59 protein-coding genes, 10 tRNA genes and 1 riboswitch (1 of these 70 running past the window's edge) are annotated in these 56,513 nt (G+C 48.4%); of the genes, 30 read left to right on the forward strand and 39 right to left on the reverse strand.

Annotated features, from left to right (window positions below; genetic code table 11):
- Positions 1-148 precede the first annotated feature (148 nt).
- The 19 genes from KNP91_RS10070 to acpS form a co-directional block, all read right to left on the reverse strand.
- A tRNA-Ile gene (locus KNP91_RS10070) sits at positions 149-225 on the reverse strand.
- Between the two features lie 19 nt (positions 226-244).
- Positions 245-321 (reverse strand) — tRNA-Arg (locus KNP91_RS10075).
- A gap of 4 nt (positions 322-325) precedes the next feature.
- Positions 326-411, reverse strand: a tRNA-Leu gene (locus KNP91_RS10080).
- Between the two features lie 30 nt (positions 412-441).
- Positions 442-517: transfer RNA gene (locus KNP91_RS10085), tRNA-Lys, on the reverse strand.
- 6 nt (positions 518-523) lie between these two features.
- Positions 524-595: transfer RNA gene (locus tag KNP91_RS10090), tRNA-Gln, on the reverse strand.
- Positions 596-599: 4 nt separating this feature from the next.
- A tRNA-Asp gene (locus tag KNP91_RS10095) sits at positions 600-675 on the reverse strand.
- A gap of 34 nt (positions 676-709) precedes the next feature.
- Positions 710-785 (reverse strand) — tRNA-Val (locus KNP91_RS10100).
- 4 nt (positions 786-789) lie between these two features.
- A tRNA-Glu gene (locus KNP91_RS10105) sits at positions 790-864 on the reverse strand.
- Between the two features lie 48 nt (positions 865-912).
- A tRNA-Ser gene (locus KNP91_RS10110) sits at positions 913-1,004 on the reverse strand.
- An 8-nt stretch (positions 1,005-1,012) separates the two neighbouring features.
- Positions 1,013-1,087: transfer RNA gene (locus tag KNP91_RS10115), tRNA-Asn, on the reverse strand.
- Between the two features lie 149 nt (positions 1,088-1,236).
- Positions 1,237-1,677, reverse strand: coding sequence for a SprT family protein (locus tag KNP91_RS10120; protein ID WP_214766539.1), 441 nt, complete (start codon positions 1,675-1,677; stop codon positions 1,237-1,239).
- Complete coding sequence (locus KNP91_RS10125) at positions 1,674-3,794, reverse strand: Tex family protein (RefSeq protein ID WP_214849990.1); 2,121 nt, start codon at positions 3,792-3,794, stop codon at positions 1,674-1,676. The genes KNP91_RS10120 and KNP91_RS10125 overlap by 4 nt, the downstream gene beginning before the upstream one ends.
- A gap of 68 nt (positions 3,795-3,862) precedes the next feature.
- Positions 3,863-4,660: an RNA polymerase sigma factor SigB gene (gene sigB / locus KNP91_RS10130; RefSeq protein ID WP_012371666.1), complete on the reverse strand. Its 798-nt coding sequence runs from the start codon at positions 4,658-4,660 to the stop codon at positions 3,863-3,865.
- Entirely contained in the window at positions 4,626-5,108 is a 483-nt protein-coding gene (gene rsbW, locus KNP91_RS10135) for an anti-sigma B factor RsbW (RefSeq protein WP_012371667.1), read from the reverse strand. Before rsbW ends, sigB begins: the two co-directional genes overlap by 35 nt.
- Complete coding sequence (locus KNP91_RS10140) at positions 5,105-5,431, reverse strand: STAS domain-containing protein (RefSeq protein WP_012371668.1); 327 nt, start codon at positions 5,429-5,431, stop codon at positions 5,105-5,107. The genes rsbW and KNP91_RS10140 overlap by 4 nt, the downstream gene beginning before the upstream one ends.
- Before the next feature lie 189 nt (positions 5,432-5,620).
- Positions 5,621-5,971 (reverse strand): type II toxin-antitoxin system PemK/MazF family toxin, encoded by a 351-nt coding sequence (locus KNP91_RS10145; protein WP_014971520.1) that lies wholly within the window; start codon positions 5,969-5,971, stop codon positions 5,621-5,623.
- 3 nt (positions 5,972-5,974) lie between these two features.
- Entirely contained in the window at positions 5,975-6,199 is a 225-nt protein-coding gene (locus KNP91_RS10150) for a hypothetical protein (RefSeq protein WP_012371670.1), read from the reverse strand.
- 140 nt (positions 6,200-6,339) lie between these two features.
- A complete protein-coding gene (alr, locus tag KNP91_RS10155) occupies positions 6,340-7,413 on the reverse strand; it encodes an alanine racemase (protein ID WP_214766533.1) in 1,074 nt (357 codons plus the stop codon).
- A complete protein-coding gene (gene acpS / locus KNP91_RS10160; protein WP_012371672.1) occupies positions 7,385-7,771 on the reverse strand; it encodes a holo-ACP synthase in 387 nt (128 codons plus the stop codon). Before acpS ends, alr begins: the two co-directional genes overlap by 29 nt.
- A gap of 68 nt (positions 7,772-7,839) precedes the next feature.
- Here acpS and KNP91_RS10165 point away from each other — a divergent pair, with 68 nt between their 5' ends.
- The gene (locus tag KNP91_RS10165; protein WP_214766531.1) at positions 7,840-8,586 is read left to right on the forward strand and encodes a rhomboid family intramembrane serine protease; all 747 of its coding nucleotides are present in this window, start codon (positions 7,840-7,842) and stop codon (positions 8,584-8,586) included.
- A gap of 63 nt (positions 8,587-8,649) precedes the next feature.
- Here the strand turns inward: KNP91_RS10165 and KNP91_RS10170 are convergent, their stop codons facing one another.
- Genes KNP91_RS10170 through KNP91_RS10180 form a run of 3 tightly spaced genes read right to left on the reverse strand, consistent with a single transcriptional unit; the run spans position 8,650 to position 9,706 of the window.
- On the reverse strand, positions 8,650-8,913 hold the full coding sequence (locus tag KNP91_RS10170; RefSeq protein ID WP_012371674.1) for a hypothetical protein: 264 nt from the start codon (positions 8,911-8,913) through the stop codon (positions 8,650-8,652).
- A gap of 33 nt (positions 8,914-8,946) precedes the next feature.
- On the reverse strand, positions 8,947-9,441 hold the full coding sequence (locus KNP91_RS10175) for a hypothetical protein (RefSeq protein ID WP_012371675.1): 495 nt from the start codon (positions 9,439-9,441) through the stop codon (positions 8,947-8,949).
- Entirely contained in the window at positions 9,431-9,706 is a 276-nt protein-coding gene (locus tag KNP91_RS10180) for a 4a-hydroxytetrahydrobiopterin dehydratase (RefSeq protein ID WP_026827240.1), read from the reverse strand. Before KNP91_RS10180 ends, KNP91_RS10175 begins: the two co-directional genes overlap by 11 nt.
- A gap of 164 nt (positions 9,707-9,870) precedes the next feature.
- On the opposite strand from KNP91_RS10180, the gene KNP91_RS10185 reads away from it, so the two are divergent.
- Complete coding sequence (locus KNP91_RS10185) at positions 9,871-10,404, forward strand: cysteine hydrolase family protein (RefSeq protein ID WP_214766529.1); 534 nt, start codon at positions 9,871-9,873, stop codon at positions 10,402-10,404.
- Positions 10,405-10,420: 16 nt separating this feature from the next.
- The gene (locus KNP91_RS10190; RefSeq protein ID WP_214766527.1) at positions 10,421-11,872 is read left to right on the forward strand and encodes a nicotinate phosphoribosyltransferase; all 1,452 of its coding nucleotides are present in this window, start codon (positions 10,421-10,423) and stop codon (positions 11,870-11,872) included.
- Positions 11,873-11,898: 26 nt separating this feature from the next.
- On the opposite strand, the gene KNP91_RS10195 is transcribed toward KNP91_RS10190, so the two are convergent.
- A complete protein-coding gene (locus KNP91_RS10195) occupies positions 11,899-12,228 on the reverse strand; it encodes a hypothetical protein (protein WP_114596592.1) in 330 nt (109 codons plus the stop codon).
- Positions 12,229-12,370: 142 nt separating this feature from the next.
- On the opposite strand from KNP91_RS10195, the gene KNP91_RS10200 reads away from it, so the two are divergent.
- Complete coding sequence (locus KNP91_RS10200) at positions 12,371-12,856, forward strand: YwpF family protein (RefSeq protein WP_114596593.1); 486 nt, start codon at positions 12,371-12,373, stop codon at positions 12,854-12,856.
- On the opposite strand, the gene KNP91_RS10205 is transcribed toward KNP91_RS10200, so the two are convergent.
- Together KNP91_RS10205 and KNP91_RS10210 are read right to left on the reverse strand one after the other, a co-directional pair.
- Entirely contained in the window at positions 12,853-13,443 is a 591-nt protein-coding gene (locus tag KNP91_RS10205) for a histidine phosphatase family protein (protein ID WP_114596594.1), read from the reverse strand. The genes KNP91_RS10200 and KNP91_RS10205 overlap by 4 nt on opposite strands.
- 51 nt (positions 13,444-13,494) lie before the next feature.
- The gene (locus KNP91_RS10210) at positions 13,495-14,454 is read right to left on the reverse strand and encodes an alpha/beta hydrolase fold domain-containing protein (RefSeq protein ID WP_214849994.1); all 960 of its coding nucleotides are present in this window, start codon (positions 14,452-14,454) and stop codon (positions 13,495-13,497) included.
- Positions 14,455-14,630: 176 nt separating this feature from the next.
- On the opposite strand from KNP91_RS10210, the gene KNP91_RS10215 reads away from it, so the two are divergent.
- Positions 14,631-15,584 carry a metal ABC transporter solute-binding protein, Zn/Mn family gene (locus tag KNP91_RS10215; RefSeq protein ID WP_214849997.1) on the forward strand — a complete coding sequence of 318 codons (954 nt, stop codon included), beginning with the start codon at positions 14,631-14,633 and terminating at the stop codon, positions 15,582-15,584.
- Positions 15,585-15,652: 68 nt separating this feature from the next.
- Positions 15,653-15,756: riboswitch (SAM riboswitch) on the forward strand.
- 78 nt (positions 15,757-15,834) lie between these two features.
- On the forward strand, positions 15,835-17,142 hold the full coding sequence (locus tag KNP91_RS10220; RefSeq protein ID WP_012371684.1) for a Na+/H+ antiporter NhaC family protein: 1,308 nt from the start codon (positions 15,835-15,837) through the stop codon (positions 17,140-17,142).
- A 41-nt stretch (positions 17,143-17,183) separates the two neighbouring features.
- Here KNP91_RS10220 and KNP91_RS10225 read toward each other — a convergent pair whose 3' ends face one another.
- Positions 17,184-17,384 (reverse strand): hypothetical protein, encoded by a 201-nt coding sequence (locus KNP91_RS10225; RefSeq protein WP_012371685.1) that lies wholly within the window; start codon positions 17,382-17,384, stop codon positions 17,184-17,186.
- A gap of 157 nt (positions 17,385-17,541) precedes the next feature.
- On the opposite strand from KNP91_RS10225, the gene KNP91_RS10230 reads away from it, so the two are divergent.
- Entirely contained in the window at positions 17,542-18,354 is an 813-nt protein-coding gene (locus KNP91_RS10230; RefSeq protein WP_012371686.1) for an aldo/keto reductase, read from the forward strand.
- A 104-nt stretch (positions 18,355-18,458) separates the two neighbouring features.
- Here the strand turns inward: KNP91_RS10230 and KNP91_RS10235 are convergent, their stop codons facing one another.
- From KNP91_RS10235 to KNP91_RS10245, 3 genes are all read right to left on the reverse strand, one after another.
- The gene (locus KNP91_RS10235; RefSeq protein ID WP_012371687.1) at positions 18,459-18,920 is read right to left on the reverse strand and encodes a hypothetical protein; all 462 of its coding nucleotides are present in this window, start codon (positions 18,918-18,920) and stop codon (positions 18,459-18,461) included.
- 118 nt (positions 18,921-19,038) lie between these two features.
- Positions 19,039-20,484: an alanine/glycine:cation symporter family protein gene (locus KNP91_RS10240; RefSeq protein ID WP_214850000.1), complete on the reverse strand. Its 1,446-nt coding sequence runs from the start codon at positions 20,482-20,484 to the stop codon at positions 19,039-19,041.
- A 225-nt stretch (positions 20,485-20,709) separates the two neighbouring features.
- Complete coding sequence (locus tag KNP91_RS10245; RefSeq protein ID WP_214850004.1) at positions 20,710-23,157, reverse strand: CoA-disulfide reductase; 2,448 nt, start codon at positions 23,155-23,157, stop codon at positions 20,710-20,712.
- A 198-nt stretch (positions 23,158-23,355) separates the two neighbouring features.
- Here KNP91_RS10245 and KNP91_RS10250 point away from each other — a divergent pair, with 198 nt between their 5' ends.
- The 9 genes from KNP91_RS10250 (at position 23,356) to KNP91_RS10290 (ending at position 32,213) form a co-directional block, all read left to right on the forward strand.
- A complete protein-coding gene (locus KNP91_RS10250) occupies positions 23,356-23,883 on the forward strand; it encodes a type III secretion system chaperone family protein (RefSeq protein ID WP_012371690.1) in 528 nt (175 codons plus the stop codon).
- A 150-nt stretch (positions 23,884-24,033) separates the two neighbouring features.
- A complete protein-coding gene (locus KNP91_RS10255) occupies positions 24,034-25,221 on the forward strand; it encodes a hypothetical protein (RefSeq protein WP_214850007.1) in 1,188 nt (395 codons plus the stop codon).
- A 25-nt stretch (positions 25,222-25,246) separates the two neighbouring features.
- The gene (locus KNP91_RS10260) at positions 25,247-26,167 is read left to right on the forward strand and encodes an NAD-dependent epimerase/dehydratase family protein (RefSeq protein WP_214766513.1); all 921 of its coding nucleotides are present in this window, start codon (positions 25,247-25,249) and stop codon (positions 26,165-26,167) included.
- Positions 26,146-27,003, forward strand: a complete 858-nt coding sequence (locus KNP91_RS10265; RefSeq protein WP_214766511.1) for a lysylphosphatidylglycerol synthase domain-containing protein — start codon at positions 26,146-26,148, stop codon at positions 27,001-27,003. The genes KNP91_RS10260 and KNP91_RS10265 overlap by 22 nt, the downstream gene beginning before the upstream one ends.
- 5 nt (positions 27,004-27,008) lie before the next feature.
- Complete coding sequence (locus tag KNP91_RS10270; RefSeq protein WP_214766509.1) at positions 27,009-28,442, forward strand: alkaline phosphatase family protein; 1,434 nt, start codon at positions 27,009-27,011, stop codon at positions 28,440-28,442.
- Positions 28,439-29,170: a glycosyltransferase family 2 protein gene (locus KNP91_RS10275; RefSeq protein ID WP_214850010.1), complete on the forward strand. Its 732-nt coding sequence runs from the start codon at positions 28,439-28,441 to the stop codon at positions 29,168-29,170. The genes KNP91_RS10270 and KNP91_RS10275 overlap by 4 nt, the downstream gene beginning before the upstream one ends.
- Entirely contained in the window at positions 29,167-29,904 is a 738-nt protein-coding gene (locus tag KNP91_RS10280; RefSeq protein ID WP_214850013.1) for a hypothetical protein, read from the forward strand. Before KNP91_RS10275 ends, KNP91_RS10280 begins: the two co-directional genes overlap by 4 nt.
- 12 nt (positions 29,905-29,916) lie before the next feature.
- Positions 29,917-30,834: an FTR1 family iron permease gene (locus KNP91_RS10285; protein ID WP_214766504.1), complete on the forward strand. Its 918-nt coding sequence runs from the start codon at positions 29,917-29,919 to the stop codon at positions 30,832-30,834.
- Positions 30,831-32,213: a hypothetical protein gene (locus KNP91_RS10290; protein ID WP_214850015.1), complete on the forward strand. Its 1,383-nt coding sequence runs from the start codon at positions 30,831-30,833 to the stop codon at positions 32,211-32,213. The genes KNP91_RS10285 and KNP91_RS10290 overlap by 4 nt, the downstream gene beginning before the upstream one ends.
- A gap of 361 nt (positions 32,214-32,574) precedes the next feature.
- Here KNP91_RS10290 and KNP91_RS10295 read toward each other — a convergent pair whose 3' ends face one another.
- Both KNP91_RS10295 and KNP91_RS10300 read right to left on the reverse strand, forming a co-directional pair.
- A complete protein-coding gene (locus tag KNP91_RS10295; protein ID WP_214766500.1) occupies positions 32,575-33,135 on the reverse strand; it encodes a GNAT family N-acetyltransferase in 561 nt (186 codons plus the stop codon).
- An 84-nt stretch (positions 33,136-33,219) separates the two neighbouring features.
- Complete coding sequence (locus tag KNP91_RS10300) at positions 33,220-33,834, reverse strand: YitT family protein (RefSeq protein ID WP_214850018.1); 615 nt, start codon at positions 33,832-33,834, stop codon at positions 33,220-33,222.
- A 419-nt stretch (positions 33,835-34,253) separates the two neighbouring features.
- Between KNP91_RS10300 and KNP91_RS10305 the strand changes: the two genes are divergently transcribed.
- From KNP91_RS10305 to KNP91_RS10340, 8 genes are all read left to right on the forward strand, one after another.
- Positions 34,254-35,606 (forward strand): FAD-dependent oxidoreductase, encoded by a 1,353-nt coding sequence (locus KNP91_RS10305; protein ID WP_214850021.1) that lies wholly within the window; start codon positions 34,254-34,256, stop codon positions 35,604-35,606.
- A gap of 227 nt (positions 35,607-35,833) precedes the next feature.
- Positions 35,834-36,718 carry an SDR family oxidoreductase gene (locus KNP91_RS10310; protein WP_012371702.1) on the forward strand — a complete coding sequence of 295 codons (885 nt, stop codon included), beginning with the start codon at positions 35,834-35,836 and terminating at the stop codon, positions 36,716-36,718.
- A 122-nt stretch (positions 36,719-36,840) separates the two neighbouring features.
- The gene (locus tag KNP91_RS10315) at positions 36,841-37,392 is read left to right on the forward strand and encodes a maltose acetyltransferase domain-containing protein (protein ID WP_131503468.1); all 552 of its coding nucleotides are present in this window, start codon (positions 36,841-36,843) and stop codon (positions 37,390-37,392) included.
- Between the two features lie 99 nt (positions 37,393-37,491).
- A complete protein-coding gene (locus KNP91_RS10320; RefSeq protein ID WP_214850023.1) occupies positions 37,492-38,388 on the forward strand; it encodes a hypothetical protein in 897 nt (298 codons plus the stop codon).
- A 12-nt stretch (positions 38,389-38,400) separates the two neighbouring features.
- Complete coding sequence (locus KNP91_RS10325) at positions 38,401-39,084, forward strand: response regulator transcription factor (RefSeq protein ID WP_214766490.1); 684 nt, start codon at positions 38,401-38,403, stop codon at positions 39,082-39,084.
- Positions 39,081-40,346 (forward strand): sensor histidine kinase, encoded by a 1,266-nt coding sequence (locus KNP91_RS10330; protein WP_214766488.1) that lies wholly within the window; start codon positions 39,081-39,083, stop codon positions 40,344-40,346. The genes KNP91_RS10325 and KNP91_RS10330 overlap by 4 nt, the downstream gene beginning before the upstream one ends.
- Positions 40,347-40,425: 79 nt before the next feature.
- The gene (locus KNP91_RS10335; protein WP_214850026.1) at positions 40,426-41,505 is read left to right on the forward strand and encodes a site-2 protease family protein; all 1,080 of its coding nucleotides are present in this window, start codon (positions 40,426-40,428) and stop codon (positions 41,503-41,505) included.
- Positions 41,506-41,664: 159 nt separating this feature from the next.
- On the forward strand, positions 41,665-43,062 hold the full coding sequence (locus KNP91_RS10340; protein ID WP_214850029.1) for an MATE family efflux transporter: 1,398 nt from the start codon (positions 41,665-41,667) through the stop codon (positions 43,060-43,062).
- A 53-nt stretch (positions 43,063-43,115) separates the two neighbouring features.
- Here KNP91_RS10340 and KNP91_RS10345 read toward each other — a convergent pair.
- Positions 43,116-44,671 (reverse strand): IS3 family transposase gene (locus tag KNP91_RS10345; RefSeq protein WP_251136007.1). Its coding sequence is split into 2 segments (ribosomal slippage): positions 43,116-44,032 and positions 44,032-44,671, totalling 1,557 coding nucleotides; the frame shifts between segments, so codons are not numbered across the junction.
- Between the two features lie 158 nt (positions 44,672-44,829).
- Between KNP91_RS10345 and KNP91_RS10350 the strand changes: the two genes are divergently transcribed.
- Positions 44,830-45,402, forward strand: a complete 573-nt coding sequence (locus tag KNP91_RS10350) for a 3'-5' exonuclease (RefSeq protein WP_012371709.1) — start codon at positions 44,830-44,832, stop codon at positions 45,400-45,402.
- 50 nt (positions 45,403-45,452) lie between these two features.
- On the opposite strand, the gene KNP91_RS10355 is transcribed toward KNP91_RS10350, so the two are convergent.
- The 3 genes from KNP91_RS10355 to KNP91_RS10365 form a co-directional block, all read right to left on the reverse strand.
- Positions 45,453-46,568: an NADH-dependent flavin oxidoreductase gene (locus KNP91_RS10355; RefSeq protein WP_214766481.1), complete on the reverse strand. Its 1,116-nt coding sequence runs from the start codon at positions 46,566-46,568 to the stop codon at positions 45,453-45,455.
- Positions 46,569-46,671: 103 nt separating this feature from the next.
- Entirely contained in the window at positions 46,672-48,777 is a 2,106-nt protein-coding gene (locus tag KNP91_RS10360) for an MMPL family transporter (RefSeq protein ID WP_214766479.1), read from the reverse strand.
- A 62-nt stretch (positions 48,778-48,839) separates the two neighbouring features.
- Positions 48,840-49,634 (reverse strand): hypothetical protein, encoded by a 795-nt coding sequence (locus tag KNP91_RS10365; RefSeq protein WP_148206650.1) that lies wholly within the window; start codon positions 49,632-49,634, stop codon positions 48,840-48,842.
- 115 nt (positions 49,635-49,749) lie between these two features.
- On the opposite strand from KNP91_RS10365, the gene KNP91_RS10370 reads away from it, so the two are divergent.
- On the forward strand, positions 49,750-49,926 hold the full coding sequence (locus KNP91_RS10370; protein WP_012371713.1) for a YycC family protein: 177 nt from the start codon (positions 49,750-49,752) through the stop codon (positions 49,924-49,926).
- 62 nt (positions 49,927-49,988) lie between these two features.
- On the opposite strand, the gene KNP91_RS10375 is transcribed toward KNP91_RS10370, so the two are convergent.
- Both KNP91_RS10375 and pulA read right to left on the reverse strand, forming a co-directional pair.
- The gene (locus KNP91_RS10375) at positions 49,989-50,471 is read right to left on the reverse strand and encodes a hypothetical protein (RefSeq protein WP_012371714.1); all 483 of its coding nucleotides are present in this window, start codon (positions 50,469-50,471) and stop codon (positions 49,989-49,991) included.
- A 207-nt stretch (positions 50,472-50,678) separates the two neighbouring features.
- Positions 50,679-52,691, reverse strand: coding sequence for a type I pullulanase (gene pulA, locus KNP91_RS10380; RefSeq protein ID WP_214766477.1), 2,013 nt, complete (start codon positions 52,689-52,691; stop codon positions 50,679-50,681).
- A gap of 160 nt (positions 52,692-52,851) precedes the next feature.
- On the opposite strand from pulA, the gene KNP91_RS10385 reads away from it, so the two are divergent.
- Positions 52,852-53,346, forward strand: a complete 495-nt coding sequence (locus tag KNP91_RS10385) for a YajQ family cyclic di-GMP-binding protein (protein ID WP_012371716.1) — start codon at positions 52,852-52,854, stop codon at positions 53,344-53,346.
- 46 nt (positions 53,347-53,392) lie between these two features.
- Here KNP91_RS10385 and KNP91_RS10390 read toward each other — a convergent pair whose 3' ends face one another.
- Positions 53,393-54,175, reverse strand: coding sequence for a 3-hydroxybutyrate dehydrogenase (locus KNP91_RS10390; RefSeq protein WP_012371717.1), 783 nt, complete (start codon positions 54,173-54,175; stop codon positions 53,393-53,395).
- Positions 54,176-54,289: 114 nt separating this feature from the next.
- On the opposite strand from KNP91_RS10390, the gene KNP91_RS10395 reads away from it, so the two are divergent.
- From KNP91_RS10395 to KNP91_RS10405, 3 genes are all read left to right on the forward strand, one after another.
- Positions 54,290-55,165: a LysR family transcriptional regulator gene (locus KNP91_RS10395; RefSeq protein ID WP_214850031.1), complete on the forward strand. Its 876-nt coding sequence runs from the start codon at positions 54,290-54,292 to the stop codon at positions 55,163-55,165.
- A 96-nt stretch (positions 55,166-55,261) separates the two neighbouring features.
- The gene (locus KNP91_RS10400) at positions 55,262-55,675 is read left to right on the forward strand and encodes a carboxymuconolactone decarboxylase family protein (RefSeq protein ID WP_214766475.1); all 414 of its coding nucleotides are present in this window, start codon (positions 55,262-55,264) and stop codon (positions 55,673-55,675) included.
- Between the two features lie 63 nt (positions 55,676-55,738).
- Complete coding sequence (locus tag KNP91_RS10405) at positions 55,739-56,332, forward strand: metallophosphoesterase family protein (protein ID WP_012371720.1); 594 nt, start codon at positions 55,739-55,741, stop codon at positions 56,330-56,332.
- A 71-nt stretch (positions 56,333-56,403) separates the two neighbouring features.
- On the opposite strand, the gene KNP91_RS10410 is transcribed toward KNP91_RS10405, so the two are convergent.
- Positions 56,404-56,513, reverse strand: partial view of a hypothetical protein gene (locus KNP91_RS10410; protein WP_214766471.1) — the final stretch only. 496 nt of this gene lie beyond the right edge of the window; the window shows 110 of its 606 coding nt (coding positions 497-606); its start codon lies beyond the right edge, outside the window; its stop codon occupies positions 56,404-56,406.

Below are 56,513 nucleotides of genomic sequence, written 5' to 3' on the forward strand. Positions count from 1 at the left end.
CAAACTCTCCATAAAGTGTTTGACTTGCTCGTTTTTGTGACCGGAGTCACGTTGACGAAGCTTGCGCTTCATTCATTGTTTGTATCCGAGGATACGTTTTTTGCCTCATCGTTCAGTTTTCAAAGTTCGTCATCGTTTGTTTTGAAAATGGTGGGCCTAAGTGGACTCGAACCACCGACCTCACGCTTATCAGGCGTGCGCTCTAACCAGCTGAGCTATAGGCCCGTCAAAAGCAAACAAAATATGGTGCACCCTGAGAGATTCGAACTCCCGACCCCTTGATTCGTAGTCAAGTACTCTATCCAGCTGAGCTAAGGGTGCGATATGGTGCGGTCGAGAGGACTTGAACCTCCACAGTGTTGCCACCACTAGGCCCTCAACCTAGCGCGTCTACCATTCCGCCACGACCGCAAATATAAAATTAGGAATCAAAAAATAAAATGGTGTGTCATGCAGGATTCGAACCTGCGACCCTCTGATTAAAAGTCAGATGCTCTACCAACTGAGCTAATGACACGAAAAACTGGGCTGGAAGGGATCGAACCTTCGCATGCTGGAATCAAAATCCAGTGCCTTACCACTTGGCCACAGCCCAAAAATGGCGGTCCTGACGGGATTCGAACCCGCGATCTCCTGCGTGACAGGCAGGCATGTTAACCGCTACACCACAGGACCACATTTTTGTGAAACTTAAGTATGAAATTAAAAATGGTGGAGGATGACGGGATCGAACCGCCGACCCTCTGCTTGTAAGGCAGATGCTCTCCCAGCTGAGCTAATCCTCCAAAATGGTGACCCGTACGGGAATCGAACCCGTGATACCGCCGTGAAAGGGCGGTGTCTTAACCGCTTGACCAACGGGCCATTTTAAAACAATAATTATTCTCAAGTAACAAATTCACATAAGAGGTCTGGCGGAGATGGAGGGATTCGAACCCTCGCACCAGTTTCCCGGCCTACACCCTTAGCAGGGGCGCCCCTTATAGCCACTTGGGTACATCTCCAAAGATAATGGCTCCGCAAGTAGGATTTGAACCTACGACCTACCGGTTAACAGCCGGTTGCTCTACCACTGAGCTATTGCGGAACGTGACGTTCGTTTCAGAACACTTTTCTATATTAGCAACTTTATTTCTCTTCGTCAATGCTTTTTTAAAAAAGTTTTTAGTGACGAGAAGTTGTTTAGTTGCTGTCGTTTTGACGACTTCTATAATTTATCATGCTCCGAAATGAACGTCAACTACTTTTGTAAAAAATCTTTCCACGACATCTTCCGCAACGGTATCGCTCCGGATTCATCTTTCTTTTCCTTCTATATAATGTCCCGCATTTCTCACACTCGTAAAGATGATTCTTTTTTTCTACTTCTTCTAGGCGCGGACTGTAACGCAGCCCCCCGTATCGTTGTAGCCACTCTTTAAAATCCTGATCTTGATGCCGGTGCCCCATTCCACGCAGATGTAAATGATAGTGGCACAGTTCATGAATGACGATTCCACGGAAGGTATCAAGGTCTCCCAAATGACTCCGATTGAAATCCAGATGATGATCGGTCAGAAAATAACGGCCCCCTGTCGTCCGTAAGCGATCGTTAAAAAGTGCAATATGTTTAAACGGTAAAGCAAACACGTCGAGCGAGAGTTGCTCGACGTATTGCTGCAACTCTTCGTTCGTCATGACGGACTGACCATCGTCAGACCGATCCGTCCGCGCTCCGGCTCGACACTTGTCACCCAAACGGTCACGATATCGCCGACGGCAATGACATCAAGCGGATGTTTGACCCGTTTTTTACTGAGTTTTGAAATATGAACAAGACCGCTTTCTTTCACACCGATATCCACGAAGGCACCGAAATCGAGCACATTTCGGACCGTCCCCTGGAATTCCATCCCGACTTGGATCATATCAAGGGATAACACATCCTGGCGCAGCAACGGCTTATCGAGTGCTTCCCGCGGATCACGTTCCGGGCGTTGTAATGCTTCAATGATATCCCGTAGTGTCGGTTCACCGACTTCGAGCAATCGAGCAGTGTCCGGTACGGATAACTCTCCGAGTCGAGTCCGTAAACTGTCCGTTCCAACGCTCTGCAACGGCAAATCCAGTTGCTTAAACAAGGATTCCACGGTTTTATATTGTTCCGGGTGAATCGGTGTCCGGTCAAGCGGATGACTACCTTCCGGAATGCGTAAGAAACCGGCCGCCTGTTCATATGCTTTTGCTCCTAAACGCGGAACTTTCAACAATTCTTTCCGGGATTCAAAGGCCCCGAGTTCCGAGCGACGTTCCACAATCTTTTTAGCCGTTGCTTTCGTAATCCCGGCGACGTAACCGAGTAATGATTCCGAAGCTGTGTTGACGTCGACACCGACCTGGTTTACAACCGTCTCGACGACGAAATCGAGCGTCTCTTTTAACTTCGCCTGTGTGACATCATGTTGGTACTGTCCGACCCCAACGGATTGCGGATCCACTTTGACAAGTTCCGCCAACGGATCCTGCAGACGCCGGGCGATTGAGATGGCGGACCGTTGCTCGACTTGTAAGTCCGGAAACTCAGTGCGGGCAATTTCCGACGCCGAATAGATACTTGCTCCTGCCTCATCCACAATCGTAAAGGCAATTTGATCACACTCTTTGATCCAGTCTGCGACAAAGGATTCCGTCTCACGGGAAGCCGTCCCGTTTCCAATCGCAATCAATTCAATTCCGTACCGTTTTACCAGTTTCGTTAAGACTTGACGTGCTTCTTGCGCTTTTTGTTCCGACATCGTCAGATACACGACGCCGACTTCCTTCATTTCCCCCGTCGGATCAATCACGGCCCACTTACATCCCGTCCGGTAGGCAGGATCAAGACCCAGCATGACTTTCCCTTTTATCGGCGGTTGCATGTAGAGTTGCCGCAAGTTTTTTCCGAACACTTCAATCGCCTGATTTTCCGCTTTGTCGGTCAACTCGTTCCGAAGTTCCCGTTCAATTGCCGGGAAAACCGATTTTTTATATCCCGTTTGAACAGCTTCCTCGACCAACTTGCGTTTTTGCTCCGGCAATCGGCTAAACGGCCGTAACAAGTACGGTAATACATGTTGTTCATCGAGGGCGATTTTGACGGAAACGATTTTTAACGCCTCAGCACGATTGATCGCCAAAATCCGGTGTGGCACGATTTGACGGATCCGTTCACTGTACTCGTAATACTGGGCAAAGACACGTTTTTCATCGACTGCGTCTTTTTTTAGTTTCGTGACGATATCCGCAAACCGGTAAGCCGTCTTTCGAATATGTTCGCGGACACTCGCCTGTTCGCCCCACTCTTCGGCAATGATGGCTTGTGCTCCGGCTACCGCTTCTCCTTCGCCATGTGCCGCGACATACTGATGAAATTGTTGTTCATCGTATGATTTCGGTGACCGCAAAAAGTTGGCGAATGGTGTCAATCCTGCTTCTCGGGCAATCTCGGCTTTTGTTCTCCGTTTAGGACGAAACGGTAAGTACAGGTCTTCGATTTGCTGTAACGTCGTTGCTTCATTCAAGCTTTGTTTCAAGTCAGGCGTCAAGACACCTTGTTCTTCGATTTTCCGCAAAACATCTTCTCGTTTTGATTCCAGTTGTGTGATGCTTTTATGGCGGTCGAGGATCGCTTTGATTTCGACCTCATCGAGTTCTCCGGTTTGCTCTTTACGGTATCTCGCGATGAACGGAATCGTTCCCCCGTCCTCCGTCAATTGTAAGACAGCCTTGACTTGCGCCGGTCTGATGTTCAATTCTGTTGCGATTCTCTTCTCCATTTTCCTCACCTCTGTTTCATTATACCGAAGAATTAGCAGGACACAAAAAAAAGACCGATGCTTTCGCATCAGTCTTTTGAAAATACTTCGTTCGGTTCTACTTTGATTGCTTCTCGTAATTTTTGCAACGCACGGCGCTGAAGACGCGACACATGCATTTGCGAAATACCAAGAAGTTCTCCTGTTTCCTTTTGACTCATGTTCCGGTAGTACGCACATTCTAAAATCGAACGTTCGCGGTCAGTCAAAACAGCAAATGCTTTTTCAAGAATCAGCTTTTGATCCACTGAATCATATCCGTTTTCCTGGTTACCAACGAGATCCAGTAGTGTGACCGTACTGCCTTCCTGATCGGCTTCAATTGAACTATCAACAGATAAAGCCTGATAACTTTTACCCATCTCAAGGGTTTCAAGAACTTCCTCTTCCGATACTTCCAACCGAGCGGCAATTTCATCGATACGCGGTGAACGTTGCAGTTCTGTCGTCAGTTCTTCGACGGCTTTCTTGATTTTCGGTCCGAGTTCCTTGATTCGACGCGGGACGTGAACGCTCCATGTCTTATCACGGATAAAACGTTTGATTTCACCGATGATGGTCGGAACGGCAAAGGATTCAAAACTCCGGCCGAACTCTTTATCAAAACGACGAAGAGCGGCAAGCAAACCAATCATCCCGACTTGAACGAGGTCATCATGAATCGGACGGCCACGTGAGAACTTACGGGCAAGCGCCTCAACGAGGTCGGAATACCGAGCAAGTAAAGCAGCATGAACTTCTTCATCTTGATCATCTTGTTGATACAGGTCAATTAGACGAAGGACTTCATCATCACTGTGATGGCGTTGTTGAGACTTTGCTGGCACTTTGACCCACCTCATCTCTATTCATATATTTTGTCATATGGACAGTGACGCCGTTTGCTTTCTCGATCGTGACTTGATCCATGAGTGCTTCGATCATTAAGATCCCTAGTCCCCCCTCGTGCAGAGAGTCTAAATCATGAGATTCCGTAATTGGTTCACTTTGACGCTTCACGCTGTCTTTATCGAAAGTCACACCATTGTCTTTGACAATGATTTCAAGACGATCGTCCGGATAGACGTTACACGTTAAAGCCATTGATCCGTCCTGTTCTCCTTCATATGCATGTTGAACTGCATTCGCACATGCTTCAGAGACCGCAATTTTGATGTCTTCGATATCGTCGTACGTGTAACCCATCCGATTCGCGACACCCGAAACTGTCAATCGAGCAATTGCAACATATTCCGGTTTTGCCGGAAGTGTCATTTCAAGTTGTTCGTTCTTCATTGTGTCCCACCTCGTACACCACTATCGATTGTAATGATGCTTGAAAGACCTGTGATTTCAAACAAACGGCGGATGCGTTCAGAAACGCCGACAAGTGTAAATGATGTGCCGTTTTTCTTTGATGCTTTAAGCGCCCCGACAAATACACCAAGGCCTGTTGAATCCATATAGTGAATTTCATCCAGGTGCACGACAACGTCATTTGTTTCGACTGCCGGCACAAGTTCCTGGCGAAGTTTTGGTGCTGTATACGTATCAATCTCTCCTGCGATATAGAGATGCGTCTGACCATCTAATTGTTCTGTTTTAATTGTTAAATCCATCTTCAAGTTCCTCCTCAAGGAAAATCTGCTATGTGTTTTTTCTATCTCTATCTCTGTTATCTCATAATAAAAAAAGTTCACTCTGAAATAATTCCCGGATTTGCTAATTCTTAAACCACTTTTTAAAAAAATGTTCAAAAAAAGTCGCATACAGATGTATCGACTCTTCTCTCTGATCTATGTAAGTGCCTAAAAATCAATCAACCCTAAGCTGATCGCGACGGCACTATTTACTTTCATCATCGTGTCCGGATCTAGATGCGTAACTTTATCCGTCAGACGGCGTTTATCGATTGTACGGACCTGCTCAAGTAGGATGACCGAATCACGTTCTAATCCGTGTCGCTCTCGATATACTTCCACATGGGTCGGTAGTTTGGCTTTGTCGATCTGTGCCGTGATCGCAGCCACGATTACAGTTGGGCTGAATCGGTTACCAATATCATTTTGTAGGACAAGGACAGGACGAACGCCTCCTTGTTCCGATCCGACCACAGGTGACAAATTTGCATAAAACACGTCGCCACGTTTGACTATCAAAGCTTACACCCCGCTTACTTGACGTAGGAGCGAGAACTCCGCCTCCGTTTCAATCTGGAACATTTCGCCAACGATGGATAAATTGATCGCTGCCATTTCTTCGTAACCACGTTTCAATTCCTCACGTAGCTGACGCTTGCGTTCTTCGGTCGTATGGTTCGACTTCATCCCAATCGTCTCCTTCGCTACATTTCGCTCAACAAATTGCTTTTCCCGTTGTTGGACCAAGATAATGGCACCTCCAGATTCACTGAAACCTTAACGAACGACTCACTTTCTACTTCAATATATCAGTCAAATTCAGAAAATACAATCAAAATTCAAACAAATAACATTTTTTTACCATCATATTGATGTCTTTTAAAAAACTAGATGCGCGGGACCCGTTTTGAGAACTGACACAATACCTCATAGTTGATCGTCCCGAGCCAGTGCGCTGCTTCATCAATCGGGACACCTTGTCCAATCAACGTGACTTCTGTTCCAACCGGGTAATTGCGCGGCAAGCGGATCATCAACCGGTCCATACAGACCCGACCGACGATTTCACACGGATAACCGTCGACAAGTAATGAATACCCCTGGAACTTGCGGGACCAGCCGTCCGCGTATCCGATCGGCACCGTTCCGATCCACTCATCTGTCGGCGCCGTGTAGGTCGCACCGTAACTGATCGTTTGACCGGGTTCAACCTGCTTGACCTGCATCAGACGACTCTTCAGCGTGAACGCCGGTCGTAAGAATTCGTAATATGGAATCATTTCGTCTGACGGCATCGCCCCGTATAAGGCAATCCCGATCCGGACAACATTAAAAGGATCCTGACCGATCAAACGGATGGCGCCCGCTGAGTTGGCCGCATGGATGTATCGAATATTCGGCACGCGTTCGACGAAACGCAGGAAAACGGTCTGTTGCTCGTCAAACAACCGGCTGTTCAATTCGTCGGCTGTCGCGAAATGCGTATAGATCCCTTCGAGTTCCATGACATCCGAATCCAACTCTTGTAAGACGGCGTCCAACTCTTCCGGTGTCTGCAGTCCAAGACGGCCCATCCCGCTGTCGACCTTGATGTGGAGCCGTAAATGATCGACATCCGTTAAATGCTGTTTTGCTTCCCGCAACCAGCCGGCTGAAAAAACAGGCACGGCGACGTCATAGTTCGAGGCGATCGGTGCATGTTCCGGCAAAAGCGTTTCGAGCATTAAAATCGGTGCCTGAATCCCGGCTTCCCGTAATTCGATTGCTTCTTCTAGCAGGGCGACAGCCAGTAAATCCGCCCCGTTCGCCAACGCGATTTCCGCGACCGTCACGGCACCATGTCCGTATCCGTCCGCCTTCACGACGGCCATCATCGTTTGATGACCGATTCGGGCCTTGATTTCCCGTACATTGTGCGCGATGGCTTCGCGGTCAATTTCTATCCAAGTTGGTCGATACATCTGAACTCCTCTTTTCTAATAAGACTTGTGCAGCCGCATAATGGTCGGAATGGGTAATGGAAAGGTGAATCGTCCCTTCAAACGGACCGGTCATGACCGGTCGTCCCGATGCTTCGTTCAACACTTCGAGATCAAGCCAGGATACGTCGGCACCGATGCCGGTCCCGAATGCTTTGACAAACGCTTCCTTTGCCGCGAACCTTCCTGCGAGATACTCAAGTTGCCGCTTATCAGACAAGGTGTAAAAACGATTCTGTTCTTCTGCCGTTAACACCCGTTTAACGATTCGCGGCTGACGCTCGAGCGTCTGTCGGATTTGTTCCAGTTCTACGAGATCGAGTCCTATTCCGAAAATCATTCCTGACGCCTCCACAGTTCTATTCTTCGCCATCTTCATATAGAATGAAGATGAAGCGAGGTGTTGTCATGTTTAGTCGAACGGAAAACTTACAAACGTTCACACGTTCTTATCCGGTCGTTTCGTTGTTCATTTTAATCCAAGTTGCCCTGTTTGTCATCGAACAGTTAAACGCCTTTTTCAACTTTGGCTTTTCGCCGCTCAATTACGGGGCAGCCATCAACTTGTTCATCGGGAACGGGGAATGGTGGCGTGTCGTAACCGCGACATTCCTGCATTATGATTTTTGGCATATCGCCTTCAACACGTTTGCCCTAATCATTTTCGCACCTGCCTTGGAGCGGATGATCGGTCACGCGAAGTTTGCTTCCTTCTATCTTTTAGTCGGAACGCTCGCCAACGTCTTGACGTATTTTACGAAAATCAATGAACCGTTTTACGGTCAAGCCGGGGCTTCGGGCGCCATTTTAGGACTGCTTGGTTTTTACGTCTATCTCGGTCGTTTTAAACGGACTGTCATTTCAGCTGATGACGCGCGTCTCGTGTATATCTTCAGTGCCATCACAGCCATCTTCACCTTACTCGGTTCGAACGTCTCTGTCTTTGGTCACTTATACGGTTTCGTGCTCGGGTTCCTTGCCGGCTTCATCTTCGGAAAAGGAACAGTGCCGTTTACACGTCCGTTCAATACCGGAAGACGTCCTGCATCAGGTGGTCGCATCATTCATACGAGCGGTTCCGGACAACTCGGACGGATCATCTTTTATGTCATCGTCGCCTTCGCCGTGTTTGGCCTGCTGGCCCGGTTCATTTGAAACACAATCCAAAAAGGAGCCCGCTGAACTTAAAAATTCAGACGGGCTCCTTTTTATGATGGCTTATTTACGTAATGATTCCGCAAGATCTTTAATATCATCGATCAAGTTATGGATCGTTTCCTGGTTATCTGTATATAAGGCACGAAGTTCTTCAAAACGGCCTTTCGGATCCTGTTTGACGGCTGAAATTTGTGTCCCTGCTCCGCCAAATGTGCGTTTGAACGCAGCCAGTTGCGATTGACGTGTATCTTTATGAAGCATTGATAAAGTGGCACCTACAAGCGCTCCACCAAGCGTTGCTGCTAAAAAGTAATTCTTTTTCATCTGTTTTTCCCCCTAGACTAATTTAACTGTTGATTACAGCGGTTGCAAAAGCTGATACCGTTTCATGACCGGGGAAGGCGAAAACGACTTCCCTGCCTCTTCAGCATACTGGTCGACGGTCAGTCGTTCAACTGATTTCGCATAACGCGAAGCATCCCCGTCATTGTTGAACTGAATTAACAGGACCAGATCCGTCCCCCGCTCGACACGGGCAATCCGGACGGCCTGGAAACTGTCGTATTCGGCTCCCAGTACTTTCGGATCCGACATGACATGATGAACAAATAGATCACCGCTGTTCTGATCTGCCGGAATCGACCAATAAAATAGACTGCCTTGTTCATCAAAATTACCCCGTGTTTCGAGCAACGTATACGTGTTGCCGCTTTGGAACGGTGACTTCCCTTCTGTTTCGATAAATAAAAGAGCTTCCCCGCTTCCACTTGCCGCCCGGATCTGAGGATCACGAGATCGAATTTGATCAACAAAACTGCCGCTACCGAATGTTATGGAAAGTTTAGATGGCATCACAGGCCTCCGCGAGTTCGAAGTCTTTGCTAGTCAGACCGCCTGAATCGTGGGTCGTCGCAGCAAGCGTAACGTTCTTATAGTCAATGATGATTCTCGGATGATGGTTGAGATGTTCCGCTATCGAACCAACCTCCTGTACAAAATCAAGTGCTGCCGGGAATGAATCCAGTGTATAGACACGGACGATTTCGTCATCGACGACACGCCATTCTGCCAATCCTTCTAGACGTTCTTCCACTTCGTACTCATTCAACCTTTTCATGCCATTTTCCTCCTCCACCATTATTTTCGTCCTATACCTTATACCCTACTTTTCCGGTTTCTTATACCTCCAGCGGATGGATTTCTTCCTTTTGTCTTCCGGCACAGATAGAGTACAATGTGAAGGAGAACACTATCTCTCAAAAAAGAAAGGGGCAGACGCTCATGCGTGCGCTAATCGTGATTGACTATACGGTTGATTTTGTAGCCGATGAAGGAAAGTTGACGTGCGGAAAACCAGGACAGGCCATTGAAGGACGCATCGCTTCACTGATGGATGAGTTCTCATCTGAGGATTACGTCGTCATCGCAAACGATATCCATGAAGAAGGAGACACGTTCCATCCGGAAACCGTCCTCTTCCCACCCCACAACATCCGGGGCACGCACGGCCGGGATCTTTTTGGACAAGTAGCCGAAATGGCACGTGTCGCAGATCATGTCATCGATAAAACACGTTACAGTGCTTTTGCCGGGACGGATCTTGATTTACGGTTACGCGAACGTTCGATTCAGGAAGTCCATCTCGTCGGAGTCTGCACGGACATCTGTGTCCTGCATACAGCAGTCGATGCCTACAATCTGGGATATAAAATCGTCGTCCATGCCGACGCCGTCGCAAGTTTCAATGCGGTTGGTCACGACTGGGCACTTACACATTTCAAACAATCGATCGGCGCAGATGTCGTCGGCGAATAAGAAGGGATCTGTCTTTATGTTACAACGTAATCTTGCACTTCATACTGACCTTTATCTGCCGCGGTGGATGTATATTTATTGGAAAGAAGGACGGCACAATGAACGGGCTGTCTTTGATGTCTATTACCGTTCAAACCCGTTCGAAGGCGGCTATGTCGTATTCGCCGGACTTGAAAATATCATCGAATACGTCCAGACCCTTCGTTTTACGGAAGAAGACATCACGTATCTCCAAAAAATGATTGATTTCCCGGACGAGTTCAAAGATGAATTGCGAAACTTTAAATTTTCCGGTTCCATCTCAAGTGTCAAAGAAGGCGAAATCGTTTTCCCGAACGAACCGCTCGTGCGGATCGAAGCCCGGATTTTCGAAGCCAAACTACTGCAGACCGCGATTTTGAATATCGCCAATCATGAATCCTTGATTGCTACGAAATATGCGCGGATTCGTCAATCGGCACCGGGAGCAAAATTCCTCGAAGCCGGTGCGCGTCGTGCCCAAGGCATCGATGCTGCTTACTTCGGAACCCGCGCGTCGTACTTAGCCGGTTTTGATGTCACGAGCCTTGCTTCTGCCGGACGAGACTTCGGTATTCCGTGCGGTGGAACGATGGAGCATGCCGACATCCAATTCCATGATGATGAATTAACAGCGTTCCGGACGTTTGCCGCCTACTATCCGGATCAAGCGACATTACTCGTCGATACGTATGACACGCTGAAAAGCGGTTTGCCGAACGCGATCACCGTCGCAAAGGAACTTGAAGCAAAAGGACATAAATTGCGCGGTATCCGGATTGATTCCGGCGATTTATCCTACTTATCGAAACGGGCACGGACAATGCTCGATGAAGCCGGTTTCCCGGATGTCGACATCGTCTTATCCGGTGATCTCGACGAATACGTCATTCAAGACTTACGGATTCAAGGGGCACAGGCGAATACGTTCCTCGTAGGAACACGCGGTATCACAGCATACGAACAACCTGCACTCGGTATGGTCTATAAGCTGGTCGCACGTGAAGTCGACGGCGAACTCATTCCGGTCATCAAAGTCTCTTCCTCAAAAGCGAAGACGACGACACCACACATCAAAGAAGTGTACCGGATTGTCGACCGCGTCACGAATAAGTTCAAAGGCGATTACGTAACGTTACTCGATGAAGATCCGACTGATCTGGAGGCAATCGATCTAATCGACGTCCGTGATCCGTCATTCCGCAACCGGATCGAAAACTTTAACGTCGAACGGTTGCTGACGCCGATTTTTGTTGATGGAGAACTTGTATACACGGTCCCGACCATCGAGGAAAGCCGCCATTTCCATGAACAGCAGATCGGTCGTCTATGGGAAGAATACAAACGCCTTCGTCTGCCGGAAGTCTATGCCATCACCTTCAGCGACCGTCTCTGGAAACTGAAACTGGATATGATTCGCGACACACGGACAGCAAGCGGTCTCAAATAAACAAGTGAACATAAAAACAGCCTACTTCAGCTGAAGTGGGCTGTTTCATTTGGTGTAACTGTCATTTGGATTGCCGCTTGTTCCATTTGTTGACGAAAGTACCAAGCGAAACCAAGCGCACCTCCGATGAAAACGATATACGTAATCCGTTGACCGAACTCTGCCAAGGAATCCGCATAAAAAATACTGATTAAGTGGTCGCTTCCACTGATGAGAAGCAAACAGGCAATCAGGAGCGCTATACGATAAGCAAGTGTCGGACGGTCTGTTGGTTCAGCATGCCAATACGAGATGATGTAATGGGCAAGTAAGATGATGCCAATGATTCCTAATACTCCTATCAGTGCTTGCGGCATAATGAACGGTCCTCCTGTTTCTAATTTCTACTTCCATTTAAACATAGTTCACTAAAAAATCCTCTCTAAAACTTTCCCATCGTTTGCCCGGTCACGGTATACTGAAGAAAATCTGTTGTTCATTCAACAAGGAGGCGTTTTCTTGAAAACCTTTAAATTGTGCACCTTACGTATTTTAATGGATGAATCCGGCCGGGATACGACGATTCCCGTTACGATCAAAGATGGATTGACTGTCAGCACGGATCAGACGGCACAGTGGGTCGCTGAAATTGTCGTCCTGAAAAATGATCAACCGATCATCGACGAGTTGTTCACCAAAAATTTACGGGCCTTGATTGAAATTACGATCTCACGACCTGATAATGATCCGGCTGCGATGATTGTGACGCCGCTCGAATCAACTCCCTTAAGTGAAGGGGTATCGTATCTGTTCAAAGGAAAGATGGTCATGATGAAAAACGACTTGTCGGAATCCATCTTACGCGAAGTCGTCGAGGATCATTTCACCGGTGAAGCCTTGATTCAGGAATACAAAGACCGACGTTCGAAACGCGGCGCACATATTACGAGTATCGCAAAAGAAACGTTTAAACAGTACCTCCACGAAAATCCAACCATCTCTTAAGGACGTATCGTTTGATCTACGATATGATCCGCGACATTGATGCGGTCAATTTCATACCGGTCGGAGAAACGAATATAGTTCGCACATGCATTCTTCAGCGGTGTCCGGTAACTGAAGCTATCATCAATCGAGGATAATGCCGCTTTGATTGTATGCGAGTGACAGACGATCAACAGGCGTTGTCCCCGGTATTTTTCTGTCAGTTCTTCAATTGCCGAAAACACCCGCTGTTGGATTTCCTGTTCGGTTTCAAGTCCCGGTACACGTTCCGTATCATTCGCTTGGACGGCTTCATAGATTCCGGCGACGGGCTGTCCTGACGCCAATCCAAACTCCCGTTCGACCAACCGTTCATCCGTCTCCGTTACATCCAGCCCGATTGAACGTCCGATGATTTCTGCCGTCTCGACTGCCCGCGATAAGGGGCTTGAAATCAAGACGTCCCATTTTTCTTCCGCCAGGTAAGCAGCGCTCATTTCAGCCTGCCATCGCCCTGTCTCATTGAGCGGAATATCTTCTCGTCCTTGAATCCGCTCGTTTAAATTCCAATCCGTTTGACCATGACGCACTAAACAAATTTCTGTCATCTCACTGTCTCCTTCAAAAGAAATATGACTGATTGTATCATGTTTTCTTTTTTAGTGAAGGGTCTCCCGAGGCGGCAACGCCAGGACCTGACAACTAAATGCTTCAATCCGTTCCAGTAAACGCTCGATTTTGAGTGGATTTTCGGTCTGGGCAAAGCTCGCCAGGGAATGCGTGCCGTTCGGGAAGGAAAACAGCCGGACGTCGGCTCCGACATCGGCTCCTTTTTCAACGAAGTGGAGCGCTTGCGTAAACGGAACAATCGGATCTTTTTTTCCGTGCAACAACATGATCGGCGGCGAGTCTGCTGTCAAATGCGTTACCGGCGAGACACGTGTCATGAGTTCCCGCCACTCGTCCCGTCCTCCTCCGTAAAACTTAATATGGGCAATCCACGTTTGAATGAACTTGAACAGGAGGAAGTTCGTCGGAGGATACAAGGCAATGACACCACTAATCAACGGGAGGCTTTCAGCTGTTTGTTCGCCGATGAATTCCATCGGGGAAAGTGCCGTCGTCAGCATTAACGCGGCGCCGGCCGAGTCTCCCCACAACACCATGCGTCCCCGCATAATCCGTAAATCGTCGGCTTCCTGATTTAAGAAACAAAGTGCATCCCGAACGTCTTCCAGATTATCCGGAAAATAACTGCCGTCCTCAAACAAGCGATAATCGATACTGCAAACGGCGATGCCGAGTTCCAGGAAACGTTCCACGATTGGCGTAAAACAAAAGACATCATCCCGATTTCCTCTGACGAAGGCTCCCCCGTGCGCATAAATCGCGACCGGGAAAGGACCGTCACCCGGCGGATAATATAAATCCAACTTCAGTTCTTGTTGATCGACGGTTTTAAACAAAATCGTCCGTGGCGCGAGTTGGACTTCCGACAGCGGAAGCGCCGGTTCCGTCCAGCGTAATAAAGCACCATAGTTGTTCCAGATGCTCGCCCCGGCTGCGGCTGTCGTTAAAATTGCCGCTCCTCCCATCAGCCAAGCAGTTTCCCGTTTCACCTCATCACCTCCAAAGCTTACTCTCGATTTCTAATCTTATTAATCTTTTACCCGATTTATTTAGAAGTCGAACGTCTTCCCCGACTTGTACTTGACGCTTCGTTTTGGATTCGTTATAGTGAAAAGGTTCAAATCGGAATAATTACGTTTTAATACTTTTTGGAGGGTTTATTCATATGAAAAAATTACTTTCAGCTTTCACGGTCGCCTTTGTCAGCGCTGCTTTTCTTGCTGCCTGCGGTTCTTCCGAATCCAGTCAAGATGCGACTGATCAAAAGCTTCGTGTGTATACATCGACATTCGCTACCGCGGCAATCGCCAAGGAAATTGGCGGAACCGATATCGACGTCAAGATGATTGTTCCACCCGGTGCCGATCCGCACTCGTACGAGCCGACGTCTAAACAACTGACAGAAATCGCACAAGGCGATCTGTTCCTCTTAACCGGTACGACGCTTGAACCGTACTCGAAAAAAATCAAAGCCAGTCTGAAAGGCAATGATGTCCGTTTCGTCGAGACGAGCAAAGGAATCGACTTACTCGAAGCAAGCGCCACGCTTCATGAACATGAAGGACACACCGACGAACATGCGGCAGAAGAACATGATCACGGCAAATTTGATCCGCATGTCTGGCTCGATCCGAACAATGCCAAAGTGATGGCTCAATCAATTACGACGGCACTCGCTAAAGAAGTACCTGCTAAAAAAGCAACGTTTGAGAAAAATCTCACCGCTTTTAATAGCAAGGCCGATAAGCTTGATCAAAACTTGCAACAGGCTGTTGATGAAGGATCCAAAAAAGAATTGCTCGTCACCCATGCCGCTTACGGATATTTAGCAGAACGCTACGGATTCTCGCAATTGCCGATTGCCGGTATCTCTCCGTCGGACGAGCCTTCGCAAAAACAACTGGCGGCGATCGTCAAGGAAGCCCAACTTCACGACTTGAAGTATATCGCTTTCGAAGAGACGGTTTCACCGAAAGTTGCCCGTGTCATTCAACAGGAAATCGGAGCGGAGGCCATTACGATCCACAACCTCGAGTCCGTCACGAAAGCACAGCAGAAGGCATCGTATTTTGAGTTGATGAATGAAAATGTCGCGACTCTCAAACAAGCACTTCAGTGAAGTAGTGTTGACATGCAGTAAAAGATGCGTTACGGTAGAAAACGTATTTCAGACAATTAAATGACTTCTTTTTATCGCGAGAGACGGAGGGACTGGCCCGATGATGTTTCGGCAGCGGACGATTAAATCGTACTGTGCCAAATCCAGCAAGCTGCGGCTTGAGAGATAAGAAGAGCGTCTTTTTCAGTAAAGACCTCCTTCTTTCTTGCGAAGGAGTCTTTTTTTGTACTTGTAGAAAAGGAGTGGTTTGATGAACGAAACGATTACACCGAATAAATGGGCACTTCTACCGTTACTTGTCTTTTTAGTTCTTTTTATCGGTGCCGGTATTTTTTACGATGACTTTTACAAGTTTCCGATTCTGATTGCGGCTTTGATTGCCTTGATTTTTGCGGCGGTCACAACAAAAGGCGGTATTAATCAGACCGTGGAACGGATTGCAGCAGGTGCAGGAAATCCGGACATCATGATTATGGTCTTTATCTTCTTGCTTGCCGGTGCCTTTTCCGGAACGGCCGATGCAATCGGCGCGATCGAAGCAACCGTCAATGCGTCATTAACATTTTTACCTCCGTCCCTCCTGATGAGCGGACTGTTCATCATCGCCGCCTTCATCTCGATGGCGATGGGGACTTCCACCGGTACGATTGCGGCACTCGCTCCGATTGCCCTTGGAATCCATGAAGCAACCGGTGTCAATGTTGCGATTGCGGCCGCCGCTGTCGTTGGTGGCGCAATGTTCGGCGACAACTTATCGTTCATTTCCGATACGACGATTGCAGCCGTCCGGACACAAAAAACCAACATGCGTGATAAATTCCGAACCAATTTCCTGATTGTTTTGCCGGCAGCTATTCTGACTATCATCATCCTGGCATTTGTCTCAAGCACAGGAAATGTCGTCGAAGCGAAGGCGTTTGAGTTTTATAAACTGATTCCGTATCTGTCCGTCATCATCCTCGCCTTGTTTGGCGTCAACGTCATTCTTGTTTTGATTGGTGGAACCGTTTTAACAGGTATCATCGGGATGATTGACGGCAGCTTCGGCTTAAGCGGTTTTGTCCTATCCATGTCTGACGGCCTGATGGGAATGGCGGAAATCTCGATTTTGACATTACTGATGGGTGGTCTCGTCAGTCTGATCACCTTTAACGGTGGGATTGCTTACCTGAAAGAAACGCTGACGCAAAAAATCTCTCAACGTCGCGGCGCGGAATTCAGCATGGCAGCACTCGTCAGTGCGACGAACCTCGCAACAGCGAACAATACGATTTCGATTCTTGTCGCCGGTCCACTGGCAGCAGAAATCGCCGATACGTATGACATCGACCGAAAAAAGTCAGCCAGTATTCTTGATATCTTCTCTTGCGGCATCCAAGGTATCATTCCCTACGGCGCCCAGTTGCTGATTGCCGCGGAATTGACGAAAACGGCCTCTCCGGAACTGATTCCTTATCTGTTTTATCCGTTCCTGCTGTTCGTTTGCGGATCTCTTGCGATTCTTTTCGGCTTCCCGCGTCGGAAAACATCGGACGCACGTCAAAAAAATGTTTCATAACAAACAGACCCGTCGCAACAGCGACGGGTCTTGTGTTTGTCTTATTTTTTCCGGTCTTGGCGGTTGAGAATGAAGTAAGCAATCGCTGGAAGCGGGAACTGAATCAGTCCTGCGCCTCCCCAGACCCATGGATTCCGCCCTGTCTTCCGGGCACCGAGGAACAAGCATGCCGCTTGTGTCCCTAATAAGGCTGCAAGGCCGGCCCACACACCTTTTGGTACGTTTTTAACAGATCGTTTCATAAAATACACCTCGTTTCCTTTATAGTTTTACCCTCCTCATTTCGCTTTCTAACCGTCTTTTTCCTCCCTTGAGCGTTGAAACAGACGTTCTTGCTTGTTCATGCTAAACTAAACGAGCAATTCCATATTCTCGTTTCATTGAAGGAGGAGTATACACATGCAATACGCAAAACTTTCAAATGGTGTCACGATTCCACAAATCGGATTTGGTGTCTGGCAAGTCGATGAAGAGACGGAAGCACCGGCTGCCGTCGCAGAAGCCCTTCGTGTCGGTTACCGTCATATTGATACGGCTGCCGTTTACAAAAACGAACGTGGTGTCGCCAAAGGAATTAAAGAAAGCGGCGTGAACCGTGAAGATCTCTTCTTAACGTCTAAAGTATGGAACGATGACATTCGTGCCGGACGCACTAAAGAAGCTTTCGCTGAGTCACTTGAACGCCTCGAAACCGACTACCTTGATCTTTATCTGATCCACTGGCCGGTTGAAGGGTATATCGAAGCATGGAAAGCCATGGTCGAACTTTACGAAGCCGGCAAAATTAAGGCAATCGGTGTTTCGAACTTCAAAGAACATCATCTCGATACACTTGCTGAAGAAGGATTAATGACACCGATGATCAATCAGGTTGAACTTCATCCGCAACTTCCGCAACATGAGTTGCATGAATATTTACAGGACCACAGCATTCAAGTCGAGGCGTGGAGCCCACTCATGCAAGGAAAATTCCTCGAAATCAATGACTTCAAGGAAATTGCCGAAAAACACGGCAAATCCCCTTCACAAGTCGTCTTGCGTTGGCATTTAGACAACGGCATCGTGGCGCTTCCAAAATCGGTCACACCCGAACGCATTGCGGAAAACTTTGACGTCTTTGACTTCCAACTCGATGCAGATGATCTCGAGAAAATTGACCGTTTGGCAACCGATGTCCGTCTCGGACCGGATCCGGACGAAATCGATTTTTAAGTACACATACACAATCGGTTTAAAGAAAAATGGTTTTTCTATAGACGAAGGGGAGGCGGATATTCACATCCACCTCCCCTTTTTCCTATATGAGTGATGGACCGTCAGACATAATAGACGAGAATCGTATCCTGCGCCTCTTCCGCCTGGTGAAAATAAGCGCATAAATTTCCGAACTGTTCCCAGACCTCATCAAAATCACCTTGTCGGCCGGCTTCCTGATAAATCACTTCAAGTGCTTGGCGATCAAAATTTCGCATGACCTCCGAAGAAATGATGAGCAACGGTAAGGGAAGGATACCGACGATTGCTGCATGCTCTTCATTGACGATCAGTTCCTCTCCGACAATCGCCCGTCCCAGATTATAATGGGTCTCTTGATCAATGAAGATATCGATTTGACTCATCAACTGATACAACGGAGTCGTTTCTTCGAGTGCAAACAATTGTTCATGATCGGGTTGTGTTTCATGGATAAATAAAATCCAGTCCATGATGATATGGGGATCATCTCCAAACGAATCCCAAACGGCATCCGCGACACGTACATAGTGTACGTTTTCCATCCTTCCCCCTCCTTTCCGGTCGTTTTTTTTAATATTCCCATTTTCACACTGCTTTAATGACGATTATTAAAATCTCTCCAGACAAAAAAAGGACCAGATGACTCTGATCCTTTTCATATTAAATCGCTTTTTCTTTTTGGTCTTCGTCCTGCCATGCTTCAAGCAGTTCTTGACCCGGAAGATTCGGAATTGAATTTTTATAGAAACGGGGATCTTGTCCCTTTTTCCGTTGCACTAAATAATCATCCAGTGCGAGCTTTGCAATTTTGGATAAGCGGAAAATCGCATATAAGTTAACAATCGCCATCAAGCCCATGAAGATATCGGCAAGTGCCCAGACAAGTCCAGCCGTTTGAACGAGTGAACCAAACACAATCATACCGAGGACGATGATCCTGTACGCAATCATGATTTTCTTATTATCGTTGATGAAGCTGATATTCGATTCACCGTAGTAGTAGTTTCCGACAATCGAACTGAAGGCAAACAAGAAAATCGCAAGCGCCATAAATGCTGTGGCAAACGGACCCACTTGAGATGCCAGCGCCCCTTGCGCCAAATCGATTCCGGCGACCGGTGCTCCACTCGCATCCTGCGTCGCAACCCCACTGACTAAAACAATCATCGCTGTCGAAGAACAGACGAGCAGTGTGTCGACAAAAACGGCAAACGACTGGATCAATCCTTGTTTGACGGGATGCGATACTTCTGCCGTCGCAGCGGCATTCGGAGCTGAACCCATACCGGCTTCATTCGAGAAAAGACCACGACGGATTCCGTTTAGGACCGCGGCTCCGATTGCTCCGCCGGCCAGTGTTTTGAACTCAAGTAAACCTTCTTGGAAAATCAGACCAAAGACGTTCGGCAATGCTTCTAAATTCGTCACCATGATATAGAGGGCAATCAAAATATAGCCTCCTGCCATGATCGGGACGAGGAACGCCGACACGGTTGCAATACTCCGGACACCACCGAAGATGACAAGTGCCGTCAACAGAACGAGTCCGACCGTAATCCACGTCTTATCAACCCCGTACTGGCTTTGAAGCGACAGTGAAATCGTATTGGACTGAACCGAGTTAAAGACGAATCCGAACGAGATTGTAATCAGAATACTGAAAACGATCCCTAACCACCGCTGTCCAAGCGCCTTTTCCATATAATACGCCGGACCACCGCGCCATGCTTTTTCATCACGTACTTTATAAATCTGAGCCAGCGTACTCTCGACGAATGCCGAAGCTGAACCGATTAAGGCGATCAACCACATCCAGAAGACTGCACCCGGTCCACCGAGCGCAATGGCTGTCGCGACGCCGGCGATGTTGCCGGTCCCGACACGTGCCGCTGTACTGATGGCAAAAGCTTGGAAAGGCGAAACACCGTCTTTTCCTTTATCCGTTCCTTGGAACAATAGCCGCAACATTTCCGGAATCATCCGAAACTGGACGAATCCCATGCGAATCGTAAAATAAATTCCTAAACCGACCAATAAGATAATCAAGACACTCGACCATAACAAGTCGTTGATACTACCGATAACATCCATCAGTTGTTTTTCCACAGGTGTTCCCCCTTAGTTAAGCGTTCGCTTATGTAACCTTTTTTCACATGTGTTCTATAATACGTAAATAATTTTAGAAAATCAAATTCATTTTCTTCTTTTAAGTCATCACAATCTATAAAACCCTCACAAACCTCACATGTGATGTCAGGTTCATCATAAAAAACAAGGGACTGACTTTTGGGTCAGTCCCTTGTTAAGAATTGATTTAACCACTGAACACGATCAGATGAACAGATTCAGGTTCGAACCGTCCGTCGCTCCGAGATAACTTGCGACACCACCATAATCAATATCATCGAGCAACTCCTCTTTTTTAATGCCCATGATGTCCATCGACATCGTGCAGGCAATCATCCGGACGCCGGCTGCTTGTGCCTTCGCCATCATTGTCTCCAGAGCGTCAACCTGTTTATCCTTCATGACTTTTTTCATCATTTTTTGACCGGCTCCGGCCATGTTCATGTTCGAGAGCGGTAATTCACCGGCATGTTTCGGCATCATCATCCCCATCATCCGCTCCATCGGTGCCTTATCGACAGCAGGTGCATCCGGTTTACGGATGACGTTGAGTCCCCAGAACGTAAAGAACATCGTCACTTGTTTCCCCATTGCCTGTGCGCCTTGCGCAATGACGAACGATGCCAGTGCTTTATCCAAATCACCGCTGAAGACGACCATCGTCGCATCATCGGCAGTGGCAGCAGCCAACTGTACCGGTTGGTTCGTCGCATTCCCTTTTTCAAGCAGGACTTCAACGACTCCTTTGTTCATTTCCGCCGTGTGAACGGTATGACCGAGTTTTTTGGCCCATGCTTGAACATCCGGCAGGAATCCGGGATCGGATGCTTTAACGAAGACTTGATCTCCATCCTGCAATTGATCGATTTTCGTTTTCAGCTCCAAAATCGGTCCCGGGCACTGTAAACCACACGTATCCAGTAACGTAATCTGTTCTTTCGTTACTTGTTTCGGTTCGCTTTTGATTGTCGTCACAGCTGTTTCCTCCCGTACTTGGCTTCTCGCTTCACGGTCACGGTTGACCGTCGCCCATGTTTTATATCCGCCGCTTAGATTTTTGACGTCGAATCCGTTTTGCTTGAGCAATTGACTTGCGACATAACCTCGGAGTCCGACCTGACATGTCACGTAAATCGGCTGATCTTTCAGTAATTCATCGAGTGACTGACGTAATGTCGGTAAAGAGATGTTGACGGATCCCGGAATCGATCCGAGTTCGTTTTCGGAAGGTTCCCGGACATCAAGCAACAGTCCGCCGTCCGTGACAATCTGGTCAATCTCGTGCCAATGGACGTTTTCGCTGTCCCCAAGTACGATATTCGAGGCGATATAGCCTGCCATATTGACTGGATCTTTTGCCGAACTGTACGGAGGTGCATACGACAGTTCCAAATCGGGAAGATCAAGGACAGTCAATCCGCCTTTAATGGCTGTTGCCAACACATCGATTCGTTTCTCGACACCTGTCATCCCAATCGCTTGTGCGCCAAAAATCGTTCCGTCCACCGGATCAAACAACAGTTTCATCGAAATCGGACTGGCACCCGGATAATAACCGGCATGCGAGCCGGGATGAAGATGAATCGCTTCATAACGACGGCCCGATTGACGAAGACGTTTTTCATTGTTTCCGGTCGAAGCGACCGTCAAATCAAATACTTTTGCGACTGCTGTTCCGAGTGTTCCTGTGTAACGGACATCTCGTCCGGCAATGATGTCGGCGACGAGACGGCCTTGGCGATTTGCCGGCCAAGCCAACGGAACGTGAACCGGTTCACCTGTAATGTAATCCTTCACTTCAATCGCATCACCAATCGCAAAGATGGCAGGATCCGATGTCCGTAATGTCTCATCGACCTGAATCGTCTGTTTGATTCCGAGTTTAAGTCCCGCTTCTGAAGCCAAGTTGCTTTCCGGCATGACACCGATCGATAGAATGTTCATCTCGGTTTGAATCGTTTTTCCACTCGTCAAGACGACGCGCGTCCCCGCTTCTTCAAAACGTGCCACACCGTCCGCTAAAATCAGTTCGACACCTTTCGCCCGCAAATGTTCATGGACGATGGCCGCCATTTCCGGATCGACCGGTGCCATGACTTGATCGGACATCTCAACCAGCGTCACACGCGCTCCGCGTTCGACTAAGTTTTCCGCCATTTCAAGACCGATGAATCCGCCGCCGATGACCGTCGCATGTGCCGGACGCGCTTCATCGACATACTGGCGCATTTTATCGGTATCCGGGATATTGCGTAATGTAAAGACATTCGTCGCTTCCGCCAGACCCGGAATATTTGGACGGATCGGTTTTGCGCCTGGTGACAAAATCAACTGATCGTACGTTTCGTCGTACTCTTCTCCCGTATCCACCTTCCGAATCGTCACCGTTTTTTGCTCGCGGTTGATCCGGATGGCTTCCGATAAATTCCGAACGTCCAGATTGAAACGTGCGTTCATCCCTTCCGGAGTTTGAACCAACAATTTATTCCGGTCTTTAATGACGTCTCCGATATAGTACGGAAGTCCACAGTTTGCAAAAGAAATTTCTTTTCCCCGTTCCAAAAGAATAATTTCTGCTGTTTCATCCAATCGACGTAATCGTGCTGCCGCCGTTGCTCCACCTGCTACTCCACCTACAATGATCGTTTTCATTCCGGCTTCCTCCTCCAATGTTCTATGTGTACCAATATACCCATTCAGGTATGTCTTTTCAAGTTATCTGTTCGTTGATTCACAAACTTGTCGGAACTTGATTATAAAATTGTTCCTTCGATGATAACGGACATTAGTTGCAATTCCATCTAAAATGCTTGAAACTGAGATTACAGTATTTATAAGGGGGATTTTATAATGGATCAGGATCGTAACTCGAAAGACACGAACGATAACAAAGTCACGCCGATCAACCAAAACAGTCAGCCGGAAACAAATGAAAACGGGGTAACGGCTGTGCAACAACAATACCTTGAAGAATTCCAAGCTTTCTTAGTAGAAAAAGGCATTCCGATGGAAGCACGCGAAAATGAAACACACGTCTTCTTCATGACACAGGAAAAAACACCATCAGGCGCTGAACCGATGATGATGATTGTCTTCAGCAAGACGGCGACAGACGTCGAGTTATTCGCACGTACGATTACACACGTACCGGACGGTGTCGAAGATCTTCCAATCTTAAATGCAATCAACGATTTCAACCAAGAATTCAAATACTTCCGTGTTGTCCTCGACAGCGACCGTGATGTCACGATTGCTTCAACGATTGACCTCGATCACGGCTTTAATCCGGCAGCGATCTTTGGACACTCTGTCATGATGTTCCAAGCTTCGGATGAAGTATTCGCTTATCTCACGAAATTATATGACCAAGTTCAGTAAAATATCGCTTAAAAATGGCTCTCGAGACAACTCGGGAGCCATTTTTTCATTTTCAAGTTCAATTGACAATGAGAATTATTCTCGCTATAGTTAGATTTGTGAAAACGACATCATTTTAAATACATTTATCTTATTCTGGGGGAATAGATTATGAAAAAACGCTTAAAAGTAGCATCACTCTTTATCACAGCAGGACTGCTTGCTGCGTGCGGGAATAGTAGTAATGAAGACACGACAACGGCTCCGAAAAAAGAGAAAACGGAGCAAACATCTGAAACGAACACAAATGCCGGGATCGCCGCGACGACCTTAAAAGATGAACTGACCATTTTCAGCTCAATCAAAGCGGAACTCGATAAAGCAAAAGAAGGTCAAACCATTGACTGGAAGATGGTCACGACAAGTTACGACTCCAAATTAAAGGGCGGTGTCACGACAGCTGCTCCTGAAATCGACGAGGTCATCAGTTCCGCATTAGCCGGTGTCGAATCAAAAGATCTTAATGAGAATGTTGCCCGTCAGCTCGTAGACAAAGGCATTCAGTCTTATTTCTATAAACTTCAGAAATCAACACAAGCAACAGCCGAAGAAGCGGTCGTCGCTGGAAAAACAGGTGAAGCGACAGCTGCACTGAACGATATTAAAGAGATGTCGAAGACCGTCTTCATTCCGACGGCGGAAAAGCGGGATGCGAGTTACGGTTTTAAAAATGAAGACTCCATTGCTCAAGCCATCAATTCCGGTCTGACGGCACAGAAAGAAGCCATCACGGCGAAGAAAGCGGCCGACTTCAATGTCGCGAAACAATTGACGGATAAATCGATTTACCGGTCGTTCTATCTCGCTGCTCTCGGTTACGCTCAAAAAATCGAAGACGGTGTCAAAGCCGGCACAGACGAAAAAGAATTGCAGATGGAACAAGCTGAAGGATACGGATTCCTGCTGGCCATCGAAGAATCACTTGCCGGCGGCGATGAAGAAGCCGTCGCTACATTAAAAGAACGCTATGATTTTTCAAAAACAAAACCGGCAGACGTTAAGTTCAAGGAAATCGAGAGCTTGTTCGCCAAAGCACTAACGGAAAAGATTGACGGCTACCACGAAGAAACACAAGAAGCACTCGAGAAAAAAGATATCGATACAGCACGCGTCGAAGCGATGGAAGCTAACATGTTCGTCATTGCCATGAAACCGACACTCGAAAATCGTTTAGGCAAAGAAACAGCACAAACAGTTTTGGCAGATGCGAGTGCTTGGTATGCTCTTGTCGAAAAAGGTGATCTGAAGGCAGAAAAAACAGGTGATCAGATCACTGACGCGTTAGAGCCGCTCAACTAATCGTTTAAAATCGGAGGAATGCGCTATGCAAATCGGAATTACAGGAGGAGCCGGCTTTATCGGGGCGGCGCTTGCACTACGGCTTCAAGCAAGCGGTCACACCGTCCATGTCATCGATGCGTTTACCGACTATTATGATGTCGAATTGAAGCTGACAAGGGCAAAACAGTTACAGGCTAACGGAATTGACGTCTTTGACGGCAACGTCCACGAAGATTTGGCAACGTGGTGTGCCAACCACTCGTTTGCCGCCCTGTTTCATTTAGCAGCATTGCCGGGTGTCCCGGGTTCTTTAACTGAACCCCATCGCTACATCGAAGATGACATCGCGATGACGGTGACTGTCCTCGAAACAGCTCGAACCCACGGTATTCCGCATGTCTTTTTTGCTTCCTCCTCTTCCGTTTACGGTGAACAGACCGGCGCCTTGCTTGAACATCAAGCGACGGGAAATGTGATGAGTCCTTACGCAGCAGCTAAGTACAGTGCGGAAACGTTTTGCCGGACCTATCAAAATCTGTATGACCTGAATATGACGATCTTCCGATTTTTCACGGTATATGGTCCGTCCGGTCGTCCGGATATGGCGTTGTTCCGCTTCATTGAACAAGCACTGGACGGTCAAGCGATTACCGTTTTCGGCGATCCGGTCCGTGACTTCACCTATATCGATGACATCACCCGGGGCATGGAACAGGCGCTTGACGCCAACGCGACCGGCCTCTTCAATCTCGGTGCCAATCGTCCGGAATCGGTTCGCGATATCGCCATGTTACTCGGTGAACGGTTTAACGTCCCGGTCATTTCGGCACCGGCACGGACAGGCGATGTCTCGATGACTTGGAGTAATACCGAGGCGGCCCGGCAGACGTTTGGTTACGTTCCTTCCTTTACGCTCGCTGATGGAATCGAACGGATGATCACATGGCATCTCGAACGTCGGTGATCCGTGGAGTTGCGAGCGTCTTCTTGACGTTGGCAACTCTTTTTTTAATTCTGCGTTTTGGCTTGGAACTGCCGACTGCCTATCAGTATGTCAAAACATTGACGACTTCGTATTGGACCTTCGTCGCAACGGTCAGCTATGCCCTGGCTTTTTATATCCGGGCCGTCGCTTGGCGGACGGCCGATGAAAAGACGGCTCCGACCGCCGTCTATCTGACGAGTCTGTATATCGGACTGGCTGTTAACCACCTGTCTCCGGTCAAACTCGGTGAAGCGGTCCGCTTGTTGACAGCCCGCGCGATCGGCAGTCCGCTTAAACGGACGACTGCCATCTTAGTCGCCCAGCGCGGGATCGACCTATCCATCCTCGGTCTTTTCGTGACAGCGGGGTTATTATTAGGTCAAACCGTATGGGTCGCCGCTTTGGCGTTCGGAGCAGGTCTCGTTCTGCTACTGCTCGTCCGTCGGTTCATCCGGACGATACCGGTCTTGATCGGATATGGCCTGCTGGCCTGGCTGTTTGAGGCCGGAGCTGTCACCTGTCTCTTTCTCGGGGCAGACGTGCCGGTCACTTTCCCGGTCATTCTAATCGCGATGAGTGCCGGGGTCTTATCCGGCATCGCCCAGTTCACACCGGGCGGGCTCGGAACGTACGAACTCGCCATGGGAACGGTCCTGCAACTTTCAGGTGTTCCGAACCCGTATGAACTCGCCTTGATGACACATCTCTTTAAATACGCTTTTGCCTTCTTAGCGCCGGTTTATGTGCTCCTCCGGCACTTTGCAATCGTTCACTTACTGTTCACCCAGTTCAAGAAGCACAACACGAAAGGATGACCATCATGAAAAGTGCTTCCCGTTTTGAGAAAATCGCCGCACGGATGTGGAACTTATTGAATGAAGGCAAACCCTTCACACCGATTTTTACCGCCGGCGTTTTTCTGAGTTATCTCGTCTTGACTCAAAGCTCGTTCAGCGGTGCCTGGTTCGGGTTCCTGATGACCGTGCCGCTGTTCGTTTTATATTGGAAATTCGACTTTCCGCTGTTTTTGCGTAACTATCTGTGGCTTCCGTTGATTGTCTGGTTCTTTATAGAAGGAACCGATTCCCGCCTGTTACCGTTGTTCGCTTACGGAGCCGGACTGTACTTCTTCTTTACCATCTTTTTTTGGGGGACGATTTATTACCATCTCCGAATCGGAACGGACTGGCTTAACTTCACGCGTTTTTGGAAACTTGTGCTGAAGAACAGTGACTCGACGAGTGGAAATGCGCAGGAACAACTGCCGAAAGTCGGACTGTTGCTCGCCTACTGGCAAACGGCTTCCATCGAGCAGACACTCGACTGGTCTTATCTCTGGTTCCCGCTCGGACTGCTCCTGTTCGCCTGGATCCTACATCATTACCTGTTTGACTGGAAACCAAAACTGCCAACGGAACAGACCGTCGACGCACCGATTCCGACGTCCAGAAAAGTCTACGTCCTGATTGTCGATGGCATGCGGAAAGACCGTTATATGGCGGCAAATACTCCTTTCCTTGAGCGATTGCGCCAAGAAGGAACAGAGTACACAAACATGGAGACGGTGTATCCGGCCCGAACGGTCGTCTGCTTCAGCTCGATGTTCACAGGTGCACGTCCGGAAGAACACGGCATCCATTCGAACATGGTCTGGAACACGACCGGTGTTAAAACAGACACCATTTTCGACCGGTTGCGTGATGTCGGCAAAACCGGCAAGATTCTCGGGATCGCCCATCTTGTCGACGCCTTCGGTGCAAAAGATGTTCATACCGTGACGGCGGTCATGCACAATGATGTCGCCGATCGGAACATCATCGACCGGGCCAAACAAATCGTCCAGGACGAGGATCCTGACTTACTGGCGATTCAGCTGATCGGAACCGATCAGACCGGTCACAGCCGCGGGACGCTCTACTCCGAATATGTTCAAAAAATCGAAGAGGCGGACGCTTTGCTGGCTGAATTTTGTGATGAGCTTGATCGCCTCGGGAAACTCGATGATGCGACACTGATCGTCATGGCCGATCACGGTCAGGCCGACGGCATCGGCGGTCACGGACATCTCGATGAAGGCGAACGGTTCGTCCCGTTCTGGATGTACGGGAAACAGATCCATGCCGGACGGAAAGTCGACACACACCGTCATATTCTGTCACTCGGACCAACCGTTGCGAAGCAGCTCGGGGCTGCAATTCCGCAGGACAGCCGGGGTGTCTTATTGACTGAAGCGTTCAAGGAGGAATCGTCATGAAAAAAGTCGTCGTTTTTCTGCCGGCCCATAACGAAGAAGTATCCTTACCACTCGTCTTAAAACGGATTCCGGCTGAAATTGACGGACTTCCCGTCGAGACGATTGTCATTGATGACGGATCGACCGATGCGACTTCGGACATTGCAAAACGCCACGGCGCACATGTCTATCGCTTCTCTGAAAATCATGGGCTCGGTGCCGCTATCCGCGAAGGACTGCTCCGATCTTACGAACACGGAGCAACGGTGGCCGTCATGATTGATGCGGACAATGAGTATCCGGCCGATCAGATTCCAGATATCGTCCGGCCGATTCTTGCAGATGAAGCGGATTATGTCTTCGGTTCCCGTTTCTTAGGCACCGTTGACGGAATGCGTTTGTACCGCTATATTGGAAATCATGTTTTTACGTGGTTGCAGTGTCTGTTGCTGAAACAACGGATTCACGACGGTCAAAGCGGAATGCGGGCCTTCTCCCGTGCCGCCTGTAAACATGCGGAGATCATCCACGACTATAACTATGCCCAAGTCCTGACCTTGAATCTTGTCCGGAAGGGATTCCGGCTGCACGAAGTTCCGATCCGTTACCGCGTGCGGGAAGCCGGCAAGTCCTTTATCCGTTTGAATTATGTCCAGCGCGTCCTGCCTGCGATTTACCGGGAATGGCGCCGTCCCATCAGCCGCTTATCCGCTGAAGAACGTCTTGAACGAAAGGAGCAACTTGGATGAGAAAACCACTTGTATTGACCCTCATCGCCTTCCTCTTCCTGCTGACCGCACCGCTGTCGGCATCCGCGTACAGTTACGGGGATCCGGGAAAAGAGGCGTTTGCGGAAGCTTATAAACAGTTTGAAGAACAACTCGATCAAAAGGATTACAAACTGGCCCGGGAAACGATTGATGCCTATGATAAAGAGTTCACCCTCTACTTCCCGGAAGCTAAAGAAAAAATCGATGCTGCTTTAGCAGATCAAGATACAGATGCTGCCAAACAGGCCTATCGCGTGGCGTTACGTCAAAATATCGAACGTCGTCTGCATTTCGCACAGGAACAATTCGATGATTTCGGTCAGGCCAAGCTGCTGCTCGCAAAAGCACGCGGCACATATGACGTCCTCGCTCCTTACGTCAAGGAAAGTGAGGATGCAAAGACGAGCGATTCTTTGTATACTGCATTTGATGAATCGCTTGCCGCTCTCGGGAATCCCGGATTGTTCGGCGTCGGGAAGAAAGCCAGCGACCGTGAAGCATTTGATCAAAACATCAAACAGATTGAAGATACGATCACCCCGTTATTCGTTTTACCCGGCGAGGAAAAGACCGGTGTCTTCGATGAAGAAGACTCGATATTCGGTCAGTCCTTCGGAACGGACGATATTTGGAAAACGGTCGCCATCAGTCTGGTCATCATCTTAATCGTCATCGTCATCATCGGTCAGCGTAAGAAACGACGCGCTCAATAAGGAGGAAGACATATGGATTTTCAGGCGTTTTTAATCACCCTTCGCGAATGTCTTGAAGCCGTCCTGATCGTCGGCTTGATTCTCGGTTATCTCGATCGACTGAATGCACCACAATATAAAAAATGGGTTTATGCCGGCGTCGGTTTGGCATTACTCGCGAGCCTGGGTGTCGCCTTCTTGTTCCAGGTCGTCTTTACGAGTTTCGCAAGCTTCGGCAGCGATACGTATCTGCGTCTCGGCATCATGATTATCTCCGTCTTCCTCTTGACGCACATGGTCCTGTGGATGGGCAAGGAAGCGAAAGAAAATCAACAGGTCTCCCAGGCGAAGGTCGCGGCCGCTGTTTCGACCGGCAGTGCGATCACGATGATCGTCCATTCCTTCCTCGTCATCGTCCGGGAAGGGATTGAAACGGTGTTCTTTTTCGCCGCGATCTCCGGCGGTGAAATTGAAAAAGTCCTGACCAGTTACGGCGCCGTCTCCGGTCTCCTGCTTGCCTTGATTTTCGGTTACCTGTTCGTTTCCGGGACGATGAAGATTCCCGTCAAACGCTTTTTCCAAGTGACCGGCGTCTTGATTTTGTTCATCGCGGCCGGAATGCTTGTGCAAACGATCGGCCGGTTCCAGGATCTCGGTTTGCTCGGCAGTCTGTTGACGAATGCGGACGGAACACCGGCTGCGCTTTACAATATCGTCGCTTTCATGCCGGAACACTACATCGATCAAGTCCAGTATTTGCGGGACACGGGCAATACGACCTTGATCAGCGGACAAATCGGGACGTTCATGGGCGCGATGTTCGGCTACAGCCACAATCCATCCCTGGAACAAGTCATCGCCTGGTGGGGATACTTTGCTTTCGCCGGTTTCATGCTGACGCGTCAAAATCGGACGTCAAAAACCGCCAAGAAACTGAAGGAGGTTTCTTGACGGTTCAGAGCGGTCATCCACAACGACGTGGACGATCGCTTTTTTTCATCGTTTGCTTGCTGATGCTCGGCTTTCTCGGCATCCGTCTCGCATTCGTCAGCCCTTATGTCGCAAGTTACGATATCGCGAACTTCACGCTTGCTGTCGGACAATATGATTTAGCCAATCTGCAACCGCACTTCCCCGGATATCCGTTTTTCATTTTGCTTGCGACCGGTCTGGCCCGGCTCGGTCTCGATCCGGTCCGGGCACTCGGCATGGTCTCGACACTCGGACTCGCAAGCGGTGTAATACCGCTTTATCTCGTATTCAAACGGTATTCTTTTGATACCGTCCGGTTGCTCGGTGCGTTTACGGTCGTCTCGACGGCTTCGCTCGTTACCTTGGCTGCGACCGGTATGTCGGATGGTCTCGCGCTTGGTGTCCTCTGCTGGTTCATGTGGAGTGTCGAACAGGCCCGGTACAATCGTTTCCGCCTTTTGCCGTACCTCCTGTTCGGACTGTTAATGGCAACCAGGCTGTCCTATGCACCGTTCGGCATCATTCTATTGTTTTTACTCTGGCAGGTCCGGCGCGATCCGTGGCAATGGGTGTCAGAAATCGCCGTATTGTTGCTGGCTCAACTCGCCTGGTTGTTACCGGTGGCATTCTCCGTCGGCGGACCGGCGTCCTTCGCCCAGTTATCGCTCAGTTTCGTGAGCGGACACTTTTCAGATTGGGGCGGTACAGCACAAACGGATGATGCCTCGCTGCTCGAACGGCTTGGGTTAACACTGAAACAAATCTTCTGGCACGGATTCGGATTGGCGACATGGCTCGGTCTCGCTTCTGTTTTATTCTTGTGCGCTCAGCGGATCCGTCCGCTTCCACTTTGGTGGTCCGTGACCGGAACCGGTTATTTCCTGTGGGTCTGGTTCGCACAAAACATCGATAAGCCGCGGCATACATTACCGCTTATCCTGCTGCTCGTCATTCTGCTCGTCCGCCGACTGTCAGTCCGTTGGCTTGTTCCGTTTTTATGTCTTCAGCTTATAATCGGTAGTATGGCTTTGTATCGACAAGCCCATACTGAGCCGGCAACACTTCAGCTGGCAGAAGCCGTCACTGATTTACCGGCGTCAGCAACGGTCTTTACGGATGAAGAAGACCGGCAATTTTTAATGAAACGACCTGCCGCCACTATCGTTCCGATCGGATCCGTCAGCAAATGGCGGGCTGAACCAAAATCACGGGAGGTCTATCTGACCGGACGCTTGCTCGACCGGTTACAGGCAGCGAACGTATCGATTGAAGCAACGGAAGTTTTCCGTTTTACGAGTGATCCCCGATTTGAACCGGAGGATGCAGAGGCAAGGTTGTATAAAACTTCATTTAATTAAAAATAGCCACAGATAAAAGATTCTTTTTTTCCGTGCTTTCCTCGGGCGAGTCGCAAGCCGCGACTTCTTGACTTGTGGTCAAGGAGCCGGGTCTTGCTTGACTCTGACGTGCGCTAAAACGCACTTTTCCCGTAGGAGTCACGGTCAAAGAATCTTCATCTGTTTTAAGATATTCTATTTAAAATCATACTGCTTTAAAAGACACCATCGTTGAGAAGCAGACAAGACGAAGTCTCCTGCGGGAAAAGCGGAACAGGTGAGACCCGTAAGTCGCGCAGGCTCACGTTTCGCCCGCGGAAAGCGAAGTCTTGTCTGCGTATCAACGATTCTTCAAACGAATTCCAAGTACTTCCTTCGTCATTCAAGTTGAATACGGTCTTTCCATATAGTCAAATTGTCCGCCACTGATTTCAATCGTCTTGACCGGTACGAATCCAAGACGCCGGTACAGACGTTGTGCCCCCGCATTCGTCTGATCGGCATTTAACGTAAAGGCCCGTAAACCACGCCGCTCTCCTTCATCTGCTGCCGCCTGTAACAGTTCGGATCCGATCCCTTTTCCCCCGTACGCTGCATCAACGGATAAGGTGTCGAGATAATAGACATCCCCTTCCGTTTCCTGGTCAATCTGCACATCCCGTCCTGTCCACTCGCGAAGCTGACGTTTGATCGGCTCATCCAACCGTGCCGCGTCAAATCCTGCATAGGTGATGACAATACCGACGACACGTCCATCCAGTTCCTTAACGAGAATGTTTTCGTAGCTTAACCGATTTCCCGTTTGCGTGACAAACCACGCGAGCCTCTCCAAAATCAATTCCTTCTCCTGTGTTCCGGTCAACGTCTCCGCAATTTCATGAATCGCCTGTTCAATTAACGGTGCGATTTGTTCCGCATCCTTTTCCGTTGCTTGTCTGATCATTGATTACTCTCCCTTCTTCTGCCTCTTACTCTACTTTATCGTAAAACAAAATCCCTTCTGATATCAGAAGAGATTTTGTTCATTTCATTTCAGTTCAGCTACCGCAGCAGCCGGTGCAGTCACCGGTTCACGTGTCATGACCGAGACGACACGTCCTGCAATCGCGACGGCAAGTAAGGTATACAATGTTAAGCTCAACGGCAAGTAGACGAGTGAAATCAGAAGGACGATAGCGTCAAGACCAAATAAAATCGTCCCGATTGATAAGCCGGTCAGCTTACTGAGTCCCATCGACAACAGATCGTCGCCGCCTGTTGCAGCACCGCTTTTTAAGACAAGTCCGAGACCGTATCCGGTCACGATCCCGCTTGCGATTGCTGCAATCAAGGTTGCCGGCCAAGCCTGCTCCGGAAAATGAAACAGATCCAACCGGTACCACATTTCATAAAATAGCGACAACGCGCCGGCTGAGATCAATGCTTCACCGACAAAGCGTTTGCCTTTAAAATAGAGTGCTCCGATAAAAAACGGAATATCGAGCACAATCATCGAAATCGATGGATTGATGTCAAAAAAGTAGCGTCCGAGCAACGATAAGCCGATAAATCCGCCTTCCGCCAAACCAAACTGTTCATTCAAGGTATAGTAGCCGAACGCCATAAGCAGCGTTCCGGCCAAGATGATCATAATTCGTTTCATGTGTTGTCCTCTCCCGTATCTTCCATGGGAGAGGATGTAATTGTCCCGTTTGGGTATTCATCTATTTTCGCTCTCCCTGATTTTTTTCAAGCCATTACCTTCCTGTTCAATGAAGATTGGCGCTGCTAAAAATCAGGTAAGCTGAATAGATGATCGGTCCTCTCGGTATCCATCGGTTTCCACCCTTTCACGTTTTGTCTTTCTTATTATAACCCGAACTTCAGAAACTGAAACAGTTTTACACGTTTTTAACATAAACGATACAGGAGACTTGTCTTTTGTTCACCATTTCACATTTTAGACAAATCTATGCTCAATAGTGAACAAAGTACTTGAAAACGACTTTGTGAAGTAATACACTAAGGATATCAAATGAATGTGATTTTTATCACAAACAAAACAAAAAGGGGACTTTACTCATGAAAGTAGCAGTCATCGGTTGTACACACGCAGGAACAGCAGCAGTTAAAGAATTAACTTCACAGCACGAGCAATTGGATATCACCGTTTACGAACGAAACGATAACGTCTCTTTCCTCTCTTGCGGCATCGCGCTTCACGTCGGTGGCGTCGTCGAGCATGCTGAGTCGCTGTTTTATTCTTCACCGGATGAACTGGCTGAGCTTGGTGCAAACATGCGCTTAAAACATGATGTTCTCGAAATCGACAGCACGAATCAAACGATTGTTGCCAAAAACCTCGTAACGGGTGAAACCGTTTATGATACGTACGATAAATTGATCATGACGACGGGTTCATGGCCGATCATCCCGATGTTACCGGGAATTGAACTAAATCAAATCGAGCTCTGTAAAAACTATCACCATGCACAAACAATCATTAAAAAAGCGACAGATGCAGAGCGGATTACAGTCGTCGGTGCCGGCTACATCGGTGCTGAACTGGTCGAAGCGTTTGAAGCCTATGGTAAAGAAGTCACGTTCATCGACAGCGCTGACCGGATTTTAAATAAATACCTGGATCGTTCCTTCACCGACATCATCGAACAGGAACTCACGGACCGCGGTATTCATCTCGAATTGAACCAGACTGTTCAAAGCTTTACCGGTGTTGACGGAAACGTCACACAAGTCGTCACGGATAAAGGAACGTTTGAAACGGATCTCGTCATTCTCTGTGTCGGTTTCCGACCAAGCACGGAACTGTTAAAAGGACAAATCGACATGTTACCGAACGGTGCCATCATCGTCGATGACTATATGCGGACAAGTAATCCGAACATTTTTGCCGCCGGCGACAGCTGTGCTGTCTACTACAATCCGGCCCGGACACACGCGTACATTCCGCTCGCAACGAATGCCGTCCGCATGGGAACACTCGTCGGGAAAAACCTGCTTGTTCCGAAAATCCGTTATCAAGGAACGCAAGGAACATCCGGTCTGCGGTTATACGACTTGAATATCGCGTCAACCGGTCTGACGGAAGATGCCGCGCCATTCTTCGGTTTGGAAGTAGCGAGCACGACGGTTCAGGATGCCTACCGTCCTGAGTTTATGCCGACAGCTGAAAATGTCCAATTGAAACTCGTTTATGAAACAACGACTCACCGTCTTGTCGGAGCGCAAATCATCTCAAAAGTTGATTTGACACAAGCCATGAATACATTATCGGTGGCCATTCAAAACGACATGACGCTCGAAGAATTGGCGTTTGTCGACTTCTTCTTCCAACCGCATTACAACAAACCATGGAACCTGCTGAACCAAGCAGCTTTACAAGGCATGAATGAGCTGACATCGGAACGCGTTTAATACATCACCTTCCCCTTCTCTCTTCAAATCGGAGTCCACATCCGTGGATTCCGATTTTTTTATTTTTCATCTAATCAATTCCGATAATCTGTTGCGGCTGCTTTACCCGGTCTCCTTCCACAGTTGCTAAAAACTTCACTCGGTTAATCAATTGACGTTTAGACGTGAAGTGACAGGGAACATACTTCTTATGCAAACGAAACCACTATCACAGGAGGAATCAGTTCATGTCACAGTCTAACAATCCACTTACACAATATTTCAATGATGACTTCCCGAAACAATATCAGGAGGCGCCGGCTGTCCAGGCAAAAATGGAACCCGTTCCCGATTGTGGTGAAGAAAGCTACAAAGGATCCGGTAAATTAAAAGGCAAAAAAGCTTTGATCACAGGAGGCGATTCCGGAATCGGTCGCGCCGCTGCCATCGCTTATGCCCGTGAAGGTGCCGATGTGTTCCTCAATTATCTTCCGGAAGAGCAGCAAGACGCGGAAGAAGTCAAAGCACTCGTCGAAGCAGCCGGACAAAAGGCATACTTACTTGCCGGTGACCTCAGTGACGAAACGTTCTGTCAACAACTCGTCAAAAAAGCACATGATTCACTAGGCGGAATTGATATTTTGGCACTCGTCGCCGGTAAACAACAAGCTGTCGAGGACATCATGGACCTGTCGACGGAACAACTCCGCAAAACATATGAAATCAACGTCTTTTCACTGTTCTGGGTTGTCAAAGCGGCTCTTCCGCTGTTAAAAGAAGGAGCTTCCATCATCACGACGACTTCGGTTCAAGGATACAATCCAAGTGCGAACTTACTCGATTACGCGTCAACAAAATTTGCCATCAATGGTTTCACACGCGGACTTGCGAAACAAGTCGCGCCAAAAGGCATCCGCGTCAACTCGGTTGCACCGGGTCCAATCTGGACACCGCTTCAGATTTCAGGAGGACAACCAAGCGAAAACATTCCAGAATTCGGACAGGAAACACCGCTTAAACGAAGCGGTCAACCGGTCGAACTCTCGAGCGTCTATGTCTTCCTCGCTTCGGATGACGCCAGTTATGTAACAGCTCAAATTTATGGTGTCACAGGCGGAATCGAACTCGCTTAATTCAATTTTTTTCAACCAGGCAGCTTTGATGGCGACATCAAAGCTGCTTTTTTGGTTATGAGTTGCTTCTCCCTGCCCGGTTTAGTCTAATGAAGGTATACATATGACAGGAGATGATTCACATGACGGAAAAAGAAAAAATGATTCAAGGTCAATTGTATTTAGCCGGAGATGCGGAACTGGTCGCTGATCGAAAGCGGGCCCAGATGCTTTGTCATCAATTTAATCAACTCAGCATCAACGAGTTACCTGCCCGAAAGTCGCTCCTGCAGGAACTGTTCCAAATCGAGCAGACCGATTTTTACATCGAACCGTCTTTTAAATGTGATTACGGCTACAACATTACATTCGGCGCACGGTTTTATGCCAATTACGATTGTGTGCTGCTCGACATTTGTCCGATTACGATCGGCGACAACTGTATGCTCGCTCCAGGTGTCCATATTTATACGGCGACGCATCCGCTCGATCCGGTCGAACGCAACAGCGGTTACGAATTCGGAAAACCGGTCGTCATCGGGGATAACGTCTGGATCGGTGGACGTGCCGTCATCGCACCGGGTGTAACGATCGGTGACAATGCTGTCATCGCAGCCGGAAGTGTCGTCGTCAAAGATGTTGCTCCGAATACGGTGGTCGGAGGAAATCCGGCCCGCTTCATCAAATCGATTTAATTTCTCATCAAATTTTAATCTAATCCTCAGTCTCCTCTCACGTACGGGCGCTATTCTAAGAATAAGAAAAGCAGCTACCACTACGGAGGAGGAATTATCATGACAAACGAAAAACGTACGGACAAACCTAAAAAGAACATTGTAAAACGAGGACTCGCTTCGATTGCTATCACAGGGACCGTTTTGACAGGCGCAGGCGCCTTCTTGCTGTTCACCGGTCCAGGACATTCGCTTATCAATTCAACGGTTACGACGTCAGAACAAGTGGAACAAAAAGTCGAAGCCGCTTCAACAAAAGTATCAAGTAACGTCAAACAGTCGCTTCCAAGCTCATTCCAGGATGATGATCAGGAAATGGAAGGAACGTTAAAAGAAGTAACCGACAATTCTGTTACGATTACCCGCAACGGATCGGATCAATCTTATTCGTTCGCTTCCTCCGCTGAAATCGAACAGGCACAAGCCGGCGACTGGATTAAAATCGAACTCAATCAGGACGGTCTTGTCCGGGAACTCGAACGCGAAGATGACCGCAACGACCGAGATGGTCGAGATAATGATTCCGCCGATGACCGCAATGAAGTGAACGGTGTCGTCAAAGAATTATCGAATGAACAAATCGTTTTGACGCAAAACGGTTCCGATCAAACGTACCGCTTCATCGAGCAGGCAGAACTTGAACAGGCGCAAGCCGGGGACCGCGTGAAACTGGAATTGAACGCGGACGGTCTCGTCCGGGAACTCGACCGGGAAGATGCGGATGACCAGGACGCTCGAAGCGATGACCGTCAAGACGATGCGACGGATGACCGAGATATCCGCGGTTCATTGGTTCGTGTGACCGACTCACAAGTCGTCATTGAACAAAACGGTAAAAATGTGACGTTTGAACGGGCACAAAACATGGAACAGGATAATGATGTGCAGATTGATTCACCCGTCGAACTGGAATTGAACGGTTCACGACAAGTGACAGAAATCGACGAACAGTCGTAAGGAGGACAATGTATGACACCTACCATCTTAATCGTCGAGGACGATTCGAAAATCGCCCGATTGCTCGAACTGGAATTAAACCATGCCGGATACGCGACGCAGGTCGCCTTCAACGGTAAAGATGGCTTAGCAGCTGCTGAGACTGACATCGATCTCGTCTTACTCGACGTGATGATGCCGGAGCTCAGCGGCTTCGAGGTGCTTCGCCGGCTCCGAGCAAACGGTAATCCGGTTCCGGTCATCCTGTTGACGGCACGGGGAGAAGTGTACGATAAGGTTGCCGGACTTGATCTCGGGGCCAATGATTACGTGACGAAACCGTTTGAAATCGAAGAACTGTTGGCACGGATCCGCGGGTTACTCCGTTTGACGATCCGTACAGCGGTCGAAACCAATCAACTGCATTACGCCGATCTCTTACTCCATTTGGACCGGCATGAAGCGTTTCGAAGTGATGTTCCGCTCGATTTGACGCCACGTGAATTTGATTTGTTGTCTTATCTGATGGAAAACAAGGAGCACGTTTTGACCCGTGAGCAAATTCTCAATCGGGTCTGGGGTTATGATTACTTCGGGGAAACGAATATCGTCGATGTTTACATCCGGTATTTACGCAAAAAAATGGACCGCCATCAGCCTTCCCTTATCCAGACGGTTCGGGGAATCGGTTATGTTTTGAGGGAGGAGAAAGGATGAAGTTGCGGACGAAACTCGCCTTATCCGTCACATTGTTCACGACCCTTTTATTGCTGTTGTCTTTTTTAGTCGTCACGTATGTCGTCCGTGATCATTTGATCGAATCCCGCTTCACGCAACTCGAACAAGCGGAAGAACTGATGGAGGATGATTCGACGACCCGGGCGTTATTGACACTTCATGAAGATTCCGTCGTCCTGTCGCGGAGTGACGGACGCTGGGTCATCGCGAACGATGAAGAGGAGGATGATTCCGCTACTGTCAACGGTGATGTCCGGGCACGCGATCTTCCCGGTATCCCGACGACCCGCGACGAACCGTTCAAATCCGGTGACTGGTTTGGCGTCGTCCATCAAGATCAGGCGTATCTATTTGAAGACGATACGGTGGATGATACGGTCTCGACGCTGATTTTCGCCTTTTCGATCGTCCTGATCGCCGCCGTCATCATTGCCTTTCTCAGCAGTTTTTTCATCGCCTATCAAACGTTGCGTCCACTCCGTCAACTCGGTCAGACGATGGAACGGATTTCCGACTCCGGCACACTTGAAACTGTTCCGGAACAGCAAAATGATGAAATCGGACAACTCGGAAAAGTCTTTAACCGGATGATCGGCCGTGTCGATCAAACAATGGAACAGCAACGGCAGTTCGTCGCCGATGTTTCACATGAGATGAAGACACCACTGACCGTCATCGAAGGGTATGCAAAGCTCCTGAAACGCTGGGGTAAAACAAATCCTGACGTCCTTGAAGAATCCATCAGCAATATTCTGAACGAAACGCATACGATGCGGAGTGGACTGATTGAACCGATGCTCGAATTATCACGGCTCGGCTACGGCGAAACAACGACAGAAACCATCGATTTGAAACAGCTCGGCGCCGAGGTCGCGGACCGGATGCACCATGCCTATGCCATCACGATTCCCGTGGATGCGATCGGTACCGTTACGGCCAATCACGAGGCACTCGTCCGGATTTTGACGATTTTCATCGATAATGCGATCAAATACGCTAAAGATCCGGAAATCCGTCTCCGACCGGACCGGCTTGAGGTCCTGGACCGCGGCACCCACTTATCTGACGCGCAGCGCGCTCGTTTGTTTGATCGGTTTTACCGGCTCGATGAAGCACGTGACCGGTCCGGCAGCGGTCTGGGTCTGTCGATTGCGGCCGCTTTGGCGGAACATCATCAGCTGTCGGTCGGCAGTGAGGCCCGCCCGGACGGCGGCAGCTGTTTTTACATCACCTGTCGCTGAACACTCGGAATGAAACCTTCCCTCGTCTTTTGGCGTACACTAGAGACAAGAGTCAGATGAGGAAAGAAGGTTATGAACAATGGCTAAAAAACGTTGGGGAGGCTTAGCCGTCGCCGGAGCATTTCTGCTCTCAAAAGGTAAAGTGCTGCTCGCTCTCTTAAAATTCTCTAAATTTGGCGGAACGTTAATCTCGTTCGGAATTTCGTTATTGTTTTACGCACAAATTTTCGGCGTCTGGTTTGGCGTCGGCTTATTGTATCTGTTGTTCATTCACGAAATGGGTCATCTCGCAGCCGCCAAACGGCTAGGCTTTAAGACAGGGCCGGCCATCTTTGTTCCGTTCATGGGAGCTGTCATCGGAATCAAGGATACATTCCGGACACCGAAACAAGAAGCGATTTTAGCCTACGGGGGACCGTTTGCCGGATTACTTTCCCTCATTCCGCTTTTAATCGGATATGCGGTGACAGGAAACGAGTTTTGGCTCGTCATCTTCCACTTGGGTGCCTTGTTGAACCTGTTTAATCTGCTGCCGGTCAGCCCGCTTGACGGCGGACGGATTTTAGCCGGTCTGCCGATTGTCGTCTGGGTCGCAGGTCTCGCGGCTTTGATTGCCTACGGTATCACCCATTTCAGCATCATTCTGTTGTTGATTGCCTTCCTCGGCGGAAGTGCGGTCTGGAAACGATATCAGTTCGCTAAACAATACGAGAACAACAAATCGGTTCTGATGTTATACCGGGCAGCCCGCAGCCGTGTTCTGCAGGCGAAAGTCGAGCAGGAACACGCGACCGCAACAGAAACCGGTTCGGACGAAATGATTGATGAAACGGACGACACAACGGTTTCCACTTATGATCCGATTGCCTGGTCACTCCGGCACGACCTCCAGGATTTACGGAGCGCCAGTCCGGAAGACGCAAAAAGTGCCGCCGATGAGTTGCTCCGCTATCAATATGACTCGGCCAATGATTATGATGCTTTGCTTCGTCGACTCGATCAACGGATTGAACCGTTACTCGAGGCTGAAAAATCAGTTGAATACCATCAGATGCCAAAGAAACAACAGACCATTACGCTGTTCGCTTACCTGGCTCTCGGTGCGATTCTGTTCATTGCGTTTGAATACTCAAAAGGATATCTTCCGACCCCATCCTGAGCGGTCGCGACATCCAAAAAGACACTCCGTCATCTGCAGATGGAGTGTCTTTTGATCGTTTTGCACATTGCTTGATTCGATTACTTGCATCCGTCTGTCGAAGCGACTAATCTGAATGAAAATCCATGTCCCTGTTTCGAAAAAAAGGAGGCTCTCCTGATGATGAATAAAAATACGGCTCGATTGGGAGAAGCACCCATCAATAAACTCCTGATCGGCCTGTCGCTCCCGGCGATGATCGGGATGCTCGTGACCGCTCTCTACAATATTGTCGATACGATCTTTGTCGCGCAGGGAATCGGGACGGTTGCTGTCGCGGCTGTCGGAATTGCCTTTCCCGTTCAACTGGTCTTGATGGCCATCTCGAACTCGGTCGGAATCGGCGGTGCTGCCATTGCTTCTCAGCGGCTCGGTCAAAAAAATCTGGCAGGTGCCAGTCGGGCCTATGCGAATGTCCTGATGACGGTCTTTGTTGTCAGTATGCTCGCCATTATCACAGCGTTCATCTTCGTCGAACCGTTGTTGCGTGTGTTCGGTGCGACACCGGAGATCATGCCGTACAGTATTGATTTCCTCCGTGTCCTGTTGCTCGGTTCCCCGTTCTTTATGCTGACGATGGCATCCAGTGCAATGCTTCGGGCCGAGGGACGTGCCAGTTATCAGATGCGTGTCATGCTGACGACGGTCGCAATCAACATCGTCCTGACCCCCTTGTTCATTTTCGGACTCGACTGGGGCATTCAAGGTGCCGCTCTCGGGACAGTTGTTGCGCAAATCGTCGGATCCGTCCTGATTTTCCGATTCTTTTTTACGAAATCAAAAAAGACGAGTCTAGTCCTTGACCGGGAAGCGTTCCGGTTTGATCCGAAACTGGTCGGCCGGATGGGACAAATCGGCTCTTCTTCTTTTATCATGCAAGTATCACAGTCGATTTTGTTCATCACCGTCAATCATATGCTCGTCCGTTACGGTGGTACGACAGAACTCGCAACCTTTGCCGTCATCAATAAGTTCATGGCACTCGTCGGAATGCCGATCATGGGCATCGTCCAAGGCATGCAACCGATTGTCGGGTATAATTTCGGATCGAAACAGTTTGACCGGATGTCACAAGCCATCAAACTGGCCATTCGTTACGGCTTGACGTTATCCATCACCCTATGGCTGTTGATTCAGCTGTTTCCCCGTTTTTGGGTCGGGATGTTTACGGAAGACGCGACGTTACTTAACGAAGGTTCGACTGCGATGCGGATTTTATTCGCCATTTCATTCGTGTATGGCATTCAGATGATTGTCAACGGTATGTATCAATCGCTCGCCAAGGCACGGATCGCCCTGTTCCTGTCGCTCTCACGGCAGACCTTATATACGATTCCGCTCGTTCTGATCTTACCGATGTTCTTCGGCGTACAAGGAGTTTGGTTCGCCTTTCCGATCGCCGATTTGATGGCGGTTTTAACGGCAGTTGTCTTTGCCTACCGTGACCGGATCATGCTCTTTAAGCCGGATGAGTATGCAGCACCGGAAGAACAGGAAAAAGCGGCACAAGCCAAATAACCAAAAAGTGAACTGCTCCCCGTCAAGTAGACAGGCGAAATAATAAAAATCTTTTAAACGGCTTGAGCCCTGAATTCCAGCGGACTCAAGCCGTTTAGTCGTTCTTGATATCGTTCTTCGTTATAGAATCGAATGTATTGCTGAATCGCATGACAGAGTTCGTCGAACTCTTCAAACTTATGTAGATAATAACTCTCACACTTCAGTGCGCCCCAGAACGATTCCATCGGACCATTATCGATGCATTTACCGACACGAGACATACTTTGTGTAATGCCTGCTGCTTTCGTCATTCGACGGAAAGCATGCGACGTATATTGAAACCCACGATCGCTATGTAGAAGTGGTTGGCTTTCTGGTACGCCCTGAAGGGCGCGTTCAAACGTATCGAACACGAGTTGATTGTTATTCGAATGACCGATGACAAACGAACGAATGGATCCGTCGTACAGGTCTAGAATGGCACTTAGATACGCCTTGTGGGATGCGCCATACTTCAGTTCCGTGACATCCGTTACCCATTTCTGATTCGGTCCCGCCGCATGGAAATCACGATTCAGGATATTCTCTGTCGTCTGTTGAGGAAGGTGGCGCATATATTTGGGACGCTTTCGACGGATGACACAGTAGATTCGGGCAAAGCCCATCAAGCGACGGATTCGCTTCGAGTTGACGTTTCTGCCAAAGCGACGTTTCAGGTTCAGTGTCATTCGGCGGTATCCGTAAATTCCGTTCACCGAATGGTGAATCTGGCACATCTCTTCGATGATCCGTGTGTTCTCGGTCTCCCGTACCGTCGGTACACGATGTAACCATTTATAGTAAGCTGCACGCGAGATACCCGCAAGGTCACATAAGGCTACGATGGGATAACAGAATTTCGCTGCGAATGACTGGATCGCCTCGTATTTATCTCGATTACGAACTTGGCTTAACGTGACCTCCTCTCGATCTCCTCTAACTTTTTTAGGAAAGCGTTCTCCATTCGCAGACGCTCATTTTCTTTCTCGAGTTGTTTCATTTCAATCATGAAACGTTCTCCAGCGGTCAATTCTTCCTCCGCTTTCCGACGTCCCCGGCGGTCCAACAGTGCGTCTATCCCGTCTTTCTCGAACTTCCTTACCCAGCTGTAGATTTGTTGATACGAGACCCGATGGGTCTTCATGGTGTGTTGATAGTCTTTCCCGTTCTGTATGCAGTCCATAACTGCCTCGACGCGCTCTTCGAATGTTGTCTTTCTTGCTTTGGTCATAGTGAATCGCTCCTTCAACGGTTTCCCTTGAGTACTATGACCAGTATACTGGCTAATCCATCTTTGAAGCACGCTCTTACTCGAGATGCCGAATCTTAGCGTGGCACTCCTGAGTGATTCCTCAAGGTCTAGCACTGCGCGTACGGCTTGTGTTTTCAGTTCTTCTGAATAGCGTGTCCATCCCGTTCTATTACTTAGAGCTAAGGCACCACCGTGACGGTATCGTCTTCGCCAAGTATTCAACGTATCGAGTGAAAGCTCGAAGAGCGACGCAATCTCCTTTAACGTATATGTTCCGTTATCGTACATCTGTATGATGTGTATTTTTTCATCAAACAAAAATTTAGATGTGGCCATAGAAAAAGCTCCCTTCAAAAGTAGACTGTTTTGTTATTTCAACTGTCTACTTTTGTGGGAGCATATCATAAAGGCAGACGGACTTTTTGGTTAAAATAAAAAGACGAACATGCATTCTAAATCAAAATACGGTATGCTGTTTAAAAAGGAGAGATGACATGCCACCTTATACCTTAGCGATTGATTTTGAAACCGCGAACCGAAACAGCCGCAGCATCTGTGCCTTCGGCTGGTCTGTTTTATCCGAAGGACGCGTCGTGACGAGCGAGCAGGTTCTGATTAATCCGGAAGAAGATTTTGATGCCGGCAACATCCGTGTCCACGGCATTCGCCCGAGTGACGTCTGGGATGCACCGGCCTTACCGGAAGCAATGGAAGCACACGGATTGTTTAAGTTAATCGAGAAGGCCGAACTTGTCATTGCCCATAATGCGGCTTTTGATATGGGAGCGCTCCAAAAAGCCGTTCAAAAATATGACTTATATCAAATGCCGACGTTTCAATATGGCTGTACGGTTAAACTGTCACGCAAGCTGTATCCATGGTTACCGAACCATAAGTTAAATACGATGGCGGAATTTTTAAATGTTTCGTTTAAGCACCATGATGCGAAAGAAGATGCCTACATCTGTGCTTTATTACTGCAGGATATGTTTGACCGGACGAATATCGAACATCCGGTCGAACTACACCGTTTTTGTGGCGTTCGGATGGGTGAAGTCGCTTACTGATGCTAAAAAAGGAGCCACTCAAAATTCTGAGTGGCTCCTTTTCGTATTTCTTATTTCGTTGTTTGTTTAATCGGGAACCAGCCTGGACGGCTCGTGATTCCCTGCCATAGTGCATCCGGTACGACGAGTTCCGCCTGTGCCGACGGATCGAGTTCTGTCCGGATCGATTCCGTTTCACCAGCTTCGACTTTTTCGACCCATTTCGGTTCCATGATTAACTCACGGCCCAGGGCGACGAGTGGCACGACTTCAAGCGAACGCTCGACTTCTTCCGGTGTATGGAGTGAACCGACACCGATAACTGGAACCTGTTGACCGACACGCTCTTGAACTAAGCTGATTGGCGAACGTGTTTCGTTTTGATCACGAATTGATCCGGCAAAGAAGTCCATCACAGAAACGTGCAGGTAGTCGAGATCTTTTTTCGCAAGTGCATCAACGAGTTGCATCGTATCGTCGAGTGTAATTCCCGGATTTTCAACTTCTTCCGGTGAAAAACGGTAACCGACGATGAACGAAGGATCTTGTTTTGCAACGGCTTCGACCGCATCGACGACGGCTAGTGGGAAAGCAAGACGTTTTTCAAGACTGCCGCCCCATTTGTCCTCACGACGGTTCGAATGCGGAGAAACGAATTGTTGAATTAAGTACGTGTTCGCACCATGAATCTCCACTCCATCAAATCCGGCTTCCATTGCCCGGCGTGTCGCTTGACCGAACGCTTCGATGATCGCTTCGACTTCTGCTGCTTCCAGTGCACGTGGTGTCATTGCGCCTTCACGTTCTGGTGCTACTGCACTTGCGCTGACGGTTTGTCCGCCGACGAGTTCCGGTGGTGCCATACGACCCGCGTGGAAAATTTGCAGAATCGCTTTTGCGCCTTGATCTTGGATTGTTGTCGCGAGACGTTTCAGGCTCGGAACCAATTCGTCGCGCTCCGCGCCAAACTCATTCGGGAATCCTTGACCGTCTGATGTGACGTTAGCACATGCTGTGATGACTGTACCGACTCCACCTGAACGTGCTGCGTAATAGGCAAGCTCCGCTTCTGAAACTTCACCGTTTTCTTCTGCCGCGTAGTTCGTCATCGGCGCCATCATAATCCGGTTTTTAAGGGTCACTCCGTTTGGAAGTGTAAACGTATCAAACATCTTTTCATTAGCCATTGAAGCATATCCTCCTCTGAAATCTTAACTTGAATATCGTCAGTATACGCCCGCTCTGCTTTAAATGACTAATGATGTGCTTCACTGATGTTCTGAACGCTGATCAGATCCGGTACTTCCGTTTCCGCCGCCCGCCCGGCCACCACCAGTTCCAGTGTCCGAACAGCTTCATCAGTGCCGGAACGAGGAACATGCGGACGATCGTCGCATCAATGAAGATCGCAAGCGCAATTCCGACACCAAGTTGCTTGATCGGACTGACGCCGGTAAAGGCAAAGGCCCCGGTGACGACAATCATGATTAAGGCGGCTGAAGTGATGATTTTACTTGTCTTCGCCAGTCCCATTTCCGTCGCGAGATCATTATCTCCGGTCTCATCGTAGTATTCTTCCATCCGTGAGACGAGAAACACTTCGTAATCCATCGACAGACCAAACACCAGCGAGAAGATGAAGACCGGTGTTAAAATACCAATTGTCTCGGCCGGGAATACCCAACCGGACTCAAACAAAATGACAAGCAACCCGAATGTGGCACCGAGGCTGAGCAGATTCATCAAAATCGCTTTGATCGGAATCAAGATCGACTGGAATGCAAACAACAGGATGATGAATGTGGCAAGTAAGACAAGACCTAACGCGAGCGGCATCTTCGAGTAGATTTCATCATAAATTTCCTGATTGAAGGCCGCCGGTCCTCCGACCTGATAGCCCTGGTCCCGTACTTCACGGACCCATTTTTGTGAACTCTTGTCTCCCGGATCTCCCGTCAACTTGACGTTAACCCGGGCAATTCCTGAATCAAACGCAATCAACGATGCTAACTGTTGTTTCCCTTGTTCACTTGCGGCAATCTGAGTCACGCTCTGTCCGTTCGCTTCCGCCAGTGACGTCGCTGAGATGACGCTGCTGACTCCGGCATCTGCTTCGAGACGTGTCGTCAATGCTTCCAGTTTTTCGACACCCTGTTCTGTTTGAAAATCAGCTTTCAGCAAGACGACGGCATCGGTTCCGTCGTCCCCGAAGGTTTTTTCCCACGCTTCAAAGGCAAGGCGCGATTCATAATCTTCCGGCAAAGCACTCGCCTGCGGAATATTCAGTTCCAAATCACGCAACGGAATTAAACACGGCAACAGCAATAGAAGTGAAAAGATGGTAATGGCGACCGGACGTTTCATGACGAACCGGGCGAGCTTACGCCACCTGACTTCTCCCTGCTCCGAATCCGCTTTGAAAATCCGGCCCTTTTCCAGACTCCCGCCCAGTAATGCCAGCAAAGCCGGAAGTAAGGTTACGGCGCTGATGACAGCACCAAGCACCGAGACCAATGTTCCGATCGCAACTGCTTGAAAGACGTCGACGTCAATGACAAGTAATCCCGCCAATCCGACAAAAACACAAATTCCGGAAAATAAAATGGATCGTCCGGCCGTCGCCACCGAAACTTCCGCCGCTTCCGTAATCGATCGTCCGGCTGTCCGTTCTTCCCGGAACCGATTGACATACAGCAGGGAAAAATCAATTCCGAGGGCAAGTGAAATCATCGCTACGGCATTTAAGACAAAGATGGATAATTCCTGTTGTCCGGCGATGAAATACAGTGTTCCGGCCCCGAAGATGAATGTGACGAGTCCCATGATGAGCGGCAAGATAGCCGCGAGCGGTGTACCGAAAACGAGAAACAGGACCAGTAAGGCTGCCGGGACGCCAATCAATTCAGCACGGACCAAATCATTTTTGGACGCTGTATTCAAATCGTCAACGATCAACGGCTCCCCTGTCAGTCGAATCGTACTGCCGTCCTGCGGATCGAGTTTTTGTTGTACTGTCTTGACCCAAGAGGAATCAATGTCCGGTATCCCGATCGAGACATATCCTTTCCCGTCTTTGAATGCTTCTGGATTTTCCTGCGGACCGACGACCTGTCCGACACCTTGAATCGTCCGAAACGCTTTGACGTGGCGTTCCATTTCCTGCCGGATGCTTTCTTTTTCCCCTTCAAACAACACGATAATTTGGTGAGGATCCTGCTTAAATTCCTTTTCTAACGTGCGTTCGACTTGTTGAAATTCCCCGTCCCGCGTAAAGCCGTTTCCTTTCAGCTGATCCGGTAGCTGCACTGCAAAATAACCGAGGATCAGCAACAATACCACCCAAGTCACGCTGATGCCTTTTCGAAAACGGACTACGTATCGACCAAAACGTTCCATCTGTCATCTTCCTCCCTGTATACAAGAAACACATCCTTCGCCTGCTGCGACAAAGGATGTGTTTACGTCTTCTGAAAAATTTGGAGCCACGTATTTCCGAAATTTGCCGACGTCGAGACGATGGCCAGTCGTTGCGCCGATTCATCCAGTAAGATCGTCTTTAACAGGATAGATGACTGGCATCCATCAAATTTAAATTTCAGTTGCTCTTTTTCGTACAGATAAAATCGATTGGCATCCGTTACAGAAAACAGATGTTCCCGGCTGTCGACCAGCAAATAATCATCGTACTCGGAAAACGGAATCAATTGTTCCTGTTCCGTAAACGCATCCCAAATGACATAACGCGCTTGATTCACATCATAGGAAATCATCGTTCCCGGTGCCAGCAGACGTTCAAACGCATACTGCGGGTCATACCCCCGTTCAATCAAACGTCCTAATAAAGGAGCTTCGTCATAATCCGAAAAAGTTCCTTCCTGTTTTTCAAAATCATAACGTACGACATCGGTTTCAGCCGAATACATAAAAATTTGTTCGCCTCGCCATTCATAAAGATTACTGAACCAAGCGTCCGCAAAGTGGCTGGGACGATTCATATATTGGAGACGTCCGTCTCTTAAATCGAGTAAACCAAACAATGAAGTTTCTTCAAAAACGATGAACACACGGTATCCGTCCGGTTCAAAGAACCAGGTAAACGGAACATACGCACATGCTGTCTCCCACCGTATTCTCAAATCCAAATCACATTTTGTAAATCCGCCTTGATCCCGGTATAAAACCAGATCATCACCGAATCGGTCAAAAAGTGAAACAGATTCATGGAACAACAGCTCAGCGGCTGGTTTATACATACGCATCACTTCCTACTCCCTACGGTATCAACCTTCTTCATTTCTAGCTACTGTCGATGCGCTCGAAGAGCATGTCCTGTATACTTAAAGGAAACAAAAAGGAGGTCTACACACAATGAAACCCCTACAACTGTCTGCTGATACAGCTGTTGAACTTTCGAAACGTCTCAATGTGCCGCTCGAACAGTTAATGCATATGCCGCGGCATATTTTAATACAAAAACTGGTCGAATTAGAAGCGGAACAATCCGACTCTTCTTCTGCGGATGATACATCTTCAGAAGACAAATGATACAAATATGCCCTTCTTTCGTGCGCTGGCCGCATAAAAGAAGGGCATTGTTCTTTATAAAATTAAGATTGTGGATTATATTCAGACTTTCCATAACGGAATACATTAACAATCGCTTTTCCATCACTCGGATAACCGTTCGGATGATCGATCGGAAACAACGAGAAGAAAATGAAATAGAACGAGAAATAGGCGAATTGATACGTAAAGATCGAAGCCTCGAAGACACCCGCATAAATCAAACCGTTTACGATTAGGATACTCGCCAGATTGAAGATGGCTCCACCGGCGTAAACCATGATGTTCGTAAACTTATTTTCGTGACGAAGCGCCTCGTACTGACACCACCCGTCCCAAAAATAAACGCGGTTCAAGCGGATGGGACCGACGCGTAACAAGGATTTTCCCGATCCGATATTGATTTCCATGTTACCGCCAAACAGACGTGCAAAAAAGTAATGACCCATCTCATGAATTAACGTGACGATTGGTAAGAGTAAAAAAAACGAGAAGAAAAATTTCCAGATATCATTGAAACCAAACATACGATACATCCTTTCAAAAAAACCAGCACTCTAAATACTACTTATAGTATGTTCCCGGAAGTCATGAATTAAAACAGTAAACTTAGAAATTCATTAAGTCATTCTGATGACACCGCAACACGACTGTCACGTCATGCACTACGGCTAAATCAAAAAAAAATCGGAGTCCACATCAGCGAACCCCGATTCTTACAAGCGTCTTATCCATCATTTATTATTTTTACGTCGTTTGTTCGCTGCATAGAGCAAACCAAGAATCGTCAGTGCGGCACCGCCTGCCACTGCATATTTCTTATAGTCTGCTTTTCGTTCGGCAATCACCGTCGTCGATAAGGCTTTCACGACAAGTTGTTTTTCTTCGTGTAGACGGGGGGCGTGGATTTTTACGACCCCTTCTTCGACGAGAATTTCGAACTCGCCGCTCGGTAACTCGATTGTCACATCATGGTCCGTCGCATTGTGATATACCCGCTGACGCTCCACATATCCTTCGTACGTTCGCTTCAATTCATACGCAATGATACCTTCCCCTTCTTCGAGGAAGCGGAGATGTTTCCGAATCATTGCTGTATTTTCCAGACGGAACATCGGATACTGGCGCCGCAGGGCAATCAATCCTTTGACATATTCGACGCCGGCACGGAATTGTTCCGCGCGCTCATAATCCAATTGATTCACGACTTCTCCGGAATTAAAACTGTCCCGAATCCCGTTTTTCGTCCGGAAAAACTCCTGCCCTGCATGTAAAAACGGAATACCTTGGCCGGTTAAGATAATCGCATTCGCTAGCATTTGCCGCTTTCGACGGATTTCATCCGTATCTTCCGGTTTTGACACGGACAATTTGTCCCAAATCGTTAAATCATCATGGGCTTCAACATACGAAACGACCTGATTCGGTTCATCCGCAAAGCCTTGCGAAGAGACGTTTCCGGCGATTCCCCGTTTGACTTCATTCGTCCGCTCGAAAGCCCCGCTGATGAATCCCCGGTCAGCCGGTGTCTGAACGTCACCTTTGACACCGTCACGTAATCCGTTGTTGAAATGAGCGATTCCCGGCATCTGCGGCGCATTAAAGTAGTTGGCTTTTTGATCGGCTGCGAGTGGTGTGTCAAGATCCCACCCTTCCCCGATAATCAAAATCGACGGGTCAATCCGGTCAAGGGCATGACGAACCTGATTCATCGTTTCGACGTCATGTAAGCCCATCAAATCGAACCGGAATCCGTCCAGATGATACTCTTTCGCCCAATAGGTCACACAATCAAGAATGAATTTCCGCATCATAAAGCGTTCTGATGCTGTGTCGTTCCCGCAGAAACTTCCGTTTGAAAGTGTTCCGTCCGCTGCCTGCCGGAAAAAGTAACCCGGAACGAATTGTCCAAGTGGTGCCGTTTCCGCATCATAGACATGATTAAAAACGACGTCCATTACAACGCGAATGCCTCGATCGTGCAAGGCTTGAATCAAGGCTTTTAATTCCCGGATCCGTGCTGCCGGATCATCCGGATTCGACGAATAGGATCCTTCCGGCGCAAAGTAATTGACGGGATCATATCCCCAGTTGTAGTTATCCGGATCATTTGGTGCCGCTTCATTGACTGAACCGAAATCATAAATCGGAAGAAGTTGGACATGCGTCACACCTAGGTCCGTCAGATAATCAAGACCCGTCAATCCGCCTGCCGGTGTCCGTGTTCCCGCTTCCGTTAATCCGCGGAATGTGCCCCGCTCGATGACCCCACTCGCCGGATGGCTCGTCGCGTCCCGAACATGCAATTCATAGATGACAGCGTCTTGTGACGAATGGAACAAAGGACGTTCCTCAATCCAACGTTCCGGGTGAATCGCCGACGGATCGATTAATGCCCCCCGTTTGCCGTTGGTCCCGACTGCTTTCGCGTACGGATCGACTGCTTCGACTTTCTGTCCGTTGATGCTGGCTTGAAACGTATAAAAGTAACCTTCATACACAGCGCGATCCAGTTCGACGACGAATGTCCCCTGCTGATCTGCCGTCAATTCAAGTTCTTCAACTTTCCTTGCCCGCAATGTCCGGTACAAACGAATTACGACACGTTCCGCCGTCGGTGCCCATAAACGGACACGTATCGTATGCTCATCAAACGTCGCTCCTAAATCCGATCCTTTATAGGCATAGCGCTCATCCAACTCTTCCGGTGTGAGCGTCAACATATCTGCTGTTTGTTTCAAAGCCATGCACCCCTTTCATTTCATGGTTTTCATTATAACAAAATTTCATCCGGATGAACGATTCGACTCTCTTCCTTGCTTTTTCTTTGCCGAAAATTCAACCTGAAGTCAAAGCATTTCCGGGCAAATATGCTAAAATGGTTGTGGAACGAAAGGGGAGATTCTTATGGCAGCAAAAGACAATTCATTTGATATCGTGTCACAAATCAACATCGAAGAAGTTAAAAACGCGATGCAGGTTGCACTAAAGGAAATTACGAACCGCTTTGATTTCAAAGGATCAAAAAGCGACATGAAACTCGAGAAAGAAGATTTGATTCTGATCTCAGATGACGACTTCAAACTCGATCAAGTCAAAGATGTCCTGACAGCTAAACTCATCAAACGGGAAGTCCCGACGAAAAACCTGCAATACGAAAAAGTCGAGCAGGCAGCCGGAAATACTGTCCGTCAACGCGTTATTCTCAAAAGCGGAATCGATCGTGATGATGCTAAAAAAATCAATAACGCCGTCAAGGAATCAAAACTCAAGGTGAAAACTCAGATTCAAGACGATCAAATCCGTGTTACGGGAAAATCACGCGATGACTTACAGCAAGTTATGCAAATCGTCCGTGAGTTGCCGTTATCGGTCGACGTCCAGTTCATTAATTTCCGTTAAGCATAAAAAATCCCTTGCTCCGGTTGGAGCAAGGGATTTTTTATGCTTATTGAGCGGTATATCCGCCGTCAAGAACGACAGCTTGACCGGTGACACCGGCTGCTTTGTCACTTGCGAGGAAGATCGCGTAGTCGGCAATCTCTTTGACTTGCAGTAAGCGATGTTGCGGAACGAGCGGGTAGATGACTTCTTCAAGTACCCGGTCGAGCGGCACATTCCGTGTTTCGGCAAGCGAAGACAATTGTTTTTGGACGAGCGGTGTATCAACATAACCCGGACAAATCGCATTGACGGTAATACCGGACGTTGCCCCTTCTAGTGCGGCAACTTTCGTCAAACCGATGACACCGTGTTTCGCACTGTTGTAAGCGGCTTTACCGGCAAATCCGATCAAACCGTTAATGGATGACATGTTCAGGATACGACCGAATCCTTGTTTTTTCATGATCGGGAACACGTATTTCGTATAGAGGAACGGTGCCCGTAACATGATGCTTTGAAGTAAATCAAATTTTTCAGTCGAGAACTCTTCGATTGGTGAAACATGTTGCATGCCGGCATTGTTGATGACGATATCGATCCGTCCGTAGTGATTCATCGTTTGTTCAATGCTTGACTGAATCGCCGTTTCACTTGTGACGTCCCCTGCGACAGCAAAGGCTTCGAATCCTTTACTTTGAAGTGTTTCCGCCGCCTGTTTGGCTGCATTCTCCTGTAAATCAACGATGACGACTTTTGCACCTTCCTGTGCAAATTCTTCCGCAATTTCGAGACCGATTCCGCTTGCTGCTCCGGTAATCAATGCGACTTTTCCTTCAAGTTGTTTCATCTTCATCTACTCCTCTTTACTCGTTTGTTTCTTTTACTGTACGCTTAGGCAATGAATAATAAAAATGAATACTTGTTATGATAGATATAACAAAAACGAATAGGAGTGAATCAGATGGATTTTCGCCAGTTGGAATATTTCACGGAAGTCGCCCGCTTCAAAAGCTTTACAAAGGCGGCGGATCACCTGCATGTCACTCAGCCGACCCTCAGTAAGATGGTCCGCCATTTAGAAGAAGAATTGGATATCGAACTGTTTGATCGGAGTAAACGGCAAATCGTCTTAACGGATGCCGGGGAAACTTTACTTGTCGAAGGCGAAAAAATTCTGAATCAGCTTGCCGATCTGCCGTCTCATCTCTATGACGTCATGCACTTGACGAAAGGGACAATCCGGATTGGTGTTCCGCCTTTGATCGGTTCATTGTTTTTCCCGCGTCTGCTCCGTTTGTTCCGTGAACGGTATCCGATGGTGACAATCGAGATTACGGAAGCCGGCGGACACGCGCTTGAGAAGGCTGTCGTTGCCGGAGAAGTCGATTTAATCGCGACTGTCTTTCCGGCCGATGAACATTTGACGGTCTATCCCTTCATTGAAGAGGAGCTGCATCTGTTTTTACCGGAGCAACATCCTCTCGCGGATCAGCCGTCCATTGCCTTGGAAAATGTCGCCGAGATGCCGTTCGTTCTGTTTAATGAAACCTTTTCACTTCACGACGTCGTTTTACAGGCCTGTGAGACAGCAGGGTTCCGCCCGGCCGTCGCCCATGTCAGTTCGCAGTGGGACTTCTTGTGCCTGCTCGTTGCGGAAGGAAATGCCGTGACTGTTCTTCCGCGGTCTTTGGCACAGCAAATGACGATCAAAGGTGTGAAAACCATTCCGCTCGATGTCCATGTACCGTGGCAGATCGGTGTCGCTGTCCCGACCGGACGCTATCAGTCTTATGTGACACGTGAATGGATTCGCTTCATTCAAGAAAATCATTCTTAAAATGAATGACACATATAAAAACCATGTATTTGTAGCATGAGTATTCTTCCTTTAAGATAAACCGTATCGTTCATAACAGAAAGGAAGTTATTCATCATGGCTACACACTTAAACAACCGACACGAAGTAGGACTTAAAAAATTAAACGAATTTACCGATACGAATTCTGCGCAATCAACACACGAAAAAATCGCCGAATCGTTAAAAGATATCGCTCCGGCAGTTGGTGAATGGATCACCGATTTTGCTTACGGGGAAGTTTACAGCCGCAACGGGCTCGTCAATCGCGACCGCGCGATCGTCACGATCGCAACACTTGTCACCCAAGGAACTGAACCACAACTCGCGCTTCATATTAATACCGGATTAACGGCCGGATTAACAGGAAACGAAATCGTCGAAGCCATCATGCACCTTGTTCCTTATACCGGCTTCCCGCGTGTCCTTAACGCACTCGAAGTCGCAAAAGTTGTTTTCTCTGAACGCGGCGTGACCGTCGACCCGGCTTAATTAAAAACAGGATGAGCCGCATGAAACGCGGGGTATACTCTTAGTACAAGGGAGCGATGCCACATGCAGTATGCACTCATCACCGATCTGCACAGTTCATTATCCGATACACGTGCTGTGTTGACAGCTATTCAACGGACGGCTCCGCAAGCAATTGTTTTTTCGCTCGGAGACGTCCACGAATGTCATATCGGAAAAAAACGGGCCAAGCGGTATACGTTTGAAGAAATCGAACAAGTCGTGACGCTTGATCCGGATTTTTTGAAGTTGCTGTTTTTTGAAACGTTGCTCGGAAATCAGGAAGAACGGTTGTTTTCATTGATTCCGACAGGCGTATCCCATTATCTCGATCAGCTGCGCTCATCGGATCGGACAAAACAAACGGATTCTGCTTTGTTCATTCATGGTGATCAATTGAAATGGAGTTATGATTTGACGCCCGACACCTCTTCTTATCCGGACCGGCTCTTATTTTTCGGTCACAGTCATGTACGCGGATTGTTTAAAGAGGGCAAACGATTAACCGTTCATCATGATATTCCGATTTCGATCAAACGCGGCCGTTACGCCATCAACGTCGGACCGGTTCTGGTCGAACGGGAATGGTTGCTGTACGATACGACGACCGAAACCATCACGTTTTATCGAGCCAAATGACTGCCTGACATGAAAAATCCCCCGTTCCTTCACAATTCGTGAAGGAACGGGGGATTTTGAGTTATCCGCTGTTACAGATAACGGACAAGAGAAGCACGAACTAAATCCACTTGTGTGAACTCTGTCTTATCGGCAAACTGGTTGACGACGTGACGGACTTCACCTTGACGACGAACGAAGC

Source organism: Exiguobacterium sp. s138 (assembly GCF_018618775.1).
GTDB lineage: Bacteria > Bacillota > Bacilli > Exiguobacteriales > Exiguobacteriaceae > Exiguobacterium_A > Exiguobacterium_A artemiae.

Bases quoted from the DNA above. Each gene is read 5' to 3' on its own strand.
- KNP91_RS10120 (WP_214766539.1), bottom strand. From the start codon at position 1,677: ATGACGAACGAAGAGTTGCAGCAATACGTCGAGCAACTCTCGCTCGAC.
- KNP91_RS10125 (WP_214849990.1), bottom strand. From the start codon at position 3,794: ATGGAGAAGAGAATCGCAACAGAATTGAACATCAGACCGGCGCAAGTC.
- rsbW (WP_012371667.1), bottom strand. From the start codon at position 5,108: ATGAAGAACGAACAACTTGAAATGACACTTCCGGCAAAACCGGAATAT.
- KNP91_RS10140 (WP_012371668.1), bottom strand. From the start codon at position 5,431: ATGGATTTAACAATTAAAACAGAACAATTAGATGGTCAGACGCATCTC.
- alr (WP_214766533.1), bottom strand. From the start codon at position 7,413: ATGTATCGACCAACTTGGATAGAAATTGACCGCGAAGCCATCGCGCAC.
- acpS (WP_012371672.1), bottom strand. From the start codon at position 7,771: ATGATTTTCGGAATAGGACTCGATCTCGTAGAACTGGAACAAATCCGA.
- KNP91_RS10165 (WP_214766531.1), top strand. From the start codon at position 7,840: ATGTTTAGTCGAACGGAAAACTTACAAACGTTCACACGTTCTTATCCG.
- KNP91_RS10170 (WP_012371674.1), bottom strand. From the start codon at position 8,913: ATGAAAAAGAATTACTTTTTAGCAGCAACGCTTGGTGGAGCGCTTGTA.
- KNP91_RS10175 (WP_012371675.1), bottom strand. From the start codon at position 9,441: ATGCCATCTAAACTTTCCATAACATTCGGTAGCGGCAGTTTTGTTGAT.
- KNP91_RS10180 (WP_026827240.1), bottom strand. From the start codon at position 9,706: ATGAAAAGGTTGAATGAGTACGAAGTGGAAGAACGTCTAGAAGGATTG.
- KNP91_RS10185 (WP_214766529.1), top strand. From the start codon at position 9,871: ATGCGTGCGCTAATCGTGATTGACTATACGGTTGATTTTGTAGCCGAT.
- KNP91_RS10190 (WP_214766527.1), top strand. From the start codon at position 10,421: ATGTTACAACGTAATCTTGCACTTCATACTGACCTTTATCTGCCGCGG.
- KNP91_RS10195 (WP_114596592.1), bottom strand. From the start codon at position 12,228: ATGCCGCAAGCACTGATAGGAGTATTAGGAATCATTGGCATCATCTTA.
- KNP91_RS10205 (WP_114596594.1), bottom strand. From the start codon at position 13,443: ATGACAGAAATTTGTTTAGTGCGTCATGGTCAAACGGATTGGAATTTA.
- KNP91_RS10215 (WP_214849997.1), top strand. From the start codon at position 14,631: ATGAAAAAATTACTTTCAGCTTTCACGGTCGCCTTTGTCAGCGCTGCT.
- KNP91_RS10220 (WP_012371684.1), top strand. From the start codon at position 15,835: ATGAACGAAACGATTACACCGAATAAATGGGCACTTCTACCGTTACTT.
- KNP91_RS10225 (WP_012371685.1), bottom strand. From the start codon at position 17,384: ATGAAACGATCTGTTAAAAACGTACCAAAAGGTGTGTGGGCCGGCCTT.
- KNP91_RS10230 (WP_012371686.1), top strand. From the start codon at position 17,542: ATGCAATACGCAAAACTTTCAAATGGTGTCACGATTCCACAAATCGGA.
- KNP91_RS10235 (WP_012371687.1), bottom strand. From the start codon at position 18,920: ATGGAAAACGTACACTATGTACGTGTCGCGGATGCCGTTTGGGATTCG.
- KNP91_RS10245 (WP_214850004.1), bottom strand. From the start codon at position 23,157: ATGAAAACGATCATTGTAGGTGGAGTAGCAGGTGGAGCAACGGCGGCA.
- KNP91_RS10250 (WP_012371690.1), top strand. From the start codon at position 23,356: ATGGATCAGGATCGTAACTCGAAAGACACGAACGATAACAAAGTCACG.
- KNP91_RS10255 (WP_214850007.1), top strand. From the start codon at position 24,034: ATGAAAAAACGCTTAAAAGTAGCATCACTCTTTATCACAGCAGGACTG.
- KNP91_RS10260 (WP_214766513.1), top strand. From the start codon at position 25,247: ATGCAAATCGGAATTACAGGAGGAGCCGGCTTTATCGGGGCGGCGCTT.
- KNP91_RS10265 (WP_214766511.1), top strand. From the start codon at position 26,146: ATGGCATCTCGAACGTCGGTGATCCGTGGAGTTGCGAGCGTCTTCTTG.
- KNP91_RS10270 (WP_214766509.1), top strand. From the start codon at position 27,009: ATGAAAAGTGCTTCCCGTTTTGAGAAAATCGCCGCACGGATGTGGAAC.
- KNP91_RS10275 (WP_214850010.1), top strand. From the start codon at position 28,439: ATGAAAAAAGTCGTCGTTTTTCTGCCGGCCCATAACGAAGAAGTATCC.
- KNP91_RS10280 (WP_214850013.1), top strand. From the start codon at position 29,167: ATGAGAAAACCACTTGTATTGACCCTCATCGCCTTCCTCTTCCTGCTG.
- KNP91_RS10285 (WP_214766504.1), top strand. From the start codon at position 29,917: ATGGATTTTCAGGCGTTTTTAATCACCCTTCGCGAATGTCTTGAAGCC.
- KNP91_RS10295 (WP_214766500.1), bottom strand. From the start codon at position 33,135: ATGATCAGACAAGCAACGGAAAAGGATGCGGAACAAATCGCACCGTTA.
- KNP91_RS10300 (WP_214850018.1), bottom strand. From the start codon at position 33,834: ATGAAACGAATTATGATCATCTTGGCCGGAACGCTGCTTATGGCGTTC.
- KNP91_RS10305 (WP_214850021.1), top strand. From the start codon at position 34,254: ATGAAAGTAGCAGTCATCGGTTGTACACACGCAGGAACAGCAGCAGTT.
- KNP91_RS10310 (WP_012371702.1), top strand. From the start codon at position 35,834: ATGTCACAGTCTAACAATCCACTTACACAATATTTCAATGATGACTTC.
- KNP91_RS10315 (WP_131503468.1), top strand. From the start codon at position 36,841: ATGACGGAAAAAGAAAAAATGATTCAAGGTCAATTGTATTTAGCCGGA.
- KNP91_RS10320 (WP_214850023.1), top strand. From the start codon at position 37,492: ATGACAAACGAAAAACGTACGGACAAACCTAAAAAGAACATTGTAAAA.
- KNP91_RS10325 (WP_214766490.1), top strand. From the start codon at position 38,401: ATGACACCTACCATCTTAATCGTCGAGGACGATTCGAAAATCGCCCGA.
- KNP91_RS10330 (WP_214766488.1), top strand. From the start codon at position 39,081: ATGAAGTTGCGGACGAAACTCGCCTTATCCGTCACATTGTTCACGACC.
- KNP91_RS10335 (WP_214850026.1), top strand. From the start codon at position 40,426: ATGGCTAAAAAACGTTGGGGAGGCTTAGCCGTCGCCGGAGCATTTCTG.
- KNP91_RS10340 (WP_214850029.1), top strand. From the start codon at position 41,665: ATGATGAATAAAAATACGGCTCGATTGGGAGAAGCACCCATCAATAAA.
- KNP91_RS10350 (WP_012371709.1), top strand. From the start codon at position 44,830: ATGCCACCTTATACCTTAGCGATTGATTTTGAAACCGCGAACCGAAAC.
- KNP91_RS10355 (WP_214766481.1), bottom strand. From the start codon at position 46,568: ATGGCTAATGAAAAGATGTTTGATACGTTTACACTTCCAAACGGAGTG.
- KNP91_RS10360 (WP_214766479.1), bottom strand. From the start codon at position 48,777: ATGGAACGTTTTGGTCGATACGTAGTCCGTTTTCGAAAAGGCATCAGC.
- KNP91_RS10365 (WP_148206650.1), bottom strand. From the start codon at position 49,634: ATGTATAAACCAGCCGCTGAGCTGTTGTTCCATGAATCTGTTTCACTT.
- KNP91_RS10370 (WP_012371713.1), top strand. From the start codon at position 49,750: ATGAAACCCCTACAACTGTCTGCTGATACAGCTGTTGAACTTTCGAAA.
- KNP91_RS10375 (WP_012371714.1), bottom strand. From the start codon at position 50,471: ATGTTTGGTTTCAATGATATCTGGAAATTTTTCTTCTCGTTTTTTTTA.
- pulA (WP_214766477.1), bottom strand. From the start codon at position 52,691: ATGGCTTTGAAACAAACAGCAGATATGTTGACGCTCACACCGGAAGAG.
- KNP91_RS10385 (WP_012371716.1), top strand. From the start codon at position 52,852: ATGGCAGCAAAAGACAATTCATTTGATATCGTGTCACAAATCAACATC.
- KNP91_RS10390 (WP_012371717.1), bottom strand. From the start codon at position 54,175: ATGAAACAACTTGAAGGAAAAGTCGCATTGATTACCGGAGCAGCAAGC.
- KNP91_RS10395 (WP_214850031.1), top strand. From the start codon at position 54,290: ATGGATTTTCGCCAGTTGGAATATTTCACGGAAGTCGCCCGCTTCAAA.
- KNP91_RS10400 (WP_214766475.1), top strand. From the start codon at position 55,262: ATGGCTACACACTTAAACAACCGACACGAAGTAGGACTTAAAAAATTA.
- KNP91_RS10405 (WP_012371720.1), top strand. From the start codon at position 55,739: ATGCAGTATGCACTCATCACCGATCTGCACAGTTCATTATCCGATACA.